Raw genomic sequence first — 57,175 nt, 5'->3', positions numbered from 1 at the left:
GTGTCGACCAGGGCCAGCGCCATGTTCAGCTCCAGGTCGCGCTCGAAGCTGGCGATCTGGCCGTCGTCCATCAGCGAATAGGCGATCTTCTTGACCATGCCGGCCGGCAGGCCGCTGTTGCCCAACGGATAAAGCTTGCCCTCGATCTTGATGTAGATCGGCGCGCCGGAGGTCAGGAACATGTCCGACGCGTTCTTTTCCGTCATCAGCTTCAGGAAATAGCCGATGTCCATACGTGAATCCCCATTAACGGTGATGCGCCGGCCGATCCATTTGCATGCGCGCCACGGGCTGCAGACAATGGGCCGGCGTCACCCCTATGCGCCGGACCGCCCAATGACGATTAGCTTCGCACATATCCAACGTATTCGTGCCGCCCTGGCGGCAACCGTGATCGGTTGCGCGTTAGCGGCCTGCGCCAGCCTGCCGCCGCCGACCGGCGAGCTCCAGGGCGCGCAGCAGGCGGTTTCGCGCGCGGACCAGGCCGACGCCGACCAGCACGCGCCGGACCTGATCGCCGCGGCGCGTTCGGAGCTCAGCCGTGCCCAGGACGCCATGGCGCGCGGCGACGAGGACATGGCGCGTCGTTTCGCGCTGTCCGCGGCGGCCGACGCCGACCTGGCCCATGCCCGCAGCCGCGAAGCGGCGCAGAACAACGAGCTGGCGCAGCGCCGCGCCGAGATCGCCGAATTGAGAAACCGGTTGCAAATGGGGGACGGCCAATGACATTCGCTTTCGCCTGGCGTCGCCCGATGTTCGCCCTGGCCGCGGCCGGCATGCTCGCTTTCGCCGCCGCCGTGCCCGCCGCGGACGATCCCAATGTCGTGCGTCTATCGCAGCGCCTGTCGCAGATCGACAACGATCTGAGCTTGGCCGGTATGGCTTCGTACGAGCGCCTGCAGGCACGCCAAGCCATCGAGCGTCTGGCTGCGGCGCGCAGCCGCGATCGCGAAAATGCTTTGTACGTGGCCGAGCGCCGCGTCGAAACCGCCGAGATCGCCGCACGCACCGAGCAGGGCCGCCGCGAGATCGAACGCCTGGAGCGCGACCGCAGCGATTTGCTGGTGGAAGCCAGCCGCCGCGATGCGGAGCGCGCGCGCCAGGAAGCGGAGCGTTTGCGCGTGCAGGCGCAGATCCAAGCCGAGGAAACCGAGCGTTTGCGGATGGCCGCCGAACAGGAAGCCGCGGCCAGGCAGCAGGCCGAAGGCGTGCTCGACGATGTCGCCGGCGCCCAGGCGGCCAAGCTGCGCGCCGCGCGCCAACGCCAGGCCGAACTCGCTCGCCGCGAGGCCGAGCTGATGGGCACCGGTGAGGGGAATGCTTCGCAAAGCAACAAGCCGAAGCAGAAACCCAAGAAGCCTTGATGCGAGGCGTGAAATCGCCCGTTCTGTCTTAAGCCGTCATCCCAGCGAACGCTGGGACCCATCTGCTCTTGCCCTTGCCCCTAAGCCGTCATCCCGGCGAAGGCCGGGATCCAGGCCCGCGTCCTCGCCGGTCGCGCTGCGACTCGCGCCATGGACAAAGGCTTCCGGCTGCGCCGGGTCACTTTCTTTGCTGGCCCAAAGAAAGTAACCAAAGAAAAGGCCTGAACTGCGGTGCGATGCGTCGCATCTGAAAGTCCGTCAGCGACTTGGCTTTCGTCGCAGGTGACCTTCTTACGCAGGTACTAGATTTTGATTCGCAGCCTATGGGTGACGTGGCTTTTGCGGAGTTGCGCTAAGGAGGCGTTCGGTCGATCGCTTCGAATCCAAATATCGAAGCGACGGAGGAATCCCGAGCGCTAGCGAACGGTGGCCAAGAACATGGAGTAGCCCTCGCCGGGATCCCTTCCAAAGGCCCTTTTTCTTTGGTTACTGTTCTTTTTGGGCCCCTCAAAAAGAAAGCATGCCCTGAGCTTGCCGAAGGGTCACTCGGCCGCGGTTTTAGCGGACGAAACCCCGGCCTGAAAGGCCGGCAGGTCGCCATAAACCCCAAGCAAGGGCAGCGGAGCAAGCTCCGCTCTACAGAGCCAAAGCAAATCTCCCTCGGTCCCTCTTTTCAATGAGGGGAGACATGTCTAAAGAGGGGAGACAAGCCAAGGCGCTGGGTTACTCGCTTCGCTCGCCCTCCGGGCCATCTGCTGACGCAGAGGTTCGCTACGGTCTTTGGCCTCCGCAGTCCCGTTCGCGGGCATGAAGCAAGAGCGGGGGCTCGCTCTGAAGCAAATGGTAGAGTCGCAATGCGAATTTGCGGCACTTTTGCACCATGTCGCGCACTAAAAAATTTGTTTTATATCAATAGTTTGTAGTTCATATTCGGCAGAATTGCGCTACTTCGCGAGCCGCCGGACCGGGGCCGCAGGTTCAGCTTGAAACCGTTTTCTGCTCAGCTAAATCAAGGACTTGCGACATACGCTTGAAGCCCGGAAATCGGAGGAGTAGGGTCGAATCACCGGGCGGCCTCCACCGTCCGGGCAGAGCCAGACCGATGATCCACGCCCCCGATTCGCAGGAGCTCGCCACCGTCAGCCAGGTGGTCGCGGGCGCCCCGTTGGGACGCGCCCGTCACTCCGGCCTGGCCGTTTCGCTCCCCATCGACGCCCCGTGCCTCATCGGCCGGGGCGTTGCTGTATGCGGATCCTTGCGCTACAGCCCGGCCATCTCCGGGTCGCGTCCGGGGCCAAGCCTTGGCCGGAGCATTCATTGAGTCCAAAGGAGGCATCCATGTTCGAAGGGCAATCGCAAACCGAGATCGACGCCATGATGAAAGCCAACCCGGAATTCCGGCAGCTTTATCAGCGCCATAAGGATCTCGACAAGCGGGTACTCGATGCGGAACTGGGCGTGCTGCCGATCGACGACAACACGCTTGCGCAGATGAAGCGCGAAAAGCTCGCCGCCAAGGATCGCCTGACGCGTCTGTACGAAGACCAGCACCACTGAGTTCAACCGCCGCGGGCGGCGACGGCCTCCTCGTCGGCCGTCGCCGCCCGCGCTACAGGCGGTGCGATTGTGGGAGCGGCTTCAGCCGCGAGCTTTTCCCTCCAGTTCGCGAGAGGTTGATCGAAAGAGCTCGCGGCTGAAGCCGCTCCCACAAAAGCCGCTCACACGAATGCGGGCCCTACAAAGCCCGCTCCATCCAGCGGATAATCCCGGCTCCGCACAGGCGCCGGTCCGAAACTCCGCATGAGCAGCATCCATTCTTCCGTCCTGGAACTGATCGGCGAGACCCCGATCGTCAAAGCGCAGCGTTTGGACACTGGCGTCTGCGAACTGTTCTTCAAGCTGGAAAGCGCCAACCCCGGCGGTTCGATCAAGGACCGCATCGGCATGAGCATGATCGAGGCCGCCGAACGCCGCGGCGGCATCAAGCCCGGCGACACGCTGGTCGAGGGCACCGCCGGCAACACCGGCATCGGCCTGGCCCTGGTCGCGCAGCAGAAGGGGTACAAGCTGATCCTCGTGGTGCCGGACAAGATGAGCCGCGAGAAGATCTTCAACCTGAAGGCGATGGGCGCCGAAGTGCGGCTGACCCGTTCGGACGTGGCCAAAGGCCATCCCGACTACTACCAGGACCTGGCCGAACGCATCGCCCGCGAAACGCCCGGCGCCTACTTCATCAACCAGTTCGGCAACCCCGATAACCCGGCCGCGCACGAGCACGGCACTGGCCCGGAAATATTGCGGCAGATGGGCGGCGACCTGGACGCGATCGTGTTCGGCTGCGGCAGCTCCGGCACGATGAGCGGCCTGTCGCGCTGCTTCGCGCAGCAATCGCCGCATACCGAATTGATCCTGGCCGACCCGGTCGGTTCGATCCTGGCCGAATACATCAACGACGGCACGCTCAGCGAAAAATCCGCCAGCTGGATGGTGGAAGGCATCGGCGAGGATTTCCTGCCGCCGATCTCCGACTTCACCCGCGTCAAGAAGGCTTACGCGATCACCGACCAGGAGAGCTTCCTGACCGCGCGCGAATTGTTGGCGAAAGAAGGCATTCTCGGCGGTTCGTCCACCGGCACGCTGCTGGCCGCGGCGCTCAAATATTGCCGCGAACAGACCCAGCCCAAACGCGTGCTGGTGTTCGTCTGCGACACCGGCAACAAGTACCTGTCGAAGATGTACAACGATTACTGGATGCTCGACAACGGTTTCCTGGCGCGACAGCCGAAAGGCGACCTGAGCGACCTGATCCTGCGCCCCTATTCGCAGCGCGACACGGTGGTGGTGGGGCCCAACGACCTGCTGGTGACCGCCTACCAGCGCATGAAGCTGTACGACGTGTCGCAACTGCCGGTGATGGAGGACGACGCCCTGGTCGGTATCGTCGACGAGAGCGACGTGCTGCTGCACGTGTACGGCGACGAAGCCCGTTTCCGCGACCCGGTATCGACCGCCATGGTTTCCAAGCTGAACAAGCTGGACGTCAAGTCGCCGATCGAATCCCTGCTGCCCGTTTTCGATGCAGGCCAGGTGGCCATCGTCACCGAGGCCGGCAAATTCATTGGGCTGATCACCCGGATCGACCTGCTGAACTACCTGCGCCGCCGGGTCCAATAGGCAGGTCGGGTCAAATGGCCCGGATGTTAGAATCCGGGCAGCGATTCAAGGAAAAACAACGTGAACGAACCTAACGGCGGCGCCTCCCCCGGCGCGCCCCGGCCGCGGCTGGGCACGCTGGCGATCCATGGCGGCCAGGCTCCGGATCCCAGCACCGGCGCGGTCATGCCGCCGATCTACGCCACCAGCACCTATGCCCAGGCCAGCCCTGGGGTGCACCAGGGTTTCGAGTACTCCCGCACCCACAATCCCACCCGTTTCGCCTATGAGCGCTGCATAGCGGCGCTGGAAGGCGGCAGCCGGGGTTTCGCCTTCGCTTCGGGCATGGCCGCCACGTCCACCGTGCTGGAGCTGCTGGACAGCGGCAGCCATGTGGTGGCGATGGACGACCTCTACGGCGGCAGCTTCCGCCTGTTCGAGCGCGTCCGCCGCCGCTCGGCCGGCCTGGATTTCAGCTTCGTCGACCTGACCGACCCGGCGGCGTTCGAAGCCGCCATCCGGCCGGATACCCGCATGGTCTGGGTCGAGACGCCGACCAACCCGATGCTGAAGATCGTCGACTTGGCCGCGGTCTCGGCGATCGCGAAGAAGCGCGGCCTGCTGATGGTGGTCGACAACACCTTCGCCTCGCCGATCCTGCAGCGCCCGCTCGAGCACGGCGCGGACATCGTCGTGCACTCGGCCACCAAATACCTCAACGGCCACTCCGACATGGTCGGCGGCATCGCCGTGGTCGGCCAGAACGCCGAGCTCGCCGAGCAGATGGCCTTCCTGCAGAACTCGATCGGCGCGGTGCAGGGTCCGTTCGACAGCTTCCTCGCGTTACGCGGCCTGAAGACCTTGCATCTGCGCATGCGCGCGCACTGCGACAACGCGCAAGCCCTGGCCGAATGGCTGAGCGGCCATCCGGCGATCGCGAACGTGATCTACCCGGGATTGCCGTCCCATCCGCAGCATGCGTTGGCCAAGCGCCAGATGGACGGCTTCGGCGGCATCATTTCGATCGCCATGAAAGGCGGCTTCGACGCGGCCAAGCGCCTGTGCGAACGCACGCAGCTGTTCACGCTGGCCGAATCGCTGGGCGGCGTGGAAAGCCTGGTCAATCATCCTGCGGTGATGACGCATGCTTCGATTCCGCCGGACCGTCGCGCAGCGCTGGGCATCGCCGACGATCTGGTGCGATTGAGCGTAGGCGTGGAAAACGTCTCGGATCTGCGTGCTGATCTGACGCATGCGCTTGAATCCTGAGCCGGAGCGTCGATGTCAGCCCTGATCAAAGCAGCATGGCAATATCGCGGGTTCATCGTTTCCTCGGTTGCCAACGAGTTCAAGTCCAGGCTGGCGCGCAGCCGGTTCGGAACCGCCTGGATCGTCCTGCAGCCGCTGGCGCAGGTGCTGATCTTCGCGACCGTGTTATCCAATGTGCTGGCGGCGCGATTGCAGGGCGTCGACAACAAGTACGCGTACGCGGTTTATTTGATGTCCGGGATCCTGTGCTGGTCGTTGTTCGCCGAGATCGTGCAGCGTTGCGTCACGATCTTCATCGATAATGGCTCTCTGCTTAAAAAGATCCAGTTTCCGCGCATCGCGCTTCCGCTGGTGGTGCTGGGGTCGACGATGGTCAGCAACTTAGCCCTGCTCGCAGTGGTGCTGTTGATCATGCCGGTGCTCGGCATCCTGCCCAATGTCCATTTTGTATGGCTGCCAGTACTGATGGTGCTGACCATGGGCTTAGCGCTGGGCATCGGATTGCTATTGGGGACGCTCAACGCCTTTGCGCGCGATATCGGGCAGGTGGTTGCCGTAGCCCTTCAATTTTGGTTCTGGATCACCCCGATCGTCTATCCGGCCAACATCGTTCCCGAGGGCTTCAGGGCGACCTTGGCGTGGAATCCCGTAGCGCCGCTCGTGGCGGGCTATCACGACGTGATCGTCTATGGCAGGGCGCCGACAATGCAATTGTGGAGCGTTGCGGCGGTTACGGTGGTCGTGCTGTTCGCCGCCTTGTTCGTGTTCCGTCGCGCGGCGCCAGAAATGGTTGATGTGCTGTGAGCGCGCCTGTCCTGAACCTGGAGAACGTAGGCAAAGCCTATGTCGACTATGGCAGCGAACTACGCCGCTTCGCACGTTGGTTCGGGGCGCCGATGCAGCCTGTGACGGAGCGCTGGGTGTTGCGCCATGTGACTTTCCGCGTAGGCCACGGCGAGTCAGTAGGCATCGTCGGCCAGAACGGCGCCGGCAAGAGCACACTCCTGAAGATGATTACGGGGACGACGCGGCCGTCCGAAGGACGCATTGCGCTAGGCGGACAAGTGTCTGCATTGCTCGAGCTGGGGCTGGGTTTCAATCCCGAACTCACCGGGCGCGAGAACGTCGTCCATTCGGCCGGACTCATGGGAGTTCCGCAAGGACGGATCAGGCAAATCCTGCCGTCGATCGAGGACTTCGCCGAGATAGGCGAGTACTTCGACCAGCCGATGCGCACTTATTCCAGCGGCATGCAGATGCGCGTGGCCTTCAGTGTGGCTACCGCCGTGCGCCCGCAGGTGCTGATCGTCGATGAGGCGTTGTCGGTGGGCGACACTTACTTCATACACAAATGCTATCAGAGGATCCGAGAATTCCGCGAAGCGGGCACTACCTTGTTGATCGTTTCTCACGATGCGACCGCCATCCAAAGCTTGTGCGATCGCGCCTTGCTGCTGGATAGCGGCAGCGTCGCACTGGATGGTGAACCCCAGCAAGTGCTCGACTATTACAACGCGCTGATAGCGGAAAAGGAAAACCGCACGATGAAGACCGACCGGGTCGTCGACGGTCGGATCGCCATGGAGTCCGGAACCGGCGAGGCCGTGGTGCAAGCACTCGACCTGCTCGACGAAGGCGGCTCGCCCGTCGAATACGTGGGCGTCGGGCATCAGGTGTCGCTGCGCGCCAAGATCAAAGTCCATTCGCCGATCGATCGCCTCGTATTCGGCTATATGATCCGCGACAGGTTAGGCCAGCCGGTCTACGGCACCAATACCCACCACACCGATCAAGCTTGTTCGGATTTGATGGAAGGCGACGAGGTGCAGATCATCGCCTCCTTTCCGATGAACGTAGGGCCGGGCAGCTACTCGATATCCGTCGCGCTTTCCAGTACTGAAACCCACTTGGTCAAAAACTACCAATGGCGCGATCTTGCCTTGGTGTTCAATGTCGCCAATCTGGACCATCCGCAATTCACCGGCACCGCGTGGATTCAACCGCGCATCGAAGTGCTAACTTCAGGCCGCCGGCCGCCAGCAGACTCGCCGGCGACGGAGCATGAGCCCCATGTCCGCCTCGCACGATGAAGCGTCCCAGCGCGAGGCTTGGCGACTGTGGGTCGCCCTGACCGAACAGAAAGCGCGCTGCGCCGAACTCGAGCAGGCTGCAGCGCGGCTGCACTCCAGCAGGAGCTGGAGGTTTACACAGCCATTGCGCGCCGCAAACGCGACGTTGAGCCGACTGCTGGCCCGGCGCGGCGAAGCAACACAGCCTGCGCTCTGGCCGGCAGAGACGACGCATACGGCGGACCCGCCGATACGCCCGCAAAATCTGCATGGTTGGCTTGCGCCGGTGCTTTCGCCGATGGCAGGTCCGGGACCGCGCTGGCTTGTGGACGTTACCGAGCTGTCCAGGCAAGACTTGGGCGCAGGCGTCGAACGCGTCACTCGACGGTTGCTAACCGAGTTGCTGATGTCGCCGCCGGCCACGCACCGCATCGAGCCCGTTCGATTGACGGCCGACGGACGCTATTGCCTCGCGCGTCGTTTTCTCGCTTCGTTCGCCGGTTTGCGGCCCGGTGCGTTGGGTCGCGATTTGCCGGTCGATCCGATGCCTGGAGACGTGCTAATTGGGCTGGATTTTTGCCGCGATCACGCGCCGGTACTTGCCAAGTCGCTACAGCTGTTGCGAGATGCATCGGTTCCGGTCTGCCTGTTCGTCCACGACGTGCTTCCTGTGGCCCACCCGGAATGGTTTCCCGAGCCGGTAGTCCAGTCGTTCGCCGGCTGGCTCGAGGTCTTTGAGGCCCATGCCGATTTCGCGATTTGTAATACCAACAGCACCGCGTGCCAACTCGAGAACACGCTTGCGGCGATGGGGCTGTCGTTGCCGCGAGGCGGCATATCGTCCATCCCGTTAGGCTCGGATTTGCCGCCTGTTCCGGGCTCGTCGCCACTGCCTCTCCTTCGGCCGGGCACGGTGCGGGTGCTGACGGTCGGCACCGTGGAGCCGCGCAAGGCGCATTGGCAAATATTGCAAGCGTTCGAAAAGCTCTGGAACGAAGGATTACCTTTCGAATGGGTGATCGCCGGCCGACAGGGATGGATGGTCGATGACCTGGCTACCCGACTTCGCGGGCACACCGAGATCGGCCGCCGACTGTACTGGCTGGAAGGGCCGGACGACGGAACGCTGCAAGCGCTTTATGAGGAAAGCGACATGCTGCTGCTTGCTTCTCGGGGAGAAGGGTTTGGTTTGCCGATCGCCGAAGCGGGCAGGTTGGGGGTGCCATTGTTGTTGCGTGATATTCCGGTCTTCCGCGAGGTGGCCGGCGATGCGGCTGCGTATTTTTCCGGGGACGAAGGCGCCGATATCGCCGCGGCGTTACTGCGCTGGCCGCAGCAGGCCGAGAATCGGCGATCACGTGCGAAGGGAAGCTGGCCGACCTGGGAAGCGAGCGCCTGCGCCCTGAAATCGGAGGTCGCGAGGATGTTACGATCACTGGCTGCGTTGCCCTGAAAAATAGGCGCCATGACGGATGGGCTGCACCATCCGAGGATGCTGACGCCTGACGATGGATACGGAAAGAACGATGCAACACGAACGCGCTCAAGCGGAAAGGGTGAATGCTTCTCCGACGGCAGCTCTGCCTGTGGATGAAATCATGCGCCGAGTGCGCGCCGAGATCGTACAACGCGGCGGCATAGCGTTCCCCGATGAGGCGGGGACGGCCGGAGAAGCCGGCGATCCGCTGTGGTGGCGTCCTGCAGCTGATCGCTTGCCGGAAAAGCGCGAGTACGCGCTTGCCGATTTGCTTGCGTTTTCCGACGCGGACTTCGTCGTTACGGCTTATCGTGTGGTGCTGTTCAGGTCGCCTGACGAGGAAGGCTTCCGGCACTTTTTGTCGCAGCTCCGGCTCGGCAATCTTTCCAAAGTCGAAGTGCTGGGGGCTCTGCGCTGGTCGGCGGAAGGCAGGGCCCGAGGCGTGCATATCGACGGATTGCTTGCGCCGTACGTTATGCGCCAATGGCGGCGTAAACGCGTCATCGGACCCCTCATCGGCTGGCTGCATGCCTTTGCCCGCTTGGGAAGCCTTCCGGACCGGTTGGCCGGGGCGGAGTCTGCCCAAGCCCGGGAATTGCAGCAGCTAGGCCGGCAGCTCAACCACATGGGGGCGCAACTGGACAAAAGGCTCGCCGCGATCGAACCGAGTTTCGCAGAAATGCAGGAATTGCAGCAGCTAGGCCGTCAGCTCAACCACATGGGGGCGCAACTGGACAAAAGGCTCGCGGCGATCGAACCGAACTTCACAGAAATGCAGGCATGGCTTTCCGCGATGCGCGAACATGAGCGACGCAGCGCAGACGCCGCCAAGGCGCTGCATCCTCTCTACGCGGCTTTTGAAGATCGCTTCCGCGGCCCGCAGTCGCTGGTTCGCGCTCGGATCGAGCCCTACCTGGAGTGGCTGCGCGAGGCGGACGCGGGCACGCCGGATGCGCCGGTGCTGGATTTGGGCTGTGGCCGCGGCGAATGGCTCGCGCTTCTGCGCGACCATGGCATGGTGGGACGCGGCATCGACCTCAATCGCGTTTTCATCGACATGTGCCGCGTTCAGGGATTGGATGTCGCAGAGGCGGACGCTATCGATAGCCTGAAGGCGATGCCGGCCGGCTCGGTCGGCGCCGTGACGTCCATGCATCTGGTCGAGCATCTGCCGTTCGAGCGCATGATCGAAATGCTGGACCATATCCACAGGGTGCTTCGGCCCGGAGGCATCGTGCTGCTGGAGACGCCGAATCCTGAGAATCTCTCCGTGGGTTCGTGCAATTTCTACATGGACCCCACGCATCGCAATCCGTTGCCGCCTGAGATGCTGCGCTGGATCGTGGAGGCGCGCGGGTTCGCCGCCGCGCGCATTGAGCGCCTGACCCACGAACGCGATCTCGGTGCGCCACCGTTGCTGTCTGAAAGTATTCCCGGAGCCACGTCAGTCAATGTATTGTTGGCGTCGCTAAGCGCGGCTCCGGACTACGCCATCCTAGCGCGGCGGCCTTGATCATGGCATCCCCAGGACGAAACGTTGGCCGCATGCTCGTGACCGGCGCGCACGGCTTCGTCGGCGGTCACGTAGCGGCCGCGGTGCGCGCAGGCGTGTACGGGTCCGATGCGCAATTCTTAGCCGCGCCCGAAGGCTTGGACATCCGAGACGAGGCGGGTCTGGCCGCATTGATCGAGGAATCCAAACCGGATTCTGTGTTGCACCTGGCCGCACAGAGTTTCGTGCCGCGCTCGTTCGAAAATCCCCGCGAGACGTTCGAGATCAACGCCATCGGCACGCTTAATCTTCTGGTGGCACTGAAGCGGTCGGGATTCGCCGGCCGCTTCGTATATGCCAGCTCTGGCGACGTGTATGGCAGGGTGCCGGAATCGGAATTGCCCGTGAGCGAATCGCGGATTCCGGAACCGCTCAGCCCGTACGCCGCGAGCAAGATCGCGGCCGAACAGCTGTGCTTGCAGTGGCATCGCAGCGAGGGGTGGGACGCGATCGTCGCCAGGCCATTCAATCATATCGGTCCGGGACAGGACGCCCGCTTCGTGGTTCCGGCTCTGGCGCGGCAGGTCGTGGCGATTGCCAGCGGGAAGCGGCCTCCTGTCGTCGACGCCGGCGACATCGACACGACCCGCGACTTCACCGATGTGCGGGACATCGCGGCGGCGTACGCAAGCATCCTGCGGCATGGTCGGCCGGGCCGAATCTATGTCGTTGGTTCAGGGCAAGAAAGGAAGGTACGCGACCTGCTCTGGACGATGTGCGAATTGGCAGGCATAAAAGCAGAGGTCCGCCAGGATCCGGCGAAGCTCAGGCCGACCGAGCAGCGCCGCATGGCCGCCGACGCATCGCTGCTCCGGGAAGACACCGGCTGGTCGCCGTCTATTACAATCGAAACGACTCTGTCAGACATACTCAAGTACACCAGGACGCATCCATGAGCAACAGCAAAGCCGCTCTCATCACCGGGGTCACGGGCCAAGACGGCGCCTATCTTTCGAAGCTATTGCTTTCGAAGGGCTACGACGTCTTCGGCCTGCTTGCCAGGCGCAGCACCGACACGATGTGGAGGCTCCGTGAGCTCGGCATTGAAGACGATGTCAGGATGCTCGACGGCGATCTGACCGACTTGCCGTCGTTGATCCGCGCGATGCAGCTTTCCAAGGCGAACGAAGTCTACAACCTGGGCGCGCAGAGCTTCGTCGGAACGTCATGGCAACAGCCCGTTCTGACCGCACAGGTCAACGGCATAGGCGCTCTCAACGTGCTTGAGGCGGTGCGCATCGTCAACCCAGAAGCTCGCCACTATCAAGCTTCCACCAGCGAGATGTTCGGCGCAATCCAGGCCGAGAGGCAGGACGAGAAGACGCCGCTCTATCCGAGGAGTCCGTACGGCGTGGCCAAGCTGATGGCGCATTGGGCCACGGTGAATTATCGGGAGAGCTTCGGTATGCATGCCTCCAGCGGGATATTGTTCAATCACGAATCGCCGTTGCGCGGCATCGAGTTCGTGACCCGCAAGGTCAGCGACGGCGTCGCGAGGATCAAGCTTGGCCTGCAGAAGGAGCTGCGATTGGGCAACATCGATGCGAAGCGCGACTGGGGGTTTGCGGGAGACTACGTGGAGGCGATGTGGCTGATGCTGCAGCAGCCGCAGGCCGACGATTACGTGGTGGCCACCGGCCAGACGACCACCGTGCGAGACATGTGCAAGATCGCATTCGCTCACGCGGGATTGACGATGGAAGATCATCTGGTCATCGACCCGAAATACTTCCGTCCTGCGGAAGTGGATATCCTGCTGGGCAACCCCGCCAAGGCGATGGCCAAGCTCGGCTGGAAGCCCAAGACTCCGCTCGAAGATCTGGTGTCCATGATGGTGGACGCCGACCTGCAGCGCCTTTCCAGCAGGTAAGACGACACGCGGGATTAAATATGCGTATTGCGGTCGACCTGCAGGCTTGTCAGACGGATTCGCGAGACCGGGGAATCGGCCGCTATGCGATGAGCTTGGTCGAGTCCTTGTCCATGCAGCTGCGCGCCGGCGACGAGCTGATCATCTGCGCGGACATGGCGGATCCGCAACGGCTGCGCGATTTGCGCGAGGAACTGCGCGGTCGCGGCATCGCGGCCCAGGTCGCGGCGTACGGTTATCCTTCCAGCAGTTTCAGCGATCTATCCCCGAACTTGCGTGATGCCGCGGGACAGCTTCGCTCATTGTTCTTCCGGTCACTCAGCCCGGATGTCCTGCTGATAGCCAGCCTGTTCGAGACCGGCAGTTGCTATACCACGGCCCTGGATTGGGAGCTTCTGCGCGGCACGCGTACCGCGGTCGTCATGTATGACATCATCCCGCTGCTGTTTCCGGAGAAGTATCTTCCAAGCGGCGAATTCGTGACCGACTGGTATAGGGGACGGCTCGAGGAAGTAAAGAATTTCGATTTGCTGCTGTCCATTTCGGAGGCGACCAGAAGCGATCTGATCAGCCATTTGGACATTCCGTCGCAGCACATCAAAGTGGTTTCGGCAGGATTCGATGCTTCGCTGCTGCGCGCCGGCAAGAACCACGAGGCTCGCAGCGAACTCGCCGTCCACGGCATAGACCGGCCCTATGTGTTGATGGTCGGTAACGGCGATTGGCGCAAAAACACCATCGGCGCCCTCGACGCCTTCGCCGATCTGCCCGAAGGCCTGCGCCGGGGCCATCTCCTCGTGCTGACTCAGGTCGGCGACGATGTCCGCGAGGCGTTGGCCGGCAAGCACAGCCGCCTGGCGGCCAACGTGCGCGTGCTGGGCAAGGTCAGCGATGCTACGCTGGCCGCGCTCTATCGGCATTGCCAGGTGTTCTTCTTCCCCTCGATCTATGAAGGGTTCGGTCTTCCGGTCCTCGAAGCGATGGCTATGGGAGCGCCTGTCCTGTCTTCCAGCTTGGGCTCCTTGCCTGAAGTCGCGCACGACCCGCGCATGCTGTTCGACCCCCGCGATCGCCGCAAGAGCGCCGCATTGCTGAGAAGGGCCCTTGAAGACGACGGCTTTCGCGAATCGCTGCGTCGCGGAGCGAGGGAGCATGCGCTGGGATTCACTTGGGAAAGGACGGCCGGGCTGGCCCTCGAAGCGTTGCGCGGACTGCCGCCGCCGGAGACTGCGCCGGCTCGCAATTGGCCATCCGACGGCGATATCAAGGTCTTGGCGAGCGCTTGCCTCGATGCTGCCGGGCCCGCCGAGCGATCGCTGGAATGCGGCCTGCTTGCGATAGAACAAGGTCTGCAGCGGCGCATTCTGGTCGACATCACCGAGATCATCCGTCTCGACGCCCATACCGGCGTGCAACGGGTGACTCGGAATTTCTTCGCGGGTTTGGCGACTTTGGCCAGAACCGATGCGGATCTGGTTGTCGAGCCTTTCCAATGGACCGAGCAGGGCGTCCATTATGCTAGAGAATTCGCCCGCGATCGGCTCGGTGTTTCCTGCGAAGGCGAGGACGTCCTTGTAGCGCCGAGGCCCGGCGATATCGTATTCATGCTTGATTCTTCGTGGTGGTCCCCGGAGCGCTTCGACTATTTTCACTGGACCGCGTGGCAAGCGGGGGCGGAAGTGGTTTGGATGGTGCACGATCTGATACCGATACGACTTCCGGAAACGTGCGATCCCGTCATGCCGCCGGTGTTTCGTCGCTGGCTCACGCACGCGATCAGGACGGCGGACGGCTTCATCTGCAATTCCGAGTCGACCCGTCGCGATCTGGAAGCATTCATGGACGAAGTGCTTGCCGATGGCGGGCCCAGGCGCCCATGGGCCCGCAGCGTGCATCTGGGTTGCGATCTGGCCGCATCGCCGGTTGCAGGAGGGCAAAAGATCGGCGAGTTGCTGCGGATCATGGGCGGGCGTCCTGTATTCGCAGCGATCGGAACGATCGAACCAAGGAAGGATTACGCTACCGTACTCGAAGCATTCGAGCGTCTGTGGGCTGAGGGCGTGGACGCGGGTCTTGTGATCATAGGCAAGCGCGGTTGGAACGTCGACGAGCTGGCCGCGCGGCTCGAAGCCCATCCGGAAAACGGCCGGCGCCTGGTCTGGCTGCAAGGCGCGAGCGACAGCGATATCGGCGAATTGCTGCAGCACGCGGCGGGCCTGATCCAGGCGTCGATCGCCGAAGGATTCGGGCTGCCAGTGGTCGAGGCTGGGAGCCTTGGCGTGCCTTTGTTGCTGAGCGATATTCCTGTGTTTCGGGAGATCGCCGCAGACCATGCCCTCTATTTTCCGGCAGCTCAGCCGATCGAGCTTGCGGCCGCCATCAAATCCTCGCTCGCTATGGACAATCGGGCCGGCAGGCTGCCAGGATTCAAATGGCATAGTTGGTCCGAAGCCGCGCGCAGGTTGGGGGAAATGCTTCGCCGATAGTGCCTAGGGGGATTCGATGGGGAGGAGGCGAGCAGTGAATCTTTCAAGCCCAAGCGCCAACGCGTATATTTTCCGCGACACGGGCCGTGCAATCGAATTGCTGACCGTTTGGGTGTTGTCGATGTCTGCCGCCGGCTTGCTGAGCTTGCGCCTGGGCATCTTCAGCGCTCCTCAGATATGGCTTGCGGCGGTCGGGATGGCCGGCGGATACGGCTATCTGACCCGCCGCTCGGCGCTGGTTTCGGGTTGGTTTCCGCCGCTTTGGCAAATAGCCCTCGTCCTAGGCGTAGGCCTGTTCTTCCGGCTTACGCCATACGTCTATGTATTGGGAGGTCAGGATCAAGGCCTCTACATGAACATGGCCATGGAACTGGCCAGGACGGGTGCGCTTCAGCCCGTCGACCACGTTCTGGCCGGCATGACCGATCCGGCTCATCGAATGCTCTACCAGGCCGCCAATTACGCGCCGTCATACCTGCCGGGCAACTACACCACCGCCGACGGCCTGGTCTTTCAGTTCTATCACCTCTTTCCTGTTTGGCTTGCGCTCTTTGAACTGGGCGGCGGCCCTGGTTTTGCGGTGTATGGGCTGGTATTCCTGTCGTTGCTTTCCTTGCTGTATTTCCAATGCTTGGCGCAGATGTTGACCGGCAGCGCTCGCGTCGGCTTGGCGGCAGGACTGCTGCTGGCGGTCAACCCGCTGCACGCTTTCTTTTCCAAGTTTCCGCTGACGGAAGTGCCGACCATGGCATTCTCGGCCATGGCATTGACCTTCGTGGCATTGTACTGGCGGAGCCGGGACGAGGGCGGCGGAGCGCGCATGCTGGTTCTCTCGGCCGCCGCGTTCGGGCTGGTATTCGCGACCCGCATCTCCGGCTTCATGTACATGCCGTTCGTGTTGGCTGTTTTCGTGACGGTCCTTCTGTTCGAGGGCACTTCCGAGCGCAGGCGTGCCCTGCTGTTATGGGTAGGCGCAGTCGTATCGCTCTACGTGGTAAGCGTGCTGTACGGCCTCAAGTGGTCCGCCCCCTATGCCCGCGACATCTACGCGGGCGCATTCGGTCCTTTGCTCGGCGACCGTTGGAAAGGGATTTTGTTGTCGTTGATCGGGTTGGCAGCGGCAACCTGCGTTGCCTTATGGATAGTGGTTCGTCGCGACTGGAAGCTCGATTGGCTGAGGAGGCTTGCCGGCTTCGGCGGCAAAGCCCTTCCCTTCCTGGCCGTGCTGTTTGCCGCGATCGCGTTGTACAAGGCGTATCGTCTGGGGTTTACGGACGCCTACAGCCAGGACCCTTGGCTGGGCACCCGGTTGCGGCTCTCGCACCAGGGATGGCGCGCGGTTGCTGCGAACAGCTTCGTGGCCGGTACGGTGTATCTGTCGCCTTTCATCATGGCCGCCTTTTTCGTCGCTTCATTTCGCCGCAGTCTAGCGATGGAGCTCCGTCTGTTGCTTTTCTTCGCTATATGCTTCTTCGCCCATGTATGCGTCTTGCTTTGGTATTTGCCATACCAGCCTTACTACGCACGGTACCTGGTCAGCGAATTCGTCCCGTATCTCTTGCTGTTCACACTGTGCGCGTCGGCGTCGGCAACTGCCGCTCAGGTTTGGCTGAGAACACTGCTGGCGCTTGGGGGGATCTGGTGCCTCGCGTTGTCGTTCATGCAGTTGGGGAAGGAAGAAAACGGCGGCACGCTCGAATCCCTGGACAGGATGGCCGCGTTGGCGGATCGAGGAGACATCATCCTGCTCGATTCATCGCTCAACTTTTCCTTCTCAAGGGAGCTAAAAACACCTCTGGTGTATTCGTATGGATTGAATGCGATCCGGATAAACGCCGATGATTTATGCAATGCCGACTATATCGCGGCGTTGGACAAGAAATACGATGATGTCTATCTCGTCTCGGACGATCCGGAGAGGCGGGCGGGATTCGTTCCGGTCGAATCCATCAGACTGTTGACGATGGCGTTCAAGCATGGCTCTTCTCCGCCGACGTCGGTCGGGCCGAGATACGACTTGGAACTGCGGTTGCACCGCTTGGCTGATGCAGAAACGCGGCTCAAGTGCGCAATCAGCTGGCGAAGCAAAGATATATTGGGCTCTGGCTGGAGTTCGCCGGAGGGGTGGGGCGTATGGACGAACTCCACGCGGGCGCAAATCAAGTTGCCACAAACCGTGTTGGCGCCCGATCAGTCGGCCCGCGAACTGGTATTGAAAGGACGCGTCTACACGCGACCCGGCGCGCCGCTGCAACGGATAAGGGTGCTCAGGGACCGGCGCACGCTGATGGAAACCGAGGTTCGCCATCCCGCGTCGCGGGTGGAATTGGTCGTACCCCTGGCGCCCCTGGCACCGTTACCCGATTCGGAAGGCCTGACCCTGGAGCTCGAAACGCCGGATGCGGCTTCTCCGTTGAGTCTTGGCGAATCGTCAGACGGACGGCAACTCGCCTTCGGCCTGGAAGCGATGACGATTCGATAGCCAACGCCATGCGTCGCATGCGCGGCATCCTGGCACGCTGCCAGAGCCAAGTCACTTCGCGGGGATGTTGTGTTCGATCTTCTGGAGCCGCAGCGCGATTCGCTCGAGCAGTTTGCGGTTGGCCGAGATCATGTCCGCAAGCAGCGCGATCATGAACAACAGAGCGCTGAGCACGATGCACATCGCTCCGATGATGAGCGACTGAACGTGGCCGCCGCCGGACGCGGCCACGAAATAGAAATATAGGAAACGCAAAACGGCGACCCCGCCTACGGCGCCGAACAGCACCGCTGGCCAGAAAAAGAAGGCCACAGGACGGTAGATCACGAATATACGAAGTATGGTGATCAGCGAACGGCGCACGTAACTGGGGATGCTCTTGACCAGACGCGACGGGCGGAGTTCGGCGTTGGTGCGTATCGGTACGGACGCGATGCGCAAGTTGCTCTGTCCGGCTTGGATGATGGTTTCCAGGGTATAGGTGTAGGCATTGAACACGTTGAGCCGCATCGCGGCTTCGCGGGACATAGCGCGGAAACCACTCGGGGCATCGGCCACGTCGGTCTTGCTGGCTACGCGTACGGCCCAGCTGCCCAGGCGCTGCAGCTTCTTTTTAATCCAAGAGAAGTGCTCGGTCTGATCGATCGGCCGGGCGCCGATGACGATATCGGCTTCCTGGGCGAGCACTGGTCCGGTGAGCTTGGGTATGTCCTCGCCGCAGTATTGGTTATCAGCGTCGGTATTCACGATGACATCGGCGCCTAGGCGAAGGCAGGCGTCGAGCCCGGTCATGAAAGCCGCGGCCAAACCGCGATTGACCGGATGGCGGACGACATGATCGACGCCCAATTGCTTGGCCAGTTCGGCCGTGTTGTCGGTCGAGCCGTCATCGACGACCAGCCACTCGACCTCGTCGAATCCAGGTACCGATCGCGGCAAGGCATCCAGTGCGATTGCCAGGGTGCCGGTTTCGTTCAGGCAGGGCATCTGGATGATCAGCTTCATCGGATCGGGCTCTTTGGCGATGGGGCGGCGGACCCATTATGGCAGGCGGGTCATCTCCGCAGATAGGCCGGCGGGCAGGCGGGCCGCTTCACGGATCGGCAAGGGTGGAAGGGATTTCGCGCGAGCGCCGCAGCAGCAACACCCCACAAATGAAGGCGATCAAATCGGACGCTACCGACACGCCCCGGAACATGATCGTCGCTTCCAGCGACAGTTGGCGATCGAACATGCTGCTCAGGCCCGCAAGCAGAATGGCTTCGCGCACGCCTAGGCCGGCGGGCGCACCCGGGGTCAAGAATCCGGCGATCCACGCCACGCAAACCAAGGCGACGCCCTTGGCCAGCATGCCGGCGGTCAATGGTGCGGCCAAGGCAAACAGCGCCACCAGGCTGGAGCCGGCCAACGCAAGTCCAAGCACGCTGAGGGCTATGGCGCCGATAAGGAACCAGGGCGCGCGCCCATCGCGTGCCTCGCGAATGGCCGCGCGCAAGTGGCTGCGCGCCGAGGCGATTGCGTGATGACGACGAAGTAGATAGAGCGTCGCGGACAAGCCGATAACGATCGCCGCGCCGGCATAGAAGACAGTATTCTGACCCCATTTGCTGGCGCTCAGCCGTTCGACGAGCGTCGGCGCCAGAGGCAGGCTGAGTAAGCACGCAGTCGCCACGATCAGCAGCATCTCTGCGACCATGCTCAAGCCCACGCGGAAGGCAGGCAAGCCGTGGCGGCCCGCCAGATAAACACGCCCGATGTGGTGTCCTACGTTGCCCGGCAGGTATTTTGCGATTTGGGTGACCAGGTAGATTCCCAATGCGAGCGAGGGCGAAGCTTTCAAGCCAAGCAGCCTGAGCAGGCAATACCAGGCGCCCGCCAGCGCGGCATAGGCGAGCAAAAAAGGGATCATCGCGATCGGGATGGCCCGCAACAACGAGGAATCGGCCAGCGACGCGGGTTGGTGGGCGAACGCCCGGTACGCTTCGTTGGCGAAGAAGGCCAGACAGGCCAGGGATAGCAGCAGGCCGACGATTTTGATCGCTGGCCGATGGATCATTTCCGGCACTCGACGAACAGTCGTGCGGCGAAGAATTTACCGATGCCGGGCACGGCGCGGAGCGGGTGGACGGCGCGCATTACGTTGTAGTGGGGGATCTCGTCGACCTTGATCCGCGCGCGGCCGAACCCGCAGCGTTCCAGCAACCGCACGTTATGCCCGGCGTCGCGCACGGCGATGTGCTGCGGGAACTGGCGCAAGATGCCGCGCTGTTTGAGGAGTTCGAGGAAGAACGTCAGATTGGGAGTGTGCAGGTACAAGCGTCCGTTCGGGCGCAGCGAAGAACGTATCGCCGAGAATATGGCTACGAAGTCGTCGTCGTCGATATGCTCCGAGAAATCGAGTGCCGTCGCCACATCGAACGCCTCGGGCCGGGCGCCGCAGAAATCGATGATGTCCTGGCAGTAAAAGGTGGCGTTGTCGGCCCCCAAAGACTGCGCGCGCCGCTTTGCCGCTGCGATGAAATCCGGAGAGAAATCGACGCCGTGGTAGTGTTTCACGAGGCGATAGGTGACCGGGAGCAGCATGGCGTTGCCGCAGGCGAAATCGGCCAGTTCCTCTCCGTTGCCCAGCGCCATCCGCGGTACGAGGCGCGCGATCCTCGAGATCGGCTTGCGTTCGTAGTCGTCGACGTACTCGCCGGAATGCATGCGGATCTGTTCTTCGATATCGGTCATGGCGAATGGCGTTTCATGGTTGCAGTGGCGGTGCGCTCGTGCGGCGACTTCACGCCTGCTGTTTGCTGAGCAGGAAAATGTAAACCGGCATGATCGGCAGGCCGAGCGCGAGCAGCCAGTCCGGGGCGAAATTGTTGATCAGGCGTGCGACGGCACTGTCCGGCTTCTCCACCGCCAACGTTTCGCGCAAAGCAGCAAGCGTGATGTTGCGGGAATCGAGTTTCGCCCCGGCCAACAGATCCTGCGCATGACCCAAGCTGAGCGGGATGCAGTCGTAATGGGTGCCGCGCCCGCTCCAGCGAACATAGCGGTCGCTGAGGGATTGCGGAAACCAGCTCAGAAACGGCAAACGGTAGTGAGGCTCGACGAGCCTCCACTTGTTGGGTATGCCGAGATAGGCGACACCCGCTTCGCTGAGCACCCGTTCGATCTCGCGCAGGTGAATGGCCTGTTCCTCCGGCGTCCCCACATGCTCGATGACGTAGTTGCTAACGACGATGTCGAAATGGCCGTCGTCGAACGGCAGGGCGGCGCTCCCGACCAGGTGAAACCGATAGTTGTCGGTCTCGGTCCGGTTGTCTTCCACGTCAACGGCATGCACCTCGATGCGGCCTTCGCCGAGTGCGGCCAAAGCGCTGGCGATTACCCCGGAACCGCAGCCGATCTCCAGTATCCTGCGCGCTGACCGGATCCTGTTTTCGCCGAGCAGATTGACGATCTTCCTGGCTTTCTGCACGCGCGATTCCGTATCCAGGATCACGTGCGCCTTCCTGTCCGCCGGAGAGTATGCGCCGTCGTTCATCGCGTCTTCCCTTCCGCGAGCCGCGGCTTGAAGATGAAATTGTATCGATGCGGCTGCTTCGCCTGCACGGATGCGTCACAGGGAATCAGGGCTTTCCCGTCGTAATAGTGCGCATCGTAGCCGAGCGATTCCAGCAATTCGAAAGTCGCCTGGAATTCAGCTGCGGGCAAGCGTTGCGGATCGATCTCGATGAGGACGTTCGGCCTGTCGCGGTCGAGCAGGCCCTTGGCGCCCTTGAGCACGTCGCGTTCGAAGCCTTCCGCATCGATCTTGATGAAGCCGACATCGCGCACGCCGAGCTCATCCAGCGGGCGCACCGGCACGAAAGTTTCCATGTGCTCGCCCTGCACCGGTATGAACGAGGCGCGCGTACCCAGCGGCTTGCCGCCGGGGCAGGGGATGTAAAGCGTCAGCCGGCCTGCCGCGGCGCCCGCCCCTATGTTGTGCACTTCGACGTTGCCGCGCCCCTCGGCCCAAGCGGCGATTGTCTCGCAGCACGCCGTTTGCGGTTCGACGGCGTGGACATGCATCGCGATGCGTGCGAGCGCATATGTGTAAACGCCCATGTTCGCGCCCACGTCGATGGCGGCGCGTCCGCGCGGCACGATATCCGCTAGAACTTTGAATTCCGGCTCCAGCCCCCCCACGAGGCTTTGCACTCGGTAGCGCAGCGGTAGTTGCCAGTGGCGTGGAAGCAGCAGTGCCGCATTCTGCATGCTGCGCGCGACGTTGAAGATGGGATTCATGGCCTACTCCGGGCATTCTTGTCGCCGCCTACTTGGCCGGCCAAATCGTCCACGGCCTCGGCGAACCGATCCCAGCCGTGGCTGCTTCGATAGCTCGCCACGCCGTGCGCGAGTTCCTGCAGGCGTGGGCGATCCAGAGCGGACAAGATATCGGCCAGTTCGCGCGGATTCCCCGGCGAAAAGAAGAAGCCGGTCTCGCCCTCGACGACCGCATCCAGCAAGCCTCCGACGCGGCTGGCGATGACGGGCTTGTCGAAGTTGTAGGCCAGCGCCACGACCGCGCTTCCTGACGCTCTTTCGTAGGGCAACACCACCGCGTCGGCGCGATCGAACAAGGCTGCGGCGAGATCGGCCGGGACGAACTCTAGGTGCAGTTCGAGATTGTCCTTGGCCGCCTTGCGCATGCGTTCGACGGTCGCCGCGCAGTCCTCCCACGCTTCGCCGGCCACGGTCAGGTAGATCTCGCGGTCGTCTAGAAGTTCCAGTGCGTCCAGCAGCACGTCCAAGCCTTTGTACGGCCGTAAAAAGCCGAAGAAGAGCAGATCCAGCCTTCCGCGCTTGGCCAGCTTGCGAGACGGCTGCGGATGGTCGGCGTAGGCGGGAATCGCGGCTTGCATGATCGGCCGCCCGACGAAGCGCGCCGCCAGCAGATCGCGATGCTCGTTGGAATGCACGATAAAGCCGCTTGCGAGCGAGAGGATGCTTGTGGAAAGCCATTCCTTCCACGAAGACGTCTCGTGGTCGACGACGTTGTGGCAGAGCAGGATCACCGGAATTCCCTTGCCACGCAGCCGAATCGCGATAAGCGCGAACGCCGGCCACCAGAATACCGTCCACCACTGCATCACTGCCGCGGTGGGGCGCAACGCAGCTATCTCTTCGGCAGCCCGGAACCAAGTCAGCGGATTGAGCGAATCGATGATGTAGCGGACGTTGCCGTCAAGGATGCGTTCCGAGCCCGGATCGATGTCCGACTCGCCCGGATACAACCACGCGGGATACTGCCTTTTGAACGCGAAGGTAGTTGCATCGAGCCGGTTCCGCAGCGCTTGGTGCAAGCGCAGACCGTATTGAGCGATGCCGCCGCGATGCGGCGGCATCGGGCCGATCAGCGCAATGGCGTTGCTGCCGCCCTCGGGCTTCATAGAGCCTGCTGCAGCTCTGGCAACAGTTTGAAAAGATCCCCCACCAGCCCGATATCGGCAATCTCGAAGATCGGCGCGTCCGCATCCTTGTTGATCGCGACGATGGTACCGGCGTCCTTGATGCCGGTCAGGTGCTGGATGGCGCCGCTGATGCCGATGGCGATGTACAGATCGGGCGCGATGATCTTGCCGGTCTGGCCGACCTGCAGCTCGTTGGGCACGTAGCCGGCGTCGACGGCCGCGCGCGAGGCGCCGACGGCGGCGCCGAGCTTGTCGGCGAAGTCGTAGATGATCTTGAAGTTGTCCGCCGAGCCGACGCCGCGGCCGCCGGACACCACGCGCTTGGCGCTCTGCAGATCGGGGCGGTCGGACTTGCCTGCGGCGAGACCGACATAGCGGGTATGCGTAGGCAATGCGGCGTCGACCGATGCCGCTTCGACCGCGGCGCTGCCGCCCTTGGCCGCTTCCGGCCAGGAGGCGGTGCGCACGGTGGCGACCACGGCGTGGTCGGCCGGCGCTTCGACCGTGACGATGGCGTTGCCGGCGTAGATCGGCCGCTTGAAGGTGTGACTGCCTTCCACCGCCATCACGTCGGATACCTGCGCCACGCCGAGCAGGGCGGCGACACAGGGCATCAAGTCTTTGCCGAACGTGGTGCTGGGGCCGAAGACGTGGCTGTAACCGGCGGCGAGCTTGGCGATTTGCGGTGCCTGGATCTGCGCGATCGCATCGGCGTTCGCGGCGTTGGCGACGGCTAGCACCTTGGCGACGCCGGCGATCTGCGCGGCTTCGGCCGCGACGCCGGATGGATCGGCAGCCAGCACGACGATGTCGATGGCTTCGGGCTTCAGCGCCTGGGCCGCCGACACGCACTTGGCGGTGGAGGCGTTGAGCTTGCCGCCCAGGTGTTCGGCGACGATCAGTACCTTGCTCATTACAGCAACCCCTTCTGCTTGAGTGCGGCGACCAGTTCGGCCGCGTCCTTCACCATCACGCCCTTGCTGCGCTTGGGCGGGGGCGCGTAATGGGTGGTCTTGAGGGTGTCGCCGGTATCCACGCCGAGATCGGCGAAGGCGATCGTTTCCAGCGGCTTGCTCTTGGCCTTCATGATGTCGGGCAGCTTGATGAAGCGGGGCTCATTAAGACGTAAATCGGTGGTGACGACGGCCGGCAGGTCGACTTCCAGCGTTTCCAGTCCGGCGTCGACCTCGCGGGTCACCGTGGCCTTGCCGTCCGCCACCTCAAGCTTGGAAGCGAAAGTGGCCTGCGGACGGCCCCACAGCGTGGCCAGCATCTGCCCGGTCTGGTTGGCGTCGTCGTCGATCGCCTGCTTGCCCAGGATGACGATGTCCGGCTGTTCCTTCTCGATCAGCTTGAGCAGGGTGCGGGCCGCGGTCAGCGGCTGGATGGGCTGGTCGGATACCACGTGGATGGCGCGGTTGGCGCCCATCGCCAAGCCGTTGCGCAGATGGGCCTGGGCGTCGGCCGGGGCGATCGTGGCGACCACGACTTCGGTGGCGATGCCCTTGTCGCGCAGACGCAGGGCTTCTTCCAGGGCAATGTCGTCGAAAGGGTTGGCCGACAGCTTGACGCCGTCGGTGACCACGCCGGAACCGTCCGGCTTGACCTGGATGCGGACATTGAAGTCCACCACGCGCTTGTAGCCGACGAGAATCTTCATCGTGCCGGGAGTCCTTGTGGGGGTCGGCGGGCCTCGCGGCCGGCCTGGAATGCGGGAACCCAGGATTTTAACGGGTCCGGCCCCGGCCGTGCGACCCGGCCGGACGCGCAGGGCCCGGCATAAGCTCATGGCGAGAAGGAACCAGTTCAGGGTCCGCGCCGCGCCCTGCACGCTGAACGGCGGGGCTAATATGCCGGACTTGTCCCGCTTCCCAGGCCGTCGTGACCCCTTCCACGCTTTCCCACCTCGACCGGCTGGAAGCCGAAAGCCTCCACATCCTGCGTGAGGTCGTGGCCGAATTGCGCAATCCGGTGATGCTGTATTCGGTCGGCAAGGACAGCTCGGTACTGTTCCACCTGCTGCTGAAGGCCTTCCATCCGGCCCGGCCGCCGATCCCGCTGCTGCACGTGGACACCGGCTGGAAATTCCGCGAAATGATCGCTTTCCGCGACCTGCGCGCGGCGCAGACCGGCCTGGAACTGCGCACGTACACCAATCTCGACGGCGTGGCCCAGGGCGTGGGACCGATCACCCACGGCGCCGCCGTCCACACAGATCTGATGAAGACGCAGGCGTTGAAGCAGGCGCTGGACAAATGGCGTTTCGACGCGGCCATCGCCGGCGCGCGCCGCGACGAGGAAAAGTCGCGCGCCAAGGAACGCATCTTCTCCTTCCGCAACGACAGGCACCGCTGGGATCCGAAGAACCAGCGCCCGGAATTGTGGAACCTGTACAACACCCGCGTGCGCAAAGGCGAATCGGTGCGCGTATTTCCGCTCTCCAATTGGACCGAACTCGATGTCTGGCTGTACATCTACCGCGAGAAGATACCGGTGCCTTCGTTGTACTTCGCGGCCGAGCGGCCGGTGGTGGAGCGCGACGGCGCGCTGATCCTGGTCGACGACGAGCGCCTGCCCTTGGCCAAAGGCGAGCGCCCGGCGCTCAGGAAGGTGCGCTTCCGCACGCTCGGCTGCTATCCGCTGACCGGCGCGATCGAATCCGAAGCCGATACGCTGGAGAAGGTCATCGCCGAGATGCTGGTCGCCACCACATCGGAACGGCAGGGCCGGGTGATCGACCACGACCCGACGGCCTCGATGGAGAAGAAAAAGCAGGAGGGCTACTTCTGATGGCGCGCAACGAAGAAGCCTCCGCGGCGGTCGCGGCCTACCTGCGGCAGCACGAAAGCAAGCGTCTGCTGCGCTTCATCACCTGCGGCAGCGTCGACGACGGCAAGAGCACGCTGATCGGCCGGCTGCTGCACGACAGCAAGCTGCTGTTGGACGACCAGCTGGCCGCGCTGCAATCGGACAGCCTGCGTTTCGGCACCCAGAACGGCGAAATCGACTTCGCACTGCTGGTCGACGGCCTGTCCGCCGAACGCGAGCAGGGCATCACCATCGACGTCGCCTACCGTTTCTTCGGCACCGACAAGCGCAAATTCATCGTCGCCGACTGCCCGGGCCACGAGCAGTACACGCGCAACATGGCTACCGGCGCTTCCACCGCGGAACTGGCGGTGGTGCTGGTCGACGCACGCAAAGGCCTGCTGACCCAGACCCGTCGGCACAGCTATATCGCCTCGTTGTTGGGCATCCGCCACGTCGTGCTGGCGGTGAACAAGATGGACCTGGTCGGTTACGACCAGGCCGTATTCGACGGCATCGTCGACGGTTACCGCGAGCTCGCCGCGCAGCTCGGCATCCATAATGTGGTTCCGATTCCGGTATCGGCGCTGAAAGGCGACAACGTGCTGGCGCTTTCGCCGGCGATGCCCTGGTACCGCGGGCCGGCGCTGCTCGGGCATCTCGAAGAAGTCGACGCGGCCGACGACGCGCGCGACATCGGGTTCCGCATGCCGGTGCAATGGGTCTCGCGGCCCGACCAGAATTTCCGCGGCTTCGCCGGCACCGTGGCCGCGGGCGAAATCGCTCCGGGCGCGGGCGTGGTGGCGCTGCCGTCGGGACGCCGCTCGCGCGTCGCGCGCATCGTTACCGCCGACGGCGACCTGGCTCGCGCCGGCGCGGGTCGGGCGGTGACGCTCACCCTCGCCGACGAAATCGACATCAGCCGCGGCGACGTGATCGCGGCCGCATCCGATCCGCCGCAGGTCGCCGACCAGTTCGCCGCACACGTGCTGTGGATGGGCGAACAGCCGCTGCTGCCGGGCCGCTCGTACTGGCTGAAAATCGGCGCGCGCACCGTCGCCGCGCAGATCACGGAGATCAAGCACAAGGTCGACGTCAACACCCAGAAGCAGCTGGCGGCCAAGCATCTTGAGTTGAACGAAGTCGGCTATTGCAATTTGTACCTCGACGAACCCATCGCCTTCGAGGCCTATGCCGACAATCGCGAGCTCGGCGGCTTCGTCCTGATCGACCGGCAGGACAACGCTACCGTCGCGGCCGGAACGATCGACTTCGCGTTGCGCCGCGCCGCCAACATCCATTGGCAGCACGTCGATGTCGACCAGGCCGCGCGCGCGCGGATCAAGGGACAGCAGGCGCGCTGCCTGTGGTTCACCGGCCTGTCCGGCTCGGGCAAGTCGACCATCGCCAACCTGGTGGAGAAGCGCTTGCTTGCCGCGGGCCACCACACGTATCTGCTCGACGGCGACAACGTGCGCCATGGCCTCAACAAGGATCTGGGCTTCACCGACGAGGACCGTGTCGAAAACATACGTCGCGTGGCGGAAGTGGCCAAGCTGATGGTCGACGCCGGGCTGATCGTGCTGGTGAGCTTCATCTCCCCGTTCCGCGCCGAGCGCCGCATGGCGCGCGACCTGTTCGCGGATGGCGAATTTCTCGAAGTGTTCGTGGACACGCCGCTCGAAGTCGCGGAAAAGCGCGATGAGAAAGGCCTTTATGCCAAAGCGCGCGCCGGCCTCATCAAAAACTTCACCGGCATAGATTCGCCGTACGAGACGCCCGAGGCGGCGGAATTCGTGCTCGATACCGGGGAGAACACGGCCGAAGCGCTGGCCGAGCGCCTGGCGGCCGCTGTGCTGCGCGCGGACTGATTGCGGTTCCATCCGCAGGCATGAAACCAGCATTAACAGCGATTTCCGGCGCCCAATGCCGGAAACTCCAGCGGCATATAAACTAGCGGGCCCGGGCCCATGCCCCGCGAGAGTGCTTCTATGCTCCATCCGGTAATCCTCAGTGGCGGCAGCGGTTCGCGGCTCTGGCCGCTCTCGCGGCAGAACCTGCCCAAGCAGTTCCTGGCGCTGGTCGGCGATCTGTCGCTGTTCCAAGAGACCATACGCCGCGCCGAAGCCTTGCCGGACGTGCAATTGCCGGTCACGGTATGCAGCGAGGATCACCGCTTCATGGTCGGCGAACAGTTGCAGGCGATCGGCGTCGGCAACGGCGGCATCCTGCTCGAGCCGATCGCGCGCAATACCGCGCCGGCGATCGCGCTTGCGGCCCAGCACCTGATCGCCAAGGATCCGGACGCCACGATGTTGGTGCTCCCCGCCGACCACCTGATCGAAGACGAGGCCGCTTTCCGCGAAGCCATCGTGCGCGCCGCGTCGTTGGCCGAACAAGGCTGGCTGGTGACTTTCGGCATCCAGCCCGATTACGCCGAAACCGGTTACGGCTACATCCTCCGCGGCGAGGCGCTGGAGGGCGGCTACCGGATCGAACGTTTCGTCGAGAAACCCGATCAGGCCACGGCCGAGCGCTATCTCGCCGAAGGAAGCTACGCCTGGAATTCGGGCATGTTCCTGTTCAAGGCGCAGCGCTATCTGGACGAACTGTCGCGGCACGCGCCGGCCATGCTCGACGCCGTCCGCAACGCCTACGCGGACGCCGAGGCGGACCTGGACTTCATCCGCGTCGGCAAGCAGGCCTTCGCCGAGAGCCCCAACGATTCCATCGACTACGCGGTGATGGAAAAGACCGAACGCGCCGCCGTCGTGCCGGTGAGTTGCGGCTGGAGCGACATCGGTTCGTGGTCGTCGCTGTGGTCGGTCGCCGAGCGCGACGCCGACGGCAATCTCTACGACGGCGACGTCATTTCCATCGACACGCGCGACAGCCTGGTACATGCGTCGGCCCGGCGCATGATCGCGACGATCGGCGTCGAGGAGCTGATCATCGTCGATACCCCGGATGCGACCCTGGTGGCGCGCAAGGACCGCGTGCAGGACGTCAAAGCGATCGTCGACAAGCTCAAAGCCGCCGGCCGCCAGGAACATCTGTTCCACCGCAAGGTGTACCGCCCGTGGGGCAGCTACGATTCCATCGACATGGGCGAGCGCTTCCAGGTCAAGCGCATCGTGGTCAAGCCCGGCGCCGCGCTCAGCCTGCAGAAGCACGCGCATCGGGCCGAACACTGGATCGTCGTGTCGGGCACGGCCGAGGTGACCTGCGACGACAGGGTGTTCGACCTGCGCGAAAACCAGAGTACCTACATTCCGCTCGGCAGCGTGCACCGCCTGCGCAATCGCGGCACCGAGCCGGTCGAGCTGATCGAAGTGCAGTCGGGCGGCTATCTGGGCGAGGACGATATCGTCCGCCTGGAAGACGTGTACGGCCGCAGCTGAGCATCGGGTTTTGTAGAGCGGGGCTTGCGCCGCTGCTTTTGCTTTCGCAGGTGCGAATTCATTCGCACGTTTTTCACCGAATGAAGCAAAAGCGCGCGAATAAATTCGCACCTGCGCGGAGCAGCGGCGCAAGCCCCGCTCTACAGAGCGGCGCGTCGTTTTTTTCGCGAGGAACCGATGAGTCGCTCGGCCAGCAGCTTCACGAAAGCGTCGGCGCTGCCCGGGGCGTGATCGAAGAACAAGGACGGCTCGCACAACTCCAGTTCCAGCAGGCGCGGCGCGCCGTCCGCATCGCGGATCAGGTCGACGCGCGCATACGGCAGCGGCGCATCCAGGGTCAGTAGCTGGGACATGGCGGCCAGCACGTCGCGCGCCAGCGCTTTTTCGTCGTCGCCCGGCGTGCGCGGCACGATCGCCTCGGCCGCGAACAACGCTTCGGTCGCGCCTTGGTCCGGCCGCAACAACGGGCCCTTGCGGATGGCATGGCTGAATTCGCCGTCGAAATGCATCAGCGCCGTCTCGCCGTCGCGATCCACGGATGCCAGATACGGCTGCAACAGCACGCTGCGCCCGGCGTCCAGCAGCCTGCCGACATGGTTGGCGGCAGCGAATTCCTGGGCGCGCGAATAGCGCTGGGTATCGCGCGAACCGGCGCTGACCGCAGGCTTGACCACGAACTCGCCGGCATCCGGATGGCCGGCGAGGAAGGCCTGCAGGCTCGGCATCGGCTCCATGTCGGGTTCGACGAAAACGCTGGGCACCACCGGAACGCCGCGGGCCGCGAGTTGGGCGAGGTAATGCTTGTCGGTATTCCAGCGCAGCACAGGCAACGGGTTGAGCAGGCGCGAGACGCGGTCCACCCGTTCGCACCACGCCAGGAATTCGGACAGCCGCTCGGTGTAGTCCCACGGCGAACGCAGCAGCACGGCATCGAAACGATGCCAGCTCACGGTGGGGTCGTCCCATGCCAGCGCTTGCGCCGAAAGTCCGGCCCTGGCGCAGGCGGCCAGCAGGGAAGGCATGTCGTCGTCAAGGCCGGTGGCGGCGATGGCGGTGGCTAAGGCGATGCGGGTCATCCGCGGATTCTAGCGTGCCGTCGTGCGGCCATTGCCCGAAAGTCCGGTGCCTTGCGACGCTCCGGCGGGCTAAAATGCCGCCATCACGCAACGGAGCCGTTCCATGGGCGATGCCGCACGCAAGAACAAGGTCAGGGCCGGCGCCGAAGAAGCGCTGCGAGGCGTGGTCGCCGACGGACAGACGCTCGCGGTCGGCGGCTTCGGCCTGTGCGGCATTCCCGAAGCGCTGATCGCCGCACTGCGCGATAGCGGAGTCAAGGGTTTGACGGTGATCTCGAACAACGCCGGCGTCGACGGTTTCGGCCTGGGCCTGTTGTTGGAGACGCGGCAGATCAAGAAGATGATTTCGTCCTACGTCGGCGAGAACAAGGAGTTCGAGCGCCAATTCCTGTCGGGCGAACTCGAACTCGAATTCAATCCCCAGGGCACCCTCGCCGAGCGCCTGCGCGCCGGCGGCGCAGGCATTCCCGCCTTTTTCACCCGCACCGGCTACGGGACGGTGGTGGCCGAAGGCAAGGAAACCCGCGAATTCGACGGCCACCATTACGTGATGGAAACAGCGCTGAAGGCCGATGTCTCGCTGGTCAAGGCCTGGAAAGCGGATAAATCCGGGAACCTGGTGTTCCGCAAGACCGCGCGCAATTTCAATCCCGCTGTGGCGATGGCCGGCAAGATCTGCCTCGCCGAGGTCGAGGAAGTGGTCGAAATCGGCGCGATCGATCCCGATCACGTGCATCTGCCCGGCATCTACGTGGACGGCATCGTCCATAACCCGAATCCGGAAAAGCGGATCGAACAGCGCACCGTGCGCGCCGCCTGACCACCAAGGAACCGACATGCCCTGGACCCGCGACCAAATGGCGCAACGCGCCGCGCAGGAGCTCACCGACGGCGCCTACGTCAATCTCGGCATCGGCCTGCCGACGCTGGTGGCCAACTTCATTCCCGACGGCGTGGACGTGTGGCTGCAGTCCGAAAACGGCCTGCTCGGCATCGGCCCGTTCCCGACCGAAGCCGAAGTCGACGCCGACCTGATCAACGCCGGCAAGCAGACCGTCACCGCGCGCAAGGGCGCGAGCTATTTCGGCAGCCACGACAGCTTCGCGATGATCCGTGGCGGCCATATCGACCTGGCCATCCTCGGCGCTATGCAAGTAACCGACAAGGGAGACTTGGCCAACTGGATGGTGCCGGGCAAGATGGTCAAGGGCATGGGCGGCGCGATGGACCTCGTCGCCGGCGTGAAGCGCGTCGTGGTGCTGATGGAGCACACCGCCAAGAACGGCGAACACAAGATCCTGCCCGAATGCACGCTGCCGCTGACCGGCGTGGGTGTCGTCAACCGCATCATCACCGAGCTGGCGGTGATGGATGTGACCGAGGACGGACTGGTGTTGGTCGAGACGGCGCCCGGCGTCAGTGCCGTAGAGCTGCGCGAAAAGACCGGAACGCCCTTCCGCGGTTGAACGTGAACGGGCCGCAATAGCCAACCAGCGCACATTTCGCCGCCGCCGGCCGTATGTTCAGGCTTTCGTCGCGATAGGTCTGGCTCAATGCCCTATCCAAAGTTAGGATGAATCGTATGGATGCTGACCGTATCCTGTGTCCGTTCATCCGGGGGTAGAGCAGTCGTGATTTCCAGATTCGTAATGGGCGCGGCCCTTCTGGGCCTGATGGCGGGCTGCACTTCGGAGTGGGATCCTGGCCGGGCGGCCCGAATGGGCGCCGCAGGCGACGCCGTACATCCGCAGAGCGCCGACGGAATCGCACGCATGGCAATGGCTTCCCGTGCCGCTGCTTTGCCGGCCTCGGGCACTTTCGCCTCCTTGCCCGATCGCGGCGCGCTGGCGGCTTACGACCGCCGCACCAAGCCCCGCATCAGCGGCGCCTACCGCGCCTATTCGGTGCGCTTGAGCGAAGAGCACGCCCTCAAGGCAGCGCGCATCGGTGGGCAGATAAAGTTGGTGGCGCCCAACGGCGAACCGGTCGACCTCGCCTACGAGCGCCATATCGAGCATCCCGACGGCAACTGGACCTGGATAGGCCGCGACGCCAGCGGCGCGGATGCCGTCATCACCTTCGGCGCCAAGGCGGTTTTCGGCAGCATTCCCCTCGATGGCGAAGAACCGCTGCGCCTGACGATGGCCGGCGGCCGTTCCTGGCTGGTGGAGACGGACAGCGACAAGGTGGTGGACGCCGATCACGCTGCCATGCGCGCCTCCGGCAAGCCGGATTACTTCATCCCGCCCAAGCTCGCCATCGGGGCGGCCGCGGACAAGGCTGTCGCCGCCAATCCGCAGGCCAACACATCCGCGGCGGCCGCCGCGGCCGCACAGACCACGGTGGACGTGTTGCTCGGTTACACCAACGGTTTCGCCTCGGCATACGGCGGCCAGTCTCAGGCGGTCACCAGGCTCACCAACCTGGTCGACATCGCTAACCAGGCCTACGTCAACAGCGCCGTCAGTGCGCGGCTTCGCCTGGTCGGCACGGTCGCGGTCACGTACACCGACGCCAACGACAACGGTATCGCTCTGGAAAAGCTGAGCGGTTTCAACGACAACGGACCGATTCCGCCCGACCCGGCCTTCGCCGGTTTGCGTGCGGCGCGCAACACGCTCGGCGCCGATCTGGTCGCGCTCGTGCGCGACTTCCGCACGCCGGAGAACGCCGGCTGCGGCATCGCCTGGCTGATCGGCGGCGACCAGACCCCGATCGTGCAGGCCGATGAGCCCTATGGCTATTCGGTGGTCAGCGACGGTTCGGATGTGGATGAAGGCGACGGCAACACCTATTTCTGCCGGGACGAATCGCTGGCGCACGAATTCGGCCACAACATGGGCCAAGCCCACAATGTCGATGACAGTTCCAGTGCCGGCGCGCATGCCTATTCCTACGGCTACCGGGAATCCACGACGAACGGCTTCTATACGGTGATGGCCTACCGGCTCGCCGGCAGCAACCAGTTCGCGATCCGCCATTTCGCCAATCCGGCCGTGCAATACAGCGGCCGCGCTACCGGCGTGGCCAATTCGGCCGACAACGCGCGTAGCATGAACCAGACGATGCCGATCATCGCGACGTTCCGTGCCGCGGTATCGCCGACGATGAAACGCAACGACGTCAACGGCGACGGCAGGTCGGACCTGTTCTGGCGCCAGCCGAGCACGGCCAGATTCGCCTATTGGCTGATGAACGGCGCCGCCATCACCAGCGCGGTGGCATTCGACGGAAGCAGTTCTTACGCTGCGGTCGGTACTGGCGACATGGACGGCAACGGCCGCGCGGACATCGTTTGGCACAGCGTCAGTGGCCAAGTCGCGATTTCGTTCGGGCAATCGTCGGGTGGCTTCAGCACACAGGTGATCCAGACCCTGAGCGCCGCGTGGAGACCGCTGGGCACAGGCGACGTGAATGCCGACGGCAAGACCGACCTGTTCTGGCGGAATACGAGCACCGGCCAATTCGCCTATTGGCTGATGAACGGCCCGACCATCACCACCGCGACCGCATTCCCCGCCAGTGCCTCCTATACGGGGCTTGGCACCGGCGATCTGGACGGTAATGGCCGGACGGACGTCATTTGGCAGAACAGCGCCGGCCAAACCTCCGTCTCGCTCGCCCAGACTTCAGGCGCTTTCGTCACCCAGAGCATCGTAGTCATCGACCCGCAGTGGACATTCGCGGGTACTGGTGACGTGAATGCCGACGGCAAGGCCGACTTGTTGTGGCGCCAGCCGAATACGGGCAGGTTCGCATATTGGTTGATGAACGGCTCGACGATCGCGGGCTCGGCTTCGTTCGCGGCCGCCAGCGGCTTGAATGTCGTCGGCAGCGGCGACATGGACGGCAACGGCCGCGTCGATATCGCATGGCAAGGCGCCGGCGGCCAAGTAACGCTGTGGTTGGGGCAGAGCAACGGCGGCTACGTCAGCCAGTCGGTGACCACGCTCACCGGCTGGACGCCTTTCCCGCTGAAGTGATCCGCCGCCGGATCGCGCCGGCCGCTTTTTCGCCAACGCATGGATGCCGGCTTCGCCGGCGTCCGGGTGCCGCCTGCACTCACAGGTTCTGGTAGTTGGGCCCGGACCCGCCTTCCGGCGTCACCCAATTGATGATCTCGTACGGATCCTTGATGTCGCAGGTCTTGCAGTGCACGCAGTTGGCGGCGTTGATCTGCAGGCGTTTGCCGGCGCCGTCGTCGACGATCTCGTAGACGGCGGCGGGGCAGAAACGGGTGCACGGATTGCCGTATTCCTCGGTGCAGCGGGTGACGCAGATGTCGGTGTCGGCGACCCGCAGGTGTACCGGCTGGTCTTCGTCGTGCGCCGTGGCGGCGTAGTAGACGCCTTGCAGGCGGTCGCGCGGCGGCAGATCGCGCTGCACGTAATCGCGCTTGGGCCGTTCGTGCCCGCCCAGCTTCTCCAGCGAGGACCAGTCCGGCTTGTTCTTCAGCGTCCACGGCGACAGGCCGCCGGTGACCGTTTCCCAGGCGGCGTTCAACATGCCGAACCATAGCCCGCGCTTGAAGCCCGGCTTGACGTTGCGCACTTTGCGCAACTCCTTCATCGCATCCGAGGCGCGCAGCTTGGCGTCGTAGCCGGCGCAGTCCAGCGTTTGCGCCAGATGCTCGGCGGCGAGCATGCCGCTGCGGATCGCCTGGTGGGTGCCCTTGATCTTGGGCACGTTCAACAGGCCCGCGGTATCGCCGATCAGCAATGCGCCGGGCATCTCTGTTCGCGGCAGCGACTGCCAGCCGCCGGTGACGATGGCGCGCGCGCCGGCCGACAGCACATTGCCGCCTTCGAGCAGCGACTTGACCGTCGGATGGTTCTTCCACTGCTGGAAGGCTTCCCAGGGCTTGTAGTCCGGATCGCGGTAGTCGAGGCCGCTCACGTAGCCCAGCGCGATGCGGTCCTTGTCCAGGTGATACAGGAAGCTGCCGCCGTAAATGCGGTTGTCGGCAGGCCAGCCGAAGCTGTGCACGATCTTGCCCGGCGACACGCGCCCGGCCGGCACCTGCCACAGTTCCTTGATGCCGATCGAATAGCCCTGCGGATCGCTGTCCTTGTCCAGCCCGAAGCGCTTCACCAGCCGCTTGGTCAGATGTCCGCGCGCGCCTTCGGCGAGCACGGTGACCTTGGCGCGGATGTCGATGCCGGCGGTGTAGCCGGGCTTGTGCGAACCGTCCTTGGCCACGCCCATGTCGCCGATACGCACGCCGACGACCTTTCCGTCGCCGTCGTGCAGCGTTTCGGCGGCGGCGAAGCCGGGATAGATCTCCACGCCCAGCGCCTCGGCCTGCGGCGCCAGCCACGCGCACAGCGCGCCCAGACTGACGATGAAGTTGCCTTTGTTGTGCATGCCGGGCGGAATCGGGAGCTTGTATTCGCCGGTCTTGGTCAGCAGCCAGAATTCGTCTTCGGTGGCGGGCACGCAGATCGGCGGCGGCGCGTCGCGCCAGCCGGGCAGCAGCGCATCCAGCGGACCGGGCTCGATCACCGCGCCTGACAGGATATGCGCGCCGACCGTCGCGCCTTTCTCGATCACGCAGACCGACAGGTCCGGATTGAGTTGCTTGAGGCGGATCGCGAACGACAGCCCGGCCGGACCGGCGCCGACAGCGACCACATCGTATTCCATGACGTCGCGTTCGGCCTCGGGCTGGGTCACCGCGTCCGTGTTCATCGTTTCGTTGTTCTCGCTCATGCTGGCAGCCCGGCTTGCATGGCCGCGATTGTCGCGTTTTTGGCGTGAAGGCGGCAAATGGCGGGCCTTGGGCCATTGTTCGGCTGGGGTTTTTCGTAAGAGCGGCTTTAGCCGCGAGCTCTTGGGCGCCGGATCGTACTGGCAAAGCTCGCGGCTAAAGCCGCTCTTACGAAAAGCCGCGGCGTGTTAGCGTCGCGCCATGCCCTTGAAGCCATGGCTACTGGCCGACGCCGACCTCGCTTTCGATCCGCATTGGTTGACGGCCGAAGCGGCGCAGGCGCTCTTCGCTGGGCTATTGGCGCATGTGCCCTGGGAAGTCCACCGCATCCGCCTGTTCGGCCGCGAGGTCGATTCGCCGCGGTTGAGCTGCTGGATCGGCGATCCGGACGCGGCCTACACCTATTCCGGTTCGCGCTTCGCGCCGCGGCCCTGGCCGGATGCGCTGATGCCCATTCGCGAACGTTTGTCGCTCGAACTGGGCATCGGATTCAACAGCGTGCTGGCCAATCTCTATCGCGACGGCAGCGACTCGATGGGTTGGCATAGCGACAGCGAGGCCGAATTGGGCCCGCAGCCGACGATTGCGTCGGTGAGCCTGGGTGCGACGCGGCGGTTCGCGCTGAAGCAGCGCCGCGACCCCTCGGTGAAGCTCGCGGTCGATTTGCCGCCCGGCAGTCTGCTGGTGATGCGCGGCGATACCCAGGCGAACTACCGGCATGCGTTGCCGCGCACGGCCAAGCCGGTCGGGGCGCGGATCAACCTCACTTTCCGCCGGATCGTTCCGGGCGTCCGCTCTTCGTAGGAGCGGCTTCAGACGCGAGCTCTTTCCCTCACGTTCGCGCGATCTAATGGGAAGAGCTCGCGGCTAAAGCCGCTCCTACGAAAAGCCGCTTTGCGAAGAGAGATTCAGCGCGCGCGCCCGTCGCCATGGACACGGATATGCGCTTCTCCGGAGGTCAGCACCCAGCCGTCGATATCGCGTGCGATCTGCGCCAACGCCGGTTCGAAGGACGCAGCGGCGTCTTGCACGGCGGTACTGGCCGCGGCGTGCGTCGCCAGGAAAGTGCGCGAGGCCACCACCTGCTGGTCGATGCTGTGCAGCAGCTTGGCATTGACCTCGACGGTCGCGGTCGGCGCCGCGCGGCCGGCGTAGTCGGCTTCGAAGCGGCGCAGATCCATCACCAGCTTGAAGTCCGCGGCGATGCCGCTGCCCTGGCGAGCGACCGCGGGGATCTTGCCTGAGTCCTCCAGTCCGCGCAGCACGGCATCCTCCAGCATGTCGGTCGGCGTCTTGGCCCAGCTTGCGCCGCGGTAGACCTGGATCTCGCCGGGCGTCGGCCGCACCGCGATGCGCAAGGTGTCGCTGGTCCGCGAGGCCGTGGCCGGCGCGATGGCCAGCTGCCAGGTCACGTCGGGCCAGGCGGGATCGGCCTGGATGCGCGGATCGGGCGCATAGATGCTGGCGCGGTCGCGCGGCGATCCGTTGCCGAGGATCGAACACGCCGGCAGCGAGACCGCCACCAACAATGCGAACGTCGCGCAAGCGGCGCGTTTTGCGATTCCCGATTCCCGATTCCCGATTCCGGTAGTCATTTAGGTTCGAACTCCTTGGGGGCGTCGCGGCCGAGCAGATAACGCGCCGGGTTGGCATCCAGGCGATCGCTGACCCTGCGCAGGTCGCGGATCAGCGAACGCAGTTCGCCCAACGTCGGCCCGAGCTGGCCCAATCCGTCGCTGGCGAAGCTGTGGATGGCCGTGCGGTTCTCGCTGAGGATGTTGTTGGCGCCGTTGGCGGCCGAATCCAGCCGGGTGAGGGTGCTGTCGAGCTTGGCGATCAGGCCCGGCAGCTTCTGCACCAGTTCGCGGTCCACGTTGTTCACCGCGCGGTCGGTGGTGGCCAGCGTCTTGGACAGCTGCTCGCTGGACTGGCGCGCGTTGACGATCAGCGCGCGCAGGTCTTCGCGCTGGTCGGCGATCGAACCGGTCAGCGTTTCGATGTTCTCCAGCGTCTGCGCGATACGCTTGACGTTCTCCTCGCTCAGCACCTGATCCATGCGCTCGACCAGGCGGTTGGCGGTATCGGCGATGTTCTGCAGCGCGGACGGCTGGGTGCGGATTACCGGCACTTCGCGGTCGGACGTCTCGCGCAGCGGCGGGCTGCGCGGGTCGCCGCCGGTGAGCTGGATGATCGGGCTGCCCGTGAGGCTGGTCATCGACAGCTTGGCGGTGGTGTCGGTCTTCACCGGCGCGTCGGCCTGCAACTTGAGCCGCGCGATGACCTGGCGCGGATCGTTCGGCGCCAGCCGCAGTTCCTGCACCGTGCCGACCGCGATGCCGTTGTATTGCACGCTGCTGCCTTCGGTCAGGCCGGTGACCGGCTCGTTGAAGACCACGTCGTACTCCTGGAAGCTTTTTTCCGAAGAGTATTTGGCGGCCCACAGCGCGAACAGCAGGCCGAAGATCGCCACCGCGATGGTGAAGGCGCCGATCAGCACGTAGTTGGCTTTGGTTTCCATCGTCACATCGCCTGTGTCTGGGTGCGCTGCCCGTTGTTGCGGGCTTCGCGTTCGCGGGCGTCCTGGGCCGCGCGCGCGCGCGGGCCGTGGAAATATTCGTGCGCCCACGGATGTTCTAGCTTTTCCACTTCCGCCATCGGCGCCACGGCGATCACCTTGCGGTCGGCCAATACCGCGATCCGGTCGCAGATAGCGTATAGCGTGTCGAGATCGTGTGTGATCAGGAACACGGTCAGCCCCAGCGCCTGCTGCAGGGTCTTGATCAGCTGGTCGAAGGCGGCCGCGCCGATCGGGTCCAGGCCGGCGGTGGGCTCGTCAAGGAACAGCAGCGGCGGGTCCAGCGCCAACGCGCGCGCCAGGCCGGCGCGCTTGCGCATGCCGCCGGAGAGCTGCGAGGGCAGCTTGTCCAGCGCATCGGCCGGCAATCCCGACAATTTCACCTTCAACAGCGACAGCTCGTAGCGCAGCGAGTCGGCCATGTGCGGGTAGTATTCCTTCAGCGGCACCTGCACGTTCTCGCCGACGGTCAGCGACGAGAACAATGCGCCATCCTGGAACAGCACCCCGGTATTGCGTTCGATGTGGCGGCGATCGGCGGGATCGTCCGAACGCGCATCCACGCCCAGCACTTCGATCTTCCCTTCGTCCGGCCGGCGCAGCGCCAGGATCGAGCGCATCAGCACCGACTTGCCGGTGCCCGAACCGCCGACCACGCCGAGGATCTCGCCGCGGCGCACGTCCAGGTCCAGCCCGTCGTGGACGACCTGTTCGCCGAAGCGGTTGACCAGGCCGCGCACGGAGACGATCGGTTCTTCGTTGTCGTCGTGTCGTGCCATCACCAACCCATCTGCATGTACCAGATCGCGGCGATCGCATCGAGCACGATCACCAGCGAGATCGTCTGCACCACGCTGGACGTGGTGCGTTCGCCGACCGACTGCGCCGTGCCTTGCACTTGCAGGCCTTCCAGGCAGCCGATCAAAGCGATCAGCAGGGCGAAGATCGGCGCCTTCGACAAGCCTACCCACATGTGCCGCATCTGGAACGTATCCTGCATGCGCGCCAAATACGCCTGCGGCGGGATGTCCAGGCTGAAAGCGCCGACGGTCAGGCCTCCGGCCAAACCGGACACCATGGCGATGAAGGTCAGCAGCGGCAGCATGATCAGCAGCGCGATCACGCGCGGCAGCACCAGCAGGTCGATCGGATCCAGGCCCAGGGTGCGGATCGCGTCCACCTCTTCGCGGCTGACCATGGCGCCGATCTGCGCGGTGAACGCGCTGGCGGTGCGGCCGGCGAGGATGATCGCAGTCAGCAGCACGCCGAATTCTCGCAGGAAGGCGATGCTGACCAGCTCGACCACGAAAATGGTCGCGCCGAAGTCGGCCAGGATGTTCGAACCCAGGAAAGCGATCACCGCGCCGACCAGGAAAGAGAGCAGCACCACCAGCGGCACCGCATCCAGGCCCACCTGTTCCATGTGGAAGACGGTCGCGGTCGGGCGGAAGCGGCGCGGCTCCTTGAACATCCGCACCATTTTGGCCAGGTTCTCGCCCATGAAGCTGACCAGCGCGATGATTTCGTTCCAGTTGTCCTGCACCGCCATGCCCAGGCGGGCGAGGGCGGCTTCGAAGCCGTAGTCGCGCTTCTTGCGCGGGCGGTCGTCGGCGACGTCTTCGATCGCGGCGACCAGGGCTCGGTGATCCTCGCGGAATACGATCGCGTCGTAGTCCAGGCCGCGCCGGCGCAGGAAGCGCAACAGCAGCAGCACGCCGGCCGAGTCGAGGCGGTCGATGGCGCTGGCGTCGATCGATCGCGCGCCTTCGGGCGCGCCGCGCAGCGCCTCGGCGATATGGCCGGCGAAGCGCAGCGTCCAGCGGCCGCGCAGGCGCAGACGGCCGTCGTCGCCGTCGTCGACGGTGATCTGCGGTTCGGCGTTGGCGTTGGAGGCGGGCATTCCGGGCGGAGTTTCCCACGGGCGGCGTGAATACGGCTATCCGTCCCCGGTCCGGCTGCGTCCCCGCAGTCGGCATGCGATCCTGTCGCTTTCCCGTATCCGGACCGCCCGCGCGTGTCGATCTTTTCTCCCGCCAGCGAACGTTACGCCGCACGCGTCGAATTCGTCGTCGACCTGGCCGCCCGGCTGCACAGCTACGGCACCACGGCGCAACGGCTGGAAGCCGCGGTGGTGGCGGTCGCGCAGAAGCTGAAACTGGATTGCCAGCCGTGGTCCAATCCGACCGGCATGATCCTGTCGTTCAGCGATCCCTCGCGGCCGCCGGGCGACACCGACACCACCCGCGTGGTCAGGCTGGCGCCGGGCCAGACCGATCTCTACAAGCTGTGCGAGGCCGATCGCATCGCCGAGGAGGTGATGGACGGCCGCCTGGACCTGGCCGGCGGCCAAGCCGCGTTGCAGCGGCTGGACCGCCAGCCGAGCGTGCGCTGGCGGGCGATGCAGATATTCGCGTTCGGCCTGGCGGCTGCGGCCGTCGCGGGCTTGCTGCGCCTGCCCTGGCTGGATATCGCTACGGCCGGCCTGACCGGCTTGTGCATCGGCGCGCTGGAGCAATGGTCGGAATCGCGACCGCGGCTGAAGGAAGCCAGCGATGCGATCGCGGCGATGCTGGCCAGCGCCATCGCGATCCTGGTCGCGGCCTATGTCGGCGCATTGAATCTGAACACGGTGATCATCGCGGCGCTTATCGTGCTGCTGCCGGGCTTGGCGCTGACCAATGCGGTCAACGAGTTGGCCAGCCAGCACTTGGTCTCCGGCACTGCACGTTTTGCCGGCGCGCTGATGATCGTCCTCAAATTGGCCATCGGCACGATGATCGCGTTGACCGTGGCGCAATTGCTCGGCATCGAGCCGGCGGTGCGCAGCCTGCGGTCGCAGCCGGTGTGGGTGGAAGGCGGGGCGCTGGTGCTGGCGGCGTTCGCGTTCGCGGTGCTGTTCCGCGCGCATCGCCGCGACTATCCGATCGTGATGTTGGCTGCGGCCACCGGCTATCTGGTATCGCGCTTCGCCGGCGACGCCTGGGGCAGTCCGGTCGGCATCTTCTTGGCTGCGCTGACGCTCACGGCCGCCGGCAATGCGTATGCGCGCTGGGGGCAGCGGCCTGGTGCGCTGATCCGGGTGCCCGGCATCATCATGCTGGTGCCGGGCAGTACGAGCCTGCGCGGGTTGTTGAGCCTGATACAGCAGCAGAGCCTGGATGTCGGCCATGCGGCATTGATGACGGTGCTGAACATTCTGCTCGCGCTGATCGCGGGCTTGCTGATCGGCAACCTGTTGGTGCCCGCCCGTCGCAATCTCTGACCCCTCGGCTCTGTAGGGCGGCGCCCGCTCCGCTGCCTTTGCTCCGCCTTTGCAGAGGGGGCTTGCCCCGCTGCCCTTCGCTCTTAGCCCTTCGCTCTTAAGCACTTCGCTCTTAAGCACTTCGCTCTTAAGCACTTCGCTCTTTGGCCGTTAGCTCTTAAGCCGTTCGCTCTCATGCCGTCATCCCAGCGAACGCTGGGACCCATGTTGCTCTTGCCCTTGCCCCTCAGCCGTCATCCCGGCGAAGGCCGGGATCCAGGCCCGCGTCCTGGCGGCTTGCGCTGCGACTCGCGCCATGGACAAAAGCTTCCGGCTGCGCCGGGTCACTTTCTTTGTTGGCCCAAAGAAAGTAACCAAAGAAAAGGCCTGAACTGCGGTGCGATGCGTCGCACCTGAAAGTTCGCCAGCGGACCTGCTTTCGTCGTAGGTGACCTTCTTACGCAGGTACTAGATTTTGATTCGCAGCCTATGGGTGACGTGGCTTTTGCGGAGTTGCGCTAAGGAGTAGTTCTTGTCGATCGCCTCGGATCTGAATGTCGAAGCGACGGAGGAATCCCGAGGGCTGGCGAGCGGTGGCCAAGAACACGGGGTAACCCCTTGCCGGGACACCTTCCAAAGGCCCTTTTTCTTTGGTGACTTCTCTTTTTGGGCCCCACAAAAAGAAAGTAAGTCGGCCGCGGTTTTAGCGGACGAAACCCCGGCCCGAAGGGCCGGCAGGTCGCGAGAACCCCCAAGCAAGGGCAGCGGAGCAAGCTCCGCGCTACAGAGCAACAGCAAATCTCCCCCGGCCCCTCTTTTTCAAAGAGGGGGAGACAAGCCAAGGCGCTGGGTTACTCGCTTCGCTCGCCCTCCGGGCCATCCGCTGACGCAGATGTTCGCTACGGCCTTTGGCCTCCGCAGTCCCGCCTTCGCGGGGATGACGGCCTGAAAGCAACAGCAGCGGAGCAAATCCCGCTCTACAAGAGCGGGGCGTCTTGTCGCGCGGTCAGCGGGTCAACTTGGCGAACAATGCCGTGCGATCCAGGTTTTCGGATTCGCCGGCGCTGCGTGCGCGGTATTCGAACGTGCCCGCCGCAAGCCCGCGCTCGGACACCACCACGCGATGCGGAATGCCGATCAGTTCGATGTCGGCGAACATCGCGCCGGGGCGCAGGCCGCGGTCGTCCAGCGCCGTTTCTATGCCGGCCGCGTTCAACTCGTCGTACAGGGCTTCGGCAGCGGCGGACACGTTCGCATCGTTCTTCGGATTGATCACGCACACCGCCACGCGCCACGGCGCCATCGGCTCGGGCCAGAGGATGCCGGCCTCGTCGTGGTTCTGTTCGATGGCCGCGGCCACGATCCGGCTCACGCCGATGCCGTAGCAACCCATCGACATCGTCGCCGCCTTGCCGTTTTCGTCCAGCACGGTCGCGTTCATCGCTTCGGCGTACTTGCGGCCGAGCTGGAATACATGGCCCACCTCGATGCCGCGCGCCAGGCGCAGCTCGCCGCCGTCGATGGCGCGGTCGCCTTCGACCACGTTGCGGATGTCGGCCACGATTTCCGGCTCGGGCAGGTCGCGGCCCCAGTTGACGCCGGCGAGGTGGTAGCCGGCCTCGTTGGCGCCGACCACGAAATCGGCCATGGCCGCGACTTCGCGGTCGGCGATCACGCGGATCGCCTGCTTCGCGCCGATCGGGCCGAGGAAACCGGGCTCGCTGCCCAGGTACTCGAGGATTTCGGCTTCGGTCGCCAGGCGATAATCGCCCAGGCCCGGCGCTTTGCGCAGCTTGATCTCGTTGACCGCATGGTCGCCGCGCACCAGCGCGAGCACGAAACCGTCGTCCGTCATCACCGCCACGGACTTCACGGTGCGCGCCAGTGCGATGCCTAGCAATGCGGCAACGTCCTCGCAGGTCTTCTGCGTGGGCGTGTCGACCTTGCGCATCGCTTCGCCCGCCGCAGGACGCGCGCCGGGCGCGGCGGCCTGCGCGGCTTCGATGTTGGCGGCGTAGTCCGAACCGGTGGAGAACGCGATCGAGTCCTCGCCCGAATCCGCCAACACGTGGAATTCCTGCGAAGCGTCGCCGCCGATCGCGCCGGAATCCGCCTGCACCGCGCGGAACTTCAGGCCCAATCGCGCGAAGATGCGGCTATAGGCCGCGTGCATGTTCTGGTACTCGCGCGCCAGGTCCTCGTCGGTCAGGTGGAACGAGTACGCGTCCTTCATCAGGAATTCGCGCGCGCGCATCACGCCGAAGCGCGGGCGGATCTCGTCGCGGAACTTGGTCTGCACCTGGTAGAAGTTGACCGGCAGCTGCTTGTAGCTGGACAGTTCGCCGCGGGCGAAATCGGTGATCACTTCTTCCGCGGTGGGCGCGTAGCAATATTCGGCGTCCTTGCGGTCCTTGATCTTGAGCAGCTGGCCGCCGAACTTTTCCCAGCGACCGGTCTCTTCCCACAGCTCGCGCGGCTGGATGGTCGGCATCGACACTTCGATCGCGCCGGCGCGATCCATTTCCTCGCGCACGACGCGCTCGACCTTGCGCAGCACGCGCAGGCCCAGCGGCGACCAGGTGTACAGGCCGGCGGCGTGCTTGCGCAGCATGCCGGCGCGCAGCATCAGCCGGTGGCTGGCGATCTCCGCGTCGGCGGGGGTTTCCTTGGTGGTGTGCAGGTGGAATCGCGACAGGCGCATCGGTGCGGCTTCATGGAACAGGGCCTGGCATTGTGCCATGCAGCAAAGCGTGTCACTGGAACTATGGGAAGGGCGCAGCCCGGGTAAGCGCAGCGCACCCGGGAACGCGCCGCGACGTGGTCCCGGGTGCGCTGCGCTTACCCGGGCTACGTCCTACGTCTCAATCGGGGCTGAAGCCCCCCGCAAAAACAAACGTAGCTATTGACGGCTGCCGTCGACCTGCATGCCAGGCTGCGGATTCATATCGATTTTCTTGTATTTGCGGCCCTTGGGCGGCTTGTCGGTCAGCTGCACCACGCCATCGGCGTCGACCCATCGGTACAACACCGGCCTGGCGTCTTCGGCGTTGGCCGCGGCCGCGCGCTCGGCGCGGGCCTGCTTGCGCGCGGCCTCTTCGGGCGTGTCTCGCGAAAGCCACCAGGCCAGGCCGATGCCGAATGCCAGCCCGACGGCGAGAGCCCAGGTCAGGCGCATGCCAGAAAGCGTCAGGCCGTCAGGGCTTGGCGGACGCCGCCGTGCCGCAATTCGCTTTCAGCGTGGCCTCGGCGAGGGCGGCCTGGTCGCCGCGCTCGGCTTCGGTCAGCGGCCGGTCCGGCTTGCCGTCACCGTCGCTGTCGATCTGCACGCCGCCCTTGCCCTGCAACAGCTTCAGGTTGGCTCGCGCCGTGGCGCATTGCGGGTCTTCGGCGGGTGCGGCGGCGGCCGCAGTCGCGGCGATGCTGGCGCCGTGGTCGTTGACCGCCCTTGTCTGGTAGGTGCCGCTCGGCGGCGGAGTGCTGGAGTAGTGGGTGACGCCATTGGCGTCCTTCCACTGGTAGGCCGCGCCCGATTGCGCCGATACGGCGCCGGCGGCCAGGGCCAGCATCATTCCTAGGGCCAGACGTTGCATGCGGTTTTCCTGCGGGGGCGGATAGGGCGGGGATTGCAGCACCGCGGCCTGGCGGGCGCAAGTCGGTTCGGTCACAGCTTCGGCATGCGGCCGAGCGGCTACACTTTGTTCATGACCGAAACCCTACCGCCCCGCCCACGGTCGCGCAGCATCTACCTGCTGCCGAACCTGTTCACCACCGGCGGCCTGTTCGCCGGCTTCTTCGCGATCATCGCCGCCTCGCAGGGGCGTTACGAGGCGGCCTGCGTGGCGATCTTCGTGGCCGCGATCCTGGACGGCATCGACGGCCGCGTGGCGCGCCTGACCAATACCCAGAGCGAGTTCGGCGTGCAATACGACTCGCTGGCCGACCTGGTCAGCTTCGGCATGGCGCCGGCACTGGTGATGTACCACTGGGCCCTGGTCGAATTGAAGCTGGATGGCCTGACCGCCGGCCGGATCGGCTGGCTGGCCGCCTTCCTGTACGCCGCCTGCGCCGCCCTGCGTCTGGCGCGCTTCAACAGCCAGGTGGCGCAAGTCGACAAGCGCTGGTTCATCGGCTTGGCCAGCCCGGCCGCGGCGGGCCTGATGGCCAGCTTCGTCTGGACCTGCCACGACCTGGGCCTGACCGGCGAAGAACTGCGCTATGCCGCGGTCGCCGTGTCGGTGGTCGCCGGGCTGCTGATGGTCAGCCGCCTGCGCTACAACAGCTTCAAGGGCAGCGGCAGCGGGCCCAAGGCCGAGCGCGTGCCGTTCTTCGCGTTGCTGATCGCGGTGGCGGTGCTGATCGCGTTGTGGATCGATCCGCCCAAAACGCTGTTGGTCGCCGCCAGCCTGTATGCGCTGTCCGGACCGGTGTTCTGGTTCAAGCGCCGCCGGATCGTCACGATGGAAACGCCGCAATGAGTTGGGACGCGTTCCAACGCGATGCGCTCGATGCGCTCGGGCATACGCTGTACCGGCTGGGCGGCGCCGAATCGCCGCCGCCGCCCGATCCAGCCACGATGACAGCCCTGCAACGCGCGGTGCTGCGCGCGGCCGGACACCGCGACCCCGGCGATGCCGCCTTGCAGCCGATGCTGGCCGCAGCGCAGCGCCTGCGCGCCGATCCTGCGGGCAAGCGCTCGCTCTGGCCGCGGTTGCGGGCCTTGCGGCGGGAAGCCGGCGGATGAGCGCGGTCGCGATCGACGCCGATGCCGGAGGCGCCGCCGCGCTGCGGCCCATGCGCGAGGACGACCTGGACGAAGTGATCGCGATCGAACAACGCGCGTATCCGTTTCCGTGGACGCGCGGCATCCTGCGCGACTGCCTGCGCGCCGACTATCCGGCGTGGGTGCTGATCCAGCGCGACCGGATCATCGGCTACGGCGTGCTCAGCATCGCCGCCGACGAGGCGCACATCCTCAACATCTGCACCGCGCCCGAAGCGCAGGGCCGCGGCCATGGCCGCCGGCTATTGCGATCCCTGCTGCAGATCGCCCGCGGCCGCGGCGTGCGGCGCATGTTCCTGGAAGTGCGCCCGTCCAATCCGAATGCGATCGCGCTGTACCACGACGAAGGCTTCAACGAGATCGGCCGCCGCCCGCGCTATTACCCGGCCAAGGACGGGCGCGAGGATGCGTTGGTGATGGCGATGGAATTGTTTTCCGATCCCTGACGCGCGTTTTCGCCTTTCTCGTGGGCTATAGTCGCCCAGCGCTTCAAAGCGCGTTTCTTGCGTGCGAGCGCGGGTTGTTCGATGAAGTGCCACGAACACACCGCCAGAAGTAAGGTCGCTGCCGTAGCGCACAACATCAGGCCCCAAGGCCCGATGCCAGGCACCAGTTTGATGCTCACCTGTTGCATCGGCCACGCATAAATGTATATGCCATACGAATAATCGCCCAGGCGGTTGAACTGCAGCAGCCGTCCTTTCGGCACGTACGCCACGTACAGCACCAGATATGCGAGCGTGAGCGGATAGATCCAGAAGAACAATGATGGCCAGACGGCCGCCGACATCATTCCGCCCACGCACACCAGCAGCAACGGCAAGGTCATGGGAATGTGGTCGCGCAATTGCCAATACAGCGCTCCGCTGAAAAACATGAAGGCCAGGCGAAAGCTGTGCCAATCGGCGATCCATCCCAGCCGCATGCGCGCAAGTGTTGACGCGAAGTTGTCGAGCCGCCCGGCGTGCACGATCCAGAACATCGCCAAGGACACCGGTACGATGAACAACGTGGTACGGAGTACGAACTTCTCGCGCGGCAGCTTGCTCTTGCGCGAGATCCACCATAGCAACGCCAGGCCGAGATAGCATTTCACTTCGACCGGCAACGTCCACAGCGACCCGTTCACGATGCCGCTCACGGGTTGTCCGATGAACACGCCCGGAAGGCGATATTCCAGTCCCAATAGCAGCAGGACGTTATTGACGGCGAACTGATAGGGCTTGGTGCTGGTGAAGTATTCGGACCACGCCGCTGTCGTGAGCAATGGGCCGAGCAGGAATGCCGTCAGCCAAGCCATGGCCGCCAGCCCCGGCAGGATGCGCCAAGCTCTTGCGCTGAGGAAGGCGCGGTTGTCGCGCAAACGAAGCAAGCTCGCCGTGACCAGGAACCCGCTGGTCACGAAAAACACATCGACTGCGATGCCGCCTAGCGAATAGCCGATGCGCGCGAAAGGTTCATAGGTGCCCATGCCGGCCGAAAGCGGGAAGCTGTGGCTGATAAGAACCGAGTATGCGGCGATGAATCGGATCAGATTGAAATTGTTGTCGTGACCGGCCGCGAACAGTTTCAGGCGCGGCGATGTGCCGGTATTCATCTGATCGGACTCCGTCTACGATCTGCGCCAGGGCAGGGCGGGTCACAAGACGGATTCGCGCGTAGAAACGGCCACGCCGCGGCGGGCGGTGATCGATACCTCGCGGTGTGTGTTAAGTCAGAGGTTTGGTTGGTGCGGAAGGAAGCGCTCGCGGCTGCCTTTAACGATTGTCATCCCGAGCTAAGCGAGGGATCTGCTTTCACGGCGACTCGTGAGCATATCCCTCGCTTCGCTCGCGATGACGTTAAGAAAGGGCCACGATTAACGCGGCTCCCGTAATGACTTAGGATCAGAGACGCGCGCGCTGAGCGGTCAATGCTTCGAGTTGCGCCGTCCAATCGGTCAGGCGCTGACGCTCCTGTTCCACCACCGCGGCCGGTGCGTTGCTTACGAAAGTACCGCTGGCCAGCTTGTTTTCGGACTTTGCCTTTTCGCCTCCGACGCGCTTGATTTCCTTATCCAAACGCGTGCGCTCGGCATCCAGGTCGACCAGGCCCTCTAGAGGGATGTGGAATTTGAGTTTTCCAAGTGGAATCAGCATCGAAGCAGGCAGGGCTTCACCAGCAGGCAGTACGCGAATGGAGTCAAGCTTGGCTAAGAACTTCAAGGCGTCCTGATGTCGAACGATTTGATAAGGGTCATCAAGTTCGCCCTCAACTATTAGCGGTACAAGTTTGAGAGGAGCAATATTCATCTGACTGCGCAAAGCGCGGATCTGATGGGCGGCCGAAAGGGCCCAGCTGAAATCCGAGGCCGCATTTCGATCGGCAATGCCTTGTGCCTGCGGGTATTTCTGCAGACTGATGCTCTTGCCGCCGATTTGAAGTCTGGGCGCTACTTGTTGCCACAGTTCTTCGGTCACGAACGGGGTCAATGGGTGCAGTAGGCGCAGAATGCTTTCCAGTACATAAAGCAGAGTGTGTCTAGTGCTTGCGGCCGCCTCGGCATCTGGCCCATTCAGAGCCTGCTTGCTCGCTTCTACAAACGAATCGCAGTACCAATGCCAGGCAAATTCGTAAAGTGATTGAGCGGCGAGGTCGAAGCGGTAGATGTTCTCTTCATCTCCCATGCCTCGCTCAAAGTAACGCGGAATTTCTTCGCAAAGATCTTCGAGTTTACGAAGAATCCAATGCTCAGCAGGTGTCTTCGGTTGAGGGGTTCCCGAGGCGCTGAACCCTTCGGTGTTCATCAACACGAAGCGACTGGCATTCCACAGCTTATTGCAGAAGTTCTTGTAGCCATCGGCGCGGCCCAAATCGAACTTGATGTCGCGGCCGGGGCCGGCCAGCGCGGCCATGGTGAAGCGCAGCGCATCGGCGCCGTGCGCGGCAATGCCGTTCGGGAATTCCTTGCGCGTGGCCCTTTCGATCTTCTCGGCCATCTTCGGCTGCATCAGCCCGGTGGTGCGCTTGGCGACCAGTTCGTCCAGGCCGATGCCGTCGATGATGTCCAGCGGGTCGAGGATGTTGCCTTTCGACTTGGACATTTTCTGTCCATCCTTGTCGCGCACGAGGCCGGTCATGTAGACGTCTTGGAACGGGATTTTTCCGATCAGCGCGTCGGTCATCATGATCATGCGCGCGACCCAGAAGAAAATGATATCGAAGCCGGTGACGAGCACGCTGGTCGGGAGGAAGTCTTCGAAACCGCGTTCGCGCATCGCCGTCGCGTCGGGCCAGCCCATGGTCGAGAACGGGAACATGGCCGAGGAGAACCAGGTCTCCAGCACATCCGCGTCCTGCCGTAGGGTGGGCCTGGGCCCGCCGCTCTTTTCGGCCGCCTGCGCGATGGCTTCTTCCTCGTTGCGAGCGACATAGACGTTACCCGCCTCGTCGAACCAAGCCGGAATGCGATGCCCCCACCACAGCTGCCGGCTGATGGTCCAATCCTGGATGTTCTCCAGCCAGTGGCGATAGGTATTGATCCAGTTCGGCGGAACGAATTTGATCTCGCCCGGCTTTTCGTCGGTGCCCTCGACCAGTTCGAGGCCGCGCTTCGCCAGATCGTCCATCTTCACGAACCACTGGTCGGTGAGGAACGGTTCGATCACCTGGCCGCTGCGGTCGCCGAACGGCTGCATGATCGGCTTGGCATCGACCAGCGGCGCGCCTTCGGCGTCGGTCACGGCCAGGCCTTCGGCGGTGATCTCGGCGATCACGCGGGCGCGGGCTTCGTAGCGGTCGAGGCCGCGCAGCTCGTCCGGCACCAGGTTCACGGCGGAGGCGTCGCCGATGTCCTCGCCGCGCGCCGCGCGGCCGGCGATGGCGGCGCTGTCGGCGTACGACAGGCCGTCCGTGCGCATCCGCGCTTGCTCGTCCATCAGCGCGTACAGCGGAATGCCGTTGCGCTTCGCGACCTGGTAGTCGTTGAAATCGTGCGCGCCGGTGATCTTCACCGCGCCCGAGCCGAAGTGCGGATCGGGATAGTCGTCGACGATGATCGGGATCAGGCGCCGGTGCCGCTTCGGGCCGACCGGGATCTCGCACAGCTTGCCGACGATCGGCCCGTAGCGCGCATCGGAAGGGTGCACCGCCACCGCGCCGTCGCCCAGCATGGTTTCCGGGCGGGTGGTCGCGATGGAGATATAGTTGCGCGTCTCGCGCAAGGTGACGTTGCCGTCGGCGTCGCGTTCGACGTACTCGTAAGTTTCTCCGCCCGCCAGCGGATACTTGAAATGCCACATGTGTCCAGGCACTTCGCGGTTCTCGACTTCCAGGTCGGAGATCGCGGTCTTCAGCACCGGGTCCCAGTTCACCAGGCGCTTGCCGCGGTAGATCAGGCCTTGTTCGTGCAGGCGCACGAAGGCCTCGGTCACCGCGTCGGCCGCCATCGGATCCATCGTGAACATGCTGCGCGACCAGTCGCCGGAGGTGCCAAGGCGGCGCATCTGGCGCTCGATGGTGTCGCCCGATTGGGCTTTCCATTCCCAGACCTTTTCGATGAATTTCTCGCGACCCAGCGAATCGCGCGTTTCGCCTTTGCCTTCGGCGGCGAGGTTGCGGCCGACCACCATTTCGGTCGCGATGCCGGCGTGGTCGGTACCCATCTGCCACAAGGTGCGGTAGCCGCGCATGCGGTGGTAGCGGATCAGCGCGTCCTGCAGCGTGTGCTGGAAGGCGTGGCCCATATGCAGCGTGCCGGTGACGTTCGGCGGCGGCAGCAGGATGGTGTAGGTCGGGCCCTCGCCCTGCGGCTTGAATACGCCGCTGTTCTCCCACTCGGCGTAGAGGCGGGTTTCGAAGGTTTTGGGCTCGTAGCCGGAACTGAGGGTGGTCATCGTCGCTCGTGCTTCTGTTTTTAGCCGTCATTCCCGCGAAGGCGGGAATCCAGTGACTTTCGCTCTTGCTTACCGTTCCTTCCGAAGACTGTCGGCCCTTGAGAGGCTCAAAGTCACTGGATTCCCGCCTTCGCGGGAATGACGGCTTAAAGCAAAGCTACATGTCGTGCTTGTTCACTTCCAATCCGCGCGCTTTGTACTGGGTCCAGCGCTCGCGCAGCGGACCGCGCGCCGATTCGTCCGCGGGCACCACTTCCAGCACGCGTTCGAAGCTGCCGTCGACCGCGCCGTCGCGCAAGTTGATCACCAGAGGCCGCAGGGGCGCATCGGTTTCCGGCGCGGCGATCAGCACCGGCGTCAGCTCGTCTTCGTCGTCGGTGCCGGCGACCTGGTGCGGGATGTAGGCGTCGTCGTCGAACGCCCACAGCAATTCGTCGAGTTCTTCGGCCTGCGCCGTGTCGCGCGCCAGCACCAGCGTCCACAGGTTCGCATCGTAGGCCTTGCGCGCCAGTTCGCACACCAGGCGCAGCGGTTCGGCCTTGAAGCGGTCTTTGGCGATCAGGTAGAAGTCGGCGCGGGGCATGCGGGAGAGGGATTCGAGATTAGGGATTAGGGATTCGCCAAAGCGGGAGGGGCGGTTTTTCCAATCCCGAATCCCGAATTACGAATCCCCCGCTTGATCGAGCAACCACTGGCTCAGCAAACCCACCGGACGGCCCGTGGCCATGCCGCGCTTGCCGTCGTCGTTGGCCACGCCGGCGATGTCCAGGTGCGCCCAGCGCTGGCCTTCGGCGAAGCGCGCCAGGAAGCAGCCGGCGGTGATCGCGCCCGCCCAGCGGCCGCCGATGTTGTAGACGTCGGCGAAGGTCGAGTCGAGCAGGCTCTGGTATTCGTCCCACAGCGGCAGGCGCCAGGCGCGGTCGAACACGTTTTCGCCAGCGGCGAGCAGTTCGCCCGACAGGTCGTCGTGCTTGCTCATCAGGCCGGCGGCGTATTTGCCCAGTGCGACCACACAGGCGCCGGTGAGGGTGGCCACGTCGACCATGGCCTGCGGCTCGAAGCGCTGCGCATAGGTGAGCGCGTCGCACAGGATCAGGCGGCCTTCGGCGTCGGTGTTGCCCACTTCGATGGTCTTGCCGGACATGCTGGTGAGCACGTCGCTGGGCCGATAGCTGTTGCCGTCGGGCATGTTCTCCACGGCCGGTACGACGACGACGAGATTGATCGGCAATTGCAGGCCGACGGCGGACACGAACGTGCCCATCACGGTCGCGGCGCCGCACATGTCGTACTTCATCTCCTCGATCCCGCCCTGGGTCTTGAGGTTGATGCCGCCGGTGTCGAAGGTGATGCCTTTGCCGACCAGCACGTAAGGCTTGGCGTCGCCGCCGTTGCTCCACTTCAGCACGATGAGCTTCGGCGGATTGGCCGATCCCTGCGATACGGCCAGCAGCGAGCCCATGCCGAGCTGCTGCATCTGCTCGCGCTCCAGCACTTCGCACCCGGCCTGGTCGAAGCGCGAAGCGAATTCCTGCGCCTGTTGCGCGAGGTAGGCCGGGTTGCAGATGTTCGGCGGCAGGTTGCCGAGTTCGCGGGCGAAAGCGACGCCGGCGGCGATCGCCTGGCCCTGCGCCAGCGCCTGCTTGTCGTCGCCGCTGATCGCGAGCGTCTTCAGGCCCGATTCGTCCTTCTTGGCCTTGTTGGCCTCGCCGAGCGTGGCGGTGTAGCGGTAGATCGCGTGGCTGGCGGCGATCGCGGCCTGGCGGATGTTCCAGGCGGCGTCGCGGTCCTTCACCGCCACTTCGGAGAGCGTGAACACGGCCTTGGCCGCGGCGCCGCCCTTGAGCGCACGCGCGGCGTCGCCCACGGCCTTCAGATATTGCGGCACGCCGAACTTGGCTGCTTCGCCCAGGCCGATCACCAGCACCCGCGGCGCCGCGACGCCGGGCAGGTCGTGCAACAGGGCGGTGCGGCCGGTCTTGCCGCTGATGTCGCCGCGTTCGATCAGGGCGGTCAAGCGTCCGCCGCTGGCCGCGTTGAGCGCCTGCGCGGCCGGAGTGAGCGTATTGTCGGCGAAGGCGCCTACCACCACGCAGTCGGTCTGCACGGTCGCGGGAGCATCGCGGTTCAGTTCCAATTCGAGGGCCATCAAACAGATTCCGTCAGTGATTCCGTACAATCGTTCGGCGTTCCGGCGGCTTAAGCGGCGGAATTGCCGACGAGCGAACGTTCAAGTTTATCAGGGCGAGAGCGCCTGATACGCCGCGACGGGCCCGCTGCTTCGCCGGATCGGGCGCTAACCGCTTGATTTCGATGGCGGTGGACCTGCCGGGCCGGCCACCGGCGGACGAAACCGCCGCAGGCCCGTTCCCACCACCGCAGACAAGCGCATCGATGCCCAAGCTGGACCAATACCTGTTCCGCGAGTTCGCCCAGTCCGTGTTCGCGGCGCTGGTGATACTGATGATGGTCAGTTTGGGCGGCATCTTCGCCGACGTGCTGGGCGACATCGCGCGCGGCAAGCTGCCGGCGGTGATGATGCTGTCGCAGCTGGGCCTGCAGGTGATCAAGTGGCTGCCGCTGATCCTGCCTTTGGCGCTGATGCTGGGCCTGCTGCTCTCGATCGGCCGCCTGTACCGCGATTCGGAGATGCCGGTGCTGGCCGCGATCGGGGTCGGGCCCAAGCGGCTGCTCAAACCGCTGCTGCTGGCCGCCGCGCCGGTGATCGCGGTGATCGCGCTGTGCTCGCTCTGGCTGGGGCCGTGGGCGGACCGGTTCTCGCACCAGATGATCGAAGAGGCTAACCGCAGCCTGCTGCTGGTCGGCCTGGAACCGGGCCGCTTCACCGAGCTGCCCGGCGGCGGCGGGGTGGTCTACCTCGGCAGCATGTCCAACGACGGCAGCCGTTTCAGCCGCATTTTCGTCTATCGCCAGCATGAAGACCGCCTGGACGTGACCACGGCCGCGCACGGTGGCCTGTCTCTGTTGGGCGAACGCGATCGCTATCTGCGGCTCGAAGACGGCTTCCAGGTCGAAGGCCCGCTCGGCGAGGGCCTGGACTACCGGATGATGCGCTACGCCAGCAACGAGCTGCGCATGCCCGACCGCGAGGACGTGCGCGACGACGAGGATCCGGAACTGATGCCGACCACGGCTTTGTTCGGCGATCCGCGCCGCGAGGCGCACGCGCAGGTCCACTGGCGCATCGCGCCGCCGCTGATGGCGCTGGCGTTGATGCTGCTGTCGTTGCCGCTGGCGCGCAGCTCGCCGCGGCAGGCGCGCTATGGCCGGATCGCGATCGGCTTCCTCGGCTACATCGTCTGCGTCAACCTGATGATGCTGGGCACGCAGGCGCTGACCGACGGCAAGATCCCGATGATCCTCGGACTATGGTGGTTGCTGCTGCCGGTGCTGGCCCTGGCGACGTGGCTGTACGTGCGCGATGGCCGCTTCTGGCAGTTGAGGCGGAAGAAATGAGGCCGTTCCCGAAACTGCACGACCTCTATATCGGCCGCGTGGTGCTGGCCACGGTGCTGCTGACCTGGATGGTGCTGCTGGGCCTGGATTTCATCATCGGCGGCCTGGTGCCGCAGATCAGCGACCTGGGCAAAGGCGACTACAACTTCTTCACCGCGTTGACGACGGTCAGCTACACCTTGCCGCGGCGCGCCTACACGCTGTTCCCGACCGCGGCCGTGATCGGTTCGCTGATGGGGCTGGGCCAACTGGCGGCGACTTCCGAACTCACCGCGTTGCGCGCGCTGGGCCTGTCGCGGCGGCGGCTGAGCATCGCCGTGGCGCTATCGCTGGCGTTGCTGACCGCGCTGATGGTGGTGAACGGCGAAACGCTGGCGCCCTGGGCGCAGCGCCGCGCGGATGCGGTGAAGGCGGCGGCCAAGTCCAAGGATCTGATCGTCGCCGAATATTCGGGCCTGTGGGCGCGCGAGGGCGACATCTTCCTCAATGCGCAGACCGGGCAGGAGATGAGCGACGGCGACGACCGTTGGCTGGAACTGCGCGACGTGCGCCTTTACGAATTCTCCAAGGAAGGTCGCCTGCAATCGCTGGCGCACGCTGCGGTGGCCGAGCATCGGCCGGGCGGCTGGTTGTTGCGCGACGTCAACCGCACCCGTTTCGAGGCCAAGTCGGTGGTGCGCAGCAAGGTCGCGGAGGAAAAATGGGAATCCCAGCTCGACGACACGGCGCTTGCCGCCAGCGTCGCGCGGCCGCGCTACCTCAGTGCGACCGCATTGGGCGACAGCATCAATTACCGTAAGCGCAACGGCCTGGATGCCAGCGAATTCGAGCGCCACTACTGGGCGCGTTGGTTCTATCCCTTGAACGTGCTGGCCTTGTGCCTGGCGGCGATCCCGTTCGCGTTCGGCACACTGCGCAGCGGCGGCCTGGGCAAGCGCCTGTTCGTCGGCATCGTGTTCGCGCTGGGGTTCTGGATGCTGCAGGAACAATTCGTGCAGCTGGCCGGTGTGTTCAAGTTCGATTTCAGGTTGGCCTATCTGCTGCCGCCGGCGCTGATGCTGGCGATCTCGGCCTACTTGTTCCGCCGCCGCTCGGGCTAAACGATTTGTAGAGCGGAGCTCGCTCTGCTGCCCTTGCTCCCGCTTTGTAGAGCGGGGCTTGCTCCGCTGCCCTTGCTTTTAAGCCGTTCGCTTTTAAGCCGTTCGCTTTTAAGCCGTTCGCTCTTAAGCCGTCATCCCAGCGAACGCTGGGACCCATCTTGCTCTTGCCCCTAAGCCGTCATCCCGGCGAAGGCCGGGACCCAGGCCCGCGTCCTCGCAGGTGCGCTGCGACTCGCGCCATGGACAAAAGCTTCCGGCTGCGCCGGGTCACTTTCTTTGCTGGCCCAAAGAAAGTAACCCAAGAAAGGGCCTGAACTGCGGTGCGATGCGTCGCAACTAAAAGTCCGCCAGCGGCCCGGCTTTCGTCGCAGGTGACCTTCTTACGCAGGTACTAGATTTTGATTCGTAGCCTATGGGTGACGTGGCTTTTGCGGATTTTCGCTAAGGAGTAGTTCTTGTCGATCGCCTCGGATCTGAATGTCGAAGCGACGGAGGAATCCCGAGCGCTGGCGAGCGGTGGCCAAGCACACGGGGTAACCCCATCGCCGGGATCCCTTCCAAAGGCCATTTTTCTTTGGTTACTGTTCTTTTAGGGCCCCACAAAAAGAAAGTCACTCGGCCGCGGTTTGAGCGGACGAAACCCCGGCCCAAAGGGCCGGCAGGTCGCCATAACCCCCAAGCAAAGGCAGCGGAGCAAGCTTCGCTCCACACAGAGCAAAAGCAAATCTTCTCCCGGCTCCCAACGTCGACCGCATAAAGCAGGAGAGCAGGCCGTCCCTACGGAGCTAGCTTCTTAGGTTCGCGCAGCATGCGCGTGCGGCTCGCGCGGTCGTGCCAGGTCAATCGATCGCGATCGATCCAAGCCCACCAGAAGCCGAGGCCGGCAGGCAGCAGCGATAGCGTCGCTATCGAATAACGCAACCACAACGCGCGCCAACTCGGGCAGCCGCCGTCGCGCGCTACCACG

Annotated in this window: 49 protein-coding genes (2 of these 49 running past the window's edge); 26 read left to right on the top strand and 23 right to left on the bottom strand. The window is 64.3% G+C overall.

The genetic code is table 11. The annotated features are described in order from the left end of the window. Window positions 1–233, bottom strand: the 5' portion of a protein-coding gene (locus M2650_RS08365; protein ID WP_249473233.1) for a PilT/PilU family type 4a pilus ATPase. The gene continues 895 nt to the left of window position 1, outside the view; the window shows 233 of its 1,128 coding nt (coding positions 1–233); its start codon is at window positions 231–233; its stop codon lies off the left edge, out of view. 103 nt (window positions 234–336) lie between these two features. On the opposite strand from M2650_RS08365, the gene M2650_RS08360 reads away from it, so the two are divergent. The 13 genes from M2650_RS08360 (at window position 337) to M2650_RS08300 (ending at window position 17,722) form a co-directional block, all read left to right on the top strand. Next, complete coding sequence (locus M2650_RS08360) at window positions 337–726, top strand: DUF4398 domain-containing protein (protein WP_345779857.1); 390 nt, start codon at window positions 337–339, stop codon at window positions 724–726. After that, on the top strand, window positions 723–1,364 hold the full coding sequence (locus M2650_RS08355; RefSeq protein WP_425602512.1) for a hypothetical protein: 642 nt from the start codon (window positions 723–725) through the stop codon (window positions 1,362–1,364). The genes M2650_RS08360 and M2650_RS08355 overlap by 4 nt, the downstream gene beginning before the upstream one ends. A gap of 1,338 nt (window positions 1,365–2,702) precedes the next feature. Beyond that, window positions 2,703–2,921, top strand: coding sequence for an HP1242/YdcH family protein (locus M2650_RS08350; RefSeq protein ID WP_249473231.1), 219 nt, complete (start codon window positions 2,703–2,705; stop codon window positions 2,919–2,921). 243 nt (window positions 2,922–3,164) lie between these two features. Next, window positions 3,165–4,538, top strand: coding sequence for a pyridoxal-phosphate dependent enzyme (locus tag M2650_RS08345; RefSeq protein ID WP_249473230.1), 1,374 nt, complete (start codon window positions 3,165–3,167; stop codon window positions 4,536–4,538). A gap of 60 nt (window positions 4,539–4,598) precedes the next feature. Further along, on the top strand, window positions 4,599–5,786 hold the full coding sequence (locus tag M2650_RS08340) for a cystathionine gamma-synthase (protein ID WP_249473229.1): 1,188 nt from the start codon (window positions 4,599–4,601) through the stop codon (window positions 5,784–5,786). Window positions 5,787–5,798: 12 nt separating this feature from the next. Then, window positions 5,799–6,590 carry an ABC transporter permease gene (locus M2650_RS08335; protein WP_249473228.1) on the top strand — a complete coding sequence of 264 codons (792 nt, stop codon included), beginning with the start codon at window positions 5,799–5,801 and terminating at the stop codon, window positions 6,588–6,590. Beyond that, the gene (locus tag M2650_RS08330; RefSeq protein ID WP_249473227.1) at window positions 6,587–7,876 is read left to right on the top strand and encodes an ABC transporter ATP-binding protein; all 1,290 of its coding nucleotides are present in this window, start codon (window positions 6,587–6,589) and stop codon (window positions 7,874–7,876) included. Before M2650_RS08335 ends, M2650_RS08330 begins: the two co-directional genes overlap by 4 nt. Beyond that, complete coding sequence (locus M2650_RS08325; protein ID WP_249473226.1) at window positions 7,857–9,308, top strand: glycosyltransferase family 4 protein; 1,452 nt, start codon at window positions 7,857–7,859, stop codon at window positions 9,306–9,308. Before M2650_RS08330 ends, M2650_RS08325 begins: the two co-directional genes overlap by 20 nt. A 73-nt stretch (window positions 9,309–9,381) precedes the next feature. Further along, a complete protein-coding gene (locus M2650_RS08320) occupies window positions 9,382–10,845 on the top strand; it encodes a methyltransferase domain-containing protein (protein ID WP_249473225.1) in 1,464 nt (487 codons plus the stop codon). Window positions 10,846–10,877: 32 nt separating this feature from the next. Next, the gene (locus tag M2650_RS08315; protein ID WP_249473224.1) at window positions 10,878–11,780 is read left to right on the top strand and encodes a GDP-mannose 4,6-dehydratase; all 903 of its coding nucleotides are present in this window, start codon (window positions 10,878–10,880) and stop codon (window positions 11,778–11,780) included. Continuing rightward, window positions 11,777–12,754 (top strand): GDP-mannose 4,6-dehydratase, encoded by a 978-nt coding sequence (locus M2650_RS08310; protein ID WP_249473223.1) that lies wholly within the window; start codon window positions 11,777–11,779, stop codon window positions 12,752–12,754. Before M2650_RS08315 ends, M2650_RS08310 begins: the two co-directional genes overlap by 4 nt. A 20-nt stretch (window positions 12,755–12,774) precedes the next feature. After that, a complete protein-coding gene (locus M2650_RS08305; protein WP_249473222.1) occupies window positions 12,775–15,240 on the top strand; it encodes a glycosyltransferase family 4 protein in 2,466 nt (821 codons plus the stop codon). Window positions 15,241–15,274: 34 nt separating this feature from the next. After that, window positions 15,275–17,722: a hypothetical protein gene (locus M2650_RS08300; RefSeq protein ID WP_249473221.1), complete on the top strand. Its 2,448-nt coding sequence runs from the start codon at window positions 15,275–15,277 to the stop codon at window positions 17,720–17,722. Window positions 17,723–17,773: 51 nt separating this feature from the next. Here M2650_RS08300 and M2650_RS08295 read toward each other — a convergent pair whose 3' ends face one another. From M2650_RS08295 to M2650_RS08260, 8 genes are all read right to left on the bottom strand, one after another. After that, entirely contained in the window at window positions 17,774–18,727 is a 954-nt protein-coding gene (locus tag M2650_RS08295; protein ID WP_249473220.1) for a glycosyltransferase family 2 protein, read from the bottom strand. 88 nt (window positions 18,728–18,815) lie between these two features. Further along, complete coding sequence (locus M2650_RS08290) at window positions 18,816–19,778, bottom strand: lysylphosphatidylglycerol synthase domain-containing protein (RefSeq protein ID WP_249473219.1); 963 nt, start codon at window positions 19,776–19,778, stop codon at window positions 18,816–18,818. Beyond that, the gene (locus tag M2650_RS08285) at window positions 19,775–20,455 is read right to left on the bottom strand and encodes a class I SAM-dependent methyltransferase (RefSeq protein ID WP_249473218.1); all 681 of its coding nucleotides are present in this window, start codon (window positions 20,453–20,455) and stop codon (window positions 19,775–19,777) included. Before M2650_RS08285 ends, M2650_RS08290 begins: the two co-directional genes overlap by 4 nt. 49 nt (window positions 20,456–20,504) lie before the next feature. Further along, on the bottom strand, window positions 20,505–21,257 hold the full coding sequence (locus M2650_RS08280) for a class I SAM-dependent methyltransferase (RefSeq protein WP_249473217.1): 753 nt from the start codon (window positions 21,255–21,257) through the stop codon (window positions 20,505–20,507). Further along, complete coding sequence (locus M2650_RS08275; protein ID WP_249473216.1) at window positions 21,254–22,003, bottom strand: FkbM family methyltransferase; 750 nt, start codon at window positions 22,001–22,003, stop codon at window positions 21,254–21,256. The genes M2650_RS08280 and M2650_RS08275 overlap by 4 nt, the downstream gene beginning before the upstream one ends. Further along, window positions 22,000–23,148, bottom strand: coding sequence for a glycosyltransferase (locus M2650_RS08270; protein ID WP_249473215.1), 1,149 nt, complete (start codon window positions 23,146–23,148; stop codon window positions 22,000–22,002). The genes M2650_RS08275 and M2650_RS08270 overlap by 4 nt, the downstream gene beginning before the upstream one ends. Next, window positions 23,145–24,083, bottom strand: a complete 939-nt coding sequence (locus M2650_RS08265; protein ID WP_249473214.1) for an electron transfer flavoprotein subunit alpha/FixB family protein — start codon at window positions 24,081–24,083, stop codon at window positions 23,145–23,147. Before M2650_RS08265 ends, M2650_RS08270 begins: the two co-directional genes overlap by 4 nt. Then, entirely contained in the window at window positions 24,083–24,829 is a 747-nt protein-coding gene (locus M2650_RS08260; RefSeq protein ID WP_249473213.1) for an electron transfer flavoprotein subunit beta/FixA family protein, read from the bottom strand. The genes M2650_RS08265 and M2650_RS08260 overlap by 1 nt, the downstream gene beginning before the upstream one ends. Window positions 24,830–25,050: 221 nt before the next feature. On the opposite strand from M2650_RS08260, the gene cysD reads away from it, so the two are divergent. The 3 genes from cysD (at window position 25,051) to M2650_RS08245 (ending at window position 29,378) form a co-directional block, all read left to right on the top strand. Continuing rightward, window positions 25,051–25,959 (top strand): sulfate adenylyltransferase subunit CysD, encoded by a 909-nt coding sequence (gene cysD / locus M2650_RS08255; RefSeq protein ID WP_249473212.1) that lies wholly within the window; start codon window positions 25,051–25,053, stop codon window positions 25,957–25,959. Continuing rightward, complete coding sequence (gene cysN, locus M2650_RS08250; protein WP_249473211.1) at window positions 25,959–27,848, top strand: sulfate adenylyltransferase subunit CysN; 1,890 nt, start codon at window positions 25,959–25,961, stop codon at window positions 27,846–27,848. Before cysD ends, cysN begins: the two co-directional genes overlap by 1 nt. Window positions 27,849–27,968: 120 nt before the next feature. Then, window positions 27,969–29,378: a mannose-1-phosphate guanylyltransferase/mannose-6-phosphate isomerase gene (locus M2650_RS08245; RefSeq protein WP_283254633.1), complete on the top strand. Its 1,410-nt coding sequence runs from the start codon at window positions 27,969–27,971 to the stop codon at window positions 29,376–29,378. Between the two features lie 140 nt (window positions 29,379–29,518). Here the strand turns inward: M2650_RS08245 and M2650_RS08240 are convergent, their stop codons facing one another. Further along, window positions 29,519–30,454: an ATP-grasp domain-containing protein gene (locus M2650_RS08240; protein WP_249473209.1), complete on the bottom strand. Its 936-nt coding sequence runs from the start codon at window positions 30,452–30,454 to the stop codon at window positions 29,519–29,521. Between the two features lie 103 nt (window positions 30,455–30,557). Here M2650_RS08240 and M2650_RS08235 point away from each other — a divergent pair, with 103 nt between their 5' ends. The 3 genes from M2650_RS08235 to M2650_RS08225 all read left to right on the top strand — a co-directional run bounded on the left by M2650_RS08235 (window position 30,558) and on the right by M2650_RS08225 (window position 34,437). Continuing rightward, window positions 30,558–31,274, top strand: a complete 717-nt coding sequence (locus tag M2650_RS08235) for a CoA transferase subunit A (RefSeq protein ID WP_249473208.1) — start codon at window positions 30,558–30,560, stop codon at window positions 31,272–31,274. Between the two features lie 16 nt (window positions 31,275–31,290). Next, a complete protein-coding gene (locus M2650_RS08230; RefSeq protein WP_249473207.1) occupies window positions 31,291–31,920 on the top strand; it encodes a CoA transferase subunit B in 630 nt (209 codons plus the stop codon). A 306-nt stretch (window positions 31,921–32,226) separates the two neighbouring features. Then, on the top strand, window positions 32,227–34,437 hold the full coding sequence (locus M2650_RS08225; protein ID WP_249473206.1) for an FG-GAP-like repeat-containing protein: 2,211 nt from the start codon (window positions 32,227–32,229) through the stop codon (window positions 34,435–34,437). Window positions 34,438–34,516: 79 nt separating this feature from the next. Here the strand turns inward: M2650_RS08225 and M2650_RS08220 are convergent, their stop codons facing one another. Further along, a complete protein-coding gene (locus tag M2650_RS08220; protein WP_249474312.1) occupies window positions 34,517–36,142 on the bottom strand; it encodes an electron transfer flavoprotein-ubiquinone oxidoreductase in 1,626 nt (541 codons plus the stop codon). A 220-nt stretch (window positions 36,143–36,362) separates the two neighbouring features. On the opposite strand from M2650_RS08220, the gene M2650_RS08215 reads away from it, so the two are divergent. Further along, on the top strand, window positions 36,363–36,965 hold the full coding sequence (locus M2650_RS08215) for an alpha-ketoglutarate-dependent dioxygenase AlkB family protein (RefSeq protein ID WP_249473205.1): 603 nt from the start codon (window positions 36,363–36,365) through the stop codon (window positions 36,963–36,965). Between the two features lie 104 nt (window positions 36,966–37,069). On the opposite strand, the gene M2650_RS08210 is transcribed toward M2650_RS08215, so the two are convergent. From M2650_RS08210 to M2650_RS08195, 4 genes are read right to left on the bottom strand one after another with little or no spacing between them, the layout of a single operon-like run. Next, window positions 37,070–37,756, bottom strand: coding sequence for an ABC-type transport auxiliary lipoprotein family protein (locus M2650_RS08210; RefSeq protein WP_249473204.1), 687 nt, complete (start codon window positions 37,754–37,756; stop codon window positions 37,070–37,072). Then, the gene (locus tag M2650_RS08205; protein ID WP_249473203.1) at window positions 37,753–38,679 is read right to left on the bottom strand and encodes an MlaD family protein; all 927 of its coding nucleotides are present in this window, start codon (window positions 38,677–38,679) and stop codon (window positions 37,753–37,755) included. The genes M2650_RS08210 and M2650_RS08205 overlap by 4 nt, the downstream gene beginning before the upstream one ends. A 2-nt stretch (window positions 38,680–38,681) precedes the next feature. Next, window positions 38,682–39,515, bottom strand: coding sequence for an ABC transporter ATP-binding protein (locus M2650_RS08200; RefSeq protein WP_249473202.1), 834 nt, complete (start codon window positions 39,513–39,515; stop codon window positions 38,682–38,684). Continuing rightward, entirely contained in the window at window positions 39,515–40,636 is a 1,122-nt protein-coding gene (locus tag M2650_RS08195; protein WP_249473201.1) for an ABC transporter permease, read from the bottom strand. The genes M2650_RS08200 and M2650_RS08195 overlap by 1 nt, the downstream gene beginning before the upstream one ends. Before the next feature lie 114 nt (window positions 40,637–40,750). On the opposite strand from M2650_RS08195, the gene M2650_RS08190 reads away from it, so the two are divergent. Beyond that, on the top strand, window positions 40,751–41,998 hold the full coding sequence (locus tag M2650_RS08190; RefSeq protein ID WP_249473200.1) for a threonine/serine exporter family protein: 1,248 nt from the start codon (window positions 40,751–40,753) through the stop codon (window positions 41,996–41,998). Between the two features lie 985 nt (window positions 41,999–42,983). On the opposite strand, the gene M2650_RS08185 is transcribed toward M2650_RS08190, so the two are convergent. The 3 genes from M2650_RS08185 to M2650_RS08175 all read right to left on the bottom strand — a co-directional run bounded on the left by M2650_RS08185 (window position 42,984) and on the right by M2650_RS08175 (window position 45,567). Further along, entirely contained in the window at window positions 42,984–44,678 is a 1,695-nt protein-coding gene (locus M2650_RS08185) for a proline--tRNA ligase (protein WP_249474310.1), read from the bottom strand. A 198-nt stretch (window positions 44,679–44,876) separates the two neighbouring features. Next, window positions 44,877–45,152, bottom strand: a complete 276-nt coding sequence (locus tag M2650_RS08180) for a DUF4124 domain-containing protein (protein ID WP_249473199.1) — start codon at window positions 45,150–45,152, stop codon at window positions 44,877–44,879. A gap of 19 nt (window positions 45,153–45,171) precedes the next feature. Further along, on the bottom strand, window positions 45,172–45,567 hold the full coding sequence (locus tag M2650_RS08175) for a DUF4124 domain-containing protein (RefSeq protein ID WP_249473198.1): 396 nt from the start codon (window positions 45,565–45,567) through the stop codon (window positions 45,172–45,174). Between the two features lie 111 nt (window positions 45,568–45,678). Between M2650_RS08175 and pssA the strand changes: the two genes are divergently transcribed. The 3 genes from pssA to rimI are packed head-to-tail and all read left to right on the top strand — an operon-like array spanning window position 45,679 to window position 47,203. Next, complete coding sequence (pssA, locus tag M2650_RS08170; RefSeq protein ID WP_249473197.1) at window positions 45,679–46,452, top strand: CDP-diacylglycerol--serine O-phosphatidyltransferase; 774 nt, start codon at window positions 45,679–45,681, stop codon at window positions 46,450–46,452. After that, window positions 46,449–46,718, top strand: coding sequence for a hypothetical protein (locus M2650_RS08165; protein ID WP_249473196.1), 270 nt, complete (start codon window positions 46,449–46,451; stop codon window positions 46,716–46,718). The genes pssA and M2650_RS08165 overlap by 4 nt, the downstream gene beginning before the upstream one ends. Next, a complete protein-coding gene (gene rimI, locus M2650_RS08160) occupies window positions 46,715–47,203 on the top strand; it encodes a ribosomal protein S18-alanine N-acetyltransferase (RefSeq protein ID WP_249473195.1) in 489 nt (162 codons plus the stop codon). The genes M2650_RS08165 and rimI overlap by 4 nt, the downstream gene beginning before the upstream one ends. On the opposite strand, the gene M2650_RS08155 is transcribed toward rimI, so the two are convergent. The 4 genes from M2650_RS08155 to M2650_RS08140 form a co-directional block, all read right to left on the bottom strand. Beyond that, window positions 47,137–48,354, bottom strand: coding sequence for an acyltransferase family protein (locus tag M2650_RS08155; protein WP_249473194.1), 1,218 nt, complete (start codon window positions 48,352–48,354; stop codon window positions 47,137–47,139). The two genes, rimI and M2650_RS08155, sit on opposite strands and share 67 nt — an antisense overlap. A gap of 289 nt (window positions 48,355–48,643) precedes the next feature. Then, complete coding sequence (locus tag M2650_RS08150) at window positions 48,644–51,631, bottom strand: valine--tRNA ligase (RefSeq protein WP_249473193.1); 2,988 nt, start codon at window positions 51,629–51,631, stop codon at window positions 48,644–48,646. 157 nt (window positions 51,632–51,788) lie between these two features. Then, the gene (locus M2650_RS08145; protein WP_249473192.1) at window positions 51,789–52,214 is read right to left on the bottom strand and encodes a DNA polymerase III subunit chi; all 426 of its coding nucleotides are present in this window, start codon (window positions 52,212–52,214) and stop codon (window positions 51,789–51,791) included. A gap of 78 nt (window positions 52,215–52,292) precedes the next feature. Continuing rightward, window positions 52,293–53,780 (bottom strand): leucyl aminopeptidase, encoded by a 1,488-nt coding sequence (locus M2650_RS08140; protein WP_249473190.1) that lies wholly within the window; start codon window positions 53,778–53,780, stop codon window positions 52,293–52,295. Between the two features lie 245 nt (window positions 53,781–54,025). On the opposite strand from M2650_RS08140, the gene lptF reads away from it, so the two are divergent. Together lptF and lptG are read left to right on the top strand one after the other, a co-directional pair. Then, window positions 54,026–55,108 carry an LPS export ABC transporter permease LptF gene (gene lptF / locus M2650_RS08135; protein WP_249473188.1) on the top strand — a complete coding sequence of 361 codons (1,083 nt, stop codon included), beginning with the start codon at window positions 54,026–54,028 and terminating at the stop codon, window positions 55,106–55,108. After that, window positions 55,105–56,208 carry an LPS export ABC transporter permease LptG gene (lptG, locus tag M2650_RS08130; protein ID WP_249473186.1) on the top strand — a complete coding sequence of 368 codons (1,104 nt, stop codon included), beginning with the start codon at window positions 55,105–55,107 and terminating at the stop codon, window positions 56,206–56,208. Before lptF ends, lptG begins: the two co-directional genes overlap by 4 nt. 777 nt (window positions 56,209–56,985) lie before the next feature. Here lptG and M2650_RS08125 read toward each other — a convergent pair. Next, window positions 56,986–57,175: the 3' end of an RDD family protein gene (locus tag M2650_RS08125; RefSeq protein ID WP_249473184.1), read on the bottom strand. Its footprint extends 311 nt past the window's final position; only the last 190 of its 501 coding nucleotides appear in the window; its start codon lies beyond the right edge, outside the window — the gene reads right to left on this strand; its stop codon occupies window positions 56,986–56,988.

It is taken from the genome of Luteimonas galliterrae (genome assembly GCF_023374055.1).
GTDB classification, from domain to species: domain Bacteria; phylum Pseudomonadota; class Gammaproteobacteria; order Xanthomonadales; family Xanthomonadaceae; genus Luteimonas_C; species Luteimonas_C galliterrae.
This window is presented reverse-complemented; position numbering and strand designations above follow the sequence as displayed.

What these genes read in the sequence shown, in the direction of transcription:
- M2650_RS08195 (WP_249473201.1), bottom strand. Translation starts at nt 40,636, where the DNA reads ATGCCCGCCTCCAACGCCAACGCCGAACCGCAGATCACCGTCGACGAC.
- M2650_RS08215 (WP_249473205.1), top strand. Translation starts at nt 36,363, where the DNA reads ATGCCCTTGAAGCCATGGCTACTGGCCGACGCCGACCTCGCTTTCGAT.
- M2650_RS08240 (WP_249473209.1), bottom strand. Translation starts at nt 30,454, where the DNA reads ATGACCCGCATCGCCTTAGCCACCGCCATCGCCGCCACCGGCCTTGAC.
- M2650_RS08175 (WP_249473198.1), bottom strand. Translation starts at nt 45,567, where the DNA reads ATGCAACGTCTGGCCCTAGGAATGATGCTGGCCCTGGCCGCCGGCGCC.
- M2650_RS08225 (WP_249473206.1), top strand. Translation starts at nt 32,227, where the DNA reads ATGGCAATGGCTTCCCGTGCCGCTGCTTTGCCGGCCTCGGGCACTTTC.
- M2650_RS08310 (WP_249473223.1), top strand. Translation starts at nt 11,777, where the DNA reads ATGAGCAACAGCAAAGCCGCTCTCATCACCGGGGTCACGGGCCAAGAC.
- M2650_RS08235 (WP_249473208.1), top strand. Translation starts at nt 30,558, where the DNA reads ATGGGCGATGCCGCACGCAAGAACAAGGTCAGGGCCGGCGCCGAAGAA.
- pssA (WP_249473197.1), top strand. Translation starts at nt 45,679, where the DNA reads ATGACCGAAACCCTACCGCCCCGCCCACGGTCGCGCAGCATCTACCTG.
- M2650_RS08295 (WP_249473220.1), bottom strand. Translation starts at nt 18,727, where the DNA reads ATGAAGCTGATCATCCAGATGCCCTGCCTGAACGAAACCGGCACCCTG.
- M2650_RS08315 (WP_249473224.1), top strand. Translation starts at nt 10,878, where the DNA reads ATGCTCGTGACCGGCGCGCACGGCTTCGTCGGCGGTCACGTAGCGGCC.
- M2650_RS08285 (WP_249473218.1), bottom strand. Translation starts at nt 20,455, where the DNA reads ATGACCGATATCGAAGAACAGATCCGCATGCATTCCGGCGAGTACGTC.
- M2650_RS08325 (WP_249473226.1), top strand. Translation starts at nt 7,857, where the DNA reads ATGTCCGCCTCGCACGATGAAGCGTCCCAGCGCGAGGCTTGGCGACTG.
- M2650_RS08205 (WP_249473203.1), bottom strand. Translation starts at nt 38,679, where the DNA reads ATGGAAACCAAAGCCAACTACGTGCTGATCGGCGCCTTCACCATCGCG.
- M2650_RS08155 (WP_249473194.1), bottom strand. Translation starts at nt 48,354, where the DNA reads ATGAATACCGGCACATCGCCGCGCCTGAAACTGTTCGCGGCCGGTCAC.
- M2650_RS08245 (WP_283254633.1), top strand. Translation starts at nt 27,969, where the DNA reads ATGCTCCATCCGGTAATCCTCAGTGGCGGCAGCGGTTCGCGGCTCTGG.
- M2650_RS08275 (WP_249473216.1), bottom strand. Translation starts at nt 22,003, where the DNA reads ATGAATCCCATCTTCAACGTCGCGCGCAGCATGCAGAATGCGGCACTG.
- M2650_RS08290 (WP_249473219.1), bottom strand. Translation starts at nt 19,778, where the DNA reads ATGATCCATCGGCCAGCGATCAAAATCGTCGGCCTGCTGCTATCCCTG.
- M2650_RS08210 (WP_249473204.1), bottom strand. Translation starts at nt 37,756, where the DNA reads ATGACTACCGGAATCGGGAATCGGGAATCGGGAATCGCAAAACGCGCC.
- M2650_RS08270 (WP_249473215.1), bottom strand. Translation starts at nt 23,148, where the DNA reads ATGAAGCCCGAGGGCGGCAGCAACGCCATTGCGCTGATCGGCCCGATG.
- M2650_RS08345 (WP_249473230.1), top strand. Translation starts at nt 3,165, where the DNA reads ATGAGCAGCATCCATTCTTCCGTCCTGGAACTGATCGGCGAGACCCCG.
- M2650_RS08320 (WP_249473225.1), top strand. Translation starts at nt 9,382, where the DNA reads ATGCAACACGAACGCGCTCAAGCGGAAAGGGTGAATGCTTCTCCGACG.
- M2650_RS08185 (WP_249474310.1), bottom strand. Translation starts at nt 44,678, where the DNA reads ATGCGCCTGTCGCGATTCCACCTGCACACCACCAAGGAAACCCCCGCC.
- M2650_RS08305 (WP_249473222.1), top strand. Translation starts at nt 12,775, where the DNA reads ATGCGTATTGCGGTCGACCTGCAGGCTTGTCAGACGGATTCGCGAGAC.
- M2650_RS08180 (WP_249473199.1), bottom strand. Translation starts at nt 45,152, where the DNA reads ATGCGCCTGACCTGGGCTCTCGCCGTCGGGCTGGCATTCGGCATCGGC.
- lptG (WP_249473186.1), top strand. Translation starts at nt 55,105, where the DNA reads ATGAGGCCGTTCCCGAAACTGCACGACCTCTATATCGGCCGCGTGGTG.
- M2650_RS08260 (WP_249473213.1), bottom strand. Translation starts at nt 24,829, where the DNA reads ATGAAGATTCTCGTCGGCTACAAGCGCGTGGTGGACTTCAATGTCCGC.
- M2650_RS08350 (WP_249473231.1), top strand. Translation starts at nt 2,703, where the DNA reads ATGTTCGAAGGGCAATCGCAAACCGAGATCGACGCCATGATGAAAGCC.
- M2650_RS08355 (WP_425602512.1), top strand. Translation starts at nt 723, where the DNA reads ATGACATTCGCTTTCGCCTGGCGTCGCCCGATGTTCGCCCTGGCCGCG.
- M2650_RS08145 (WP_249473192.1), bottom strand. Translation starts at nt 52,214, where the DNA reads ATGCCCCGCGCCGACTTCTACCTGATCGCCAAAGACCGCTTCAAGGCC.
- M2650_RS08150 (WP_249473193.1), bottom strand. Translation starts at nt 51,631, where the DNA reads ATGACCACCCTCAGTTCCGGCTACGAGCCCAAAACCTTCGAAACCCGC.
- M2650_RS08230 (WP_249473207.1), top strand. Translation starts at nt 31,291, where the DNA reads ATGCCCTGGACCCGCGACCAAATGGCGCAACGCGCCGCGCAGGAGCTC.
- M2650_RS08140 (WP_249473190.1), bottom strand. Translation starts at nt 53,780, where the DNA reads ATGGCCCTCGAATTGGAACTGAACCGCGATGCTCCCGCGACCGTGCAG.
- lptF (WP_249473188.1), top strand. Translation starts at nt 54,026, where the DNA reads ATGCCCAAGCTGGACCAATACCTGTTCCGCGAGTTCGCCCAGTCCGTG.
- M2650_RS08360 (WP_345779857.1), top strand. Translation starts at nt 337, where the DNA reads ATGACGATTAGCTTCGCACATATCCAACGTATTCGTGCCGCCCTGGCG.
- M2650_RS08265 (WP_249473214.1), bottom strand. Translation starts at nt 24,083, where the DNA reads ATGAGCAAGGTACTGATCGTCGCCGAACACCTGGGCGGCAAGCTCAAC.
- rimI (WP_249473195.1), top strand. Translation starts at nt 46,715, where the DNA reads ATGAGCGCGGTCGCGATCGACGCCGATGCCGGAGGCGCCGCCGCGCTG.
- M2650_RS08280 (WP_249473217.1), bottom strand. Translation starts at nt 21,257, where the DNA reads ATGAACGACGGCGCATACTCTCCGGCGGACAGGAAGGCGCACGTGATC.
- M2650_RS08220 (WP_249474312.1), bottom strand. Translation starts at nt 36,142, where the DNA reads ATGAACACGGACGCGGTGACCCAGCCCGAGGCCGAACGCGACGTCATG.
- cysN (WP_249473211.1), top strand. Translation starts at nt 25,959, where the DNA reads ATGGCGCGCAACGAAGAAGCCTCCGCGGCGGTCGCGGCCTACCTGCGG.
- M2650_RS08165 (WP_249473196.1), top strand. Translation starts at nt 46,449, where the DNA reads ATGAGTTGGGACGCGTTCCAACGCGATGCGCTCGATGCGCTCGGGCAT.
- M2650_RS08335 (WP_249473228.1), top strand. Translation starts at nt 5,799, where the DNA reads ATGTCAGCCCTGATCAAAGCAGCATGGCAATATCGCGGGTTCATCGTT.
- M2650_RS08200 (WP_249473202.1), bottom strand. Translation starts at nt 39,515, where the DNA reads ATGGCACGACACGACGACAACGAAGAACCGATCGTCTCCGTGCGCGGC.